This window comes from Vibrio chanodichtyis (genome assembly GCF_028863985.1).
Classification (GTDB): Bacteria; Pseudomonadota; Gammaproteobacteria; order Enterobacterales; family Vibrionaceae; genus Vibrio; species Vibrio chanodichtyis.
Window position 1 is genome coordinate 173015 of sequence record NZ_JARBFT010000002.1, and the last position, 57671, is coordinate 230685.

The following is a 57671-nucleotide window of genomic DNA, read 5'->3' on the forward strand; positions in this document are numbered from 1 at the left end:
CGTACCATATTTTCACAGGCGATGATATTCAGGGGTTGAGTATTGCCAGCCGCAAATCGAGCACTCAAGCCTTTGGCAATGGTTTTGGCAATAATATCCAGAACGGTTGGACCTACTGCAGTGGTGACTAAATCCGTTTTGATGATTCGCTCAATCAAAGCTTCGCTGTTACTGTTGACGGCGGTAACATGGCTAACGGTTTCCATTTTACATTCATTACCCACTACTTTGACGGTGTATTTTTGTTGATGACTCAACTGATCCACCAAAGGTTCGTTTACATCGGCGAAGGTAACGGCGATATCTGCATCAGACAGAAGTTTGCCAATAAAACCGCGGCCAATATTGCCAGCACCAAAATGAACTGCATTCTTTTTCATGTTTTACCTACCTAAATATTGAATTTTTACCTTATTGCTAGAGGCGAGATCAGCCACATAGGGGGCGTAACTGACCTCGATTTATCTCTGGAGCTAATACGTTATGCTGCTTGATTGGCGGTCAAAATGCTCAACACATCACTCACATCTTTGGTTGAGGTAAGTTTGTCGAGAGCGCTTGGGTCATCAAGAGCATTGGTAATGGTGGTAATGACTTGAATATGCTCATCATTTTTTGCTGCAATACCGATAACAAGTTTAGCAATATCGCTATTATCCTCGCCAAAGACCACTCCTTGTGGGTATTGGCAAATTACGATACCGGTTTTGATCACCCGATCTTTGGCATCCACAGTGCCATGAGGTACCGCAATCGATTCACCGAGATAGGTAGAAACCAGTTGTTCCCGTGCAAACATCGCATCGACATATTCGGGATGCACGTAGCCTAATTCGACTAATTTATTACCCGCAAAGCGAATCGCTTCTTCTTTATTTTTGGCATTCAAGCCAAGATGAATATTCTCTTTTTGCAGTTGAAAAATACTCGGAGGTTGGACGTCATAGCTATCATCATTGGCGGCTAAGATGGAAGGTTTGAGCAACTGGCTATCATTGGCTGCGTGGCGCTTAGCGGCGAGAAGTTGAGTCACCAATTGGTTGTATAGTGCACTGTCTAAGAAATTATTCAGTGAAATATGTTCGGCGTTTGGCGCGTGCTGGCGGGCACGGTCAGTCAAATCTTGGTGGGTGATGACAATATCGACATCCGCAGGCAGGGCATTGATTGCCATATTGATGACGGTGATTGGTAATCCGACTTCCCCCACTTTTTTACGCAGCATACTGGCACCCATAGCACTTGATCCCATGCCCGCATCACAAGCGACGATGATGCTTTGTACGTTTGCCATGTCGATTTTCTTATTCTGTACTGTGGTTGGTGTCATTTGACCTTTGGAGCCGGCTTTCATCTCTTGCATCTTGGATGTGGCTTTTACCAATGCGTCTTTATCACCATCCTGCTCTGTGGAAGTTTGAGCCTTGATTAGTACCGCTGCGACGATGAAGGAGACGGCGGCAGCGGCAAAAATAGAACATATCACACCCAATATGGATCCTTTGTTGGCCATCAAAAGTATGGCAAAAATAGAACCCGGAGAAGCCGGTGAAACTAAGCCTGAGTTGAAAATAGTCAGTGTGAACACGCCAGTCATACCTCCCGCGATCGCGGCCAGAATTAGGCGAGGATTCATCAAGATGTAGGGGAAGTATATTTCATGGATACCACCGAAGAAGTGAATGATACTTGCACCGCCAGCGGTTTGGCGAGCGGTACCTTTACCAAACACCATGTACGCCAGCAAAATGCCGAGACCTGGACCAGGGTTGGCTTCAATCAGGAAGAAAATAGATTGGCCAGTTTCGTTGGCTTGTTGGATACCTAGTGGTGAGAAAATGCCGTGGTTAATCGCGTTGTTGAGGAATAGGATTTTGGCTGGTTCAACAAAGATCGATGTGAGAGGGAGTAAGTGGGCCGTAACAAGAAAATTAACCCCTGCCGCCAAAGCAGCCGATAACACCTTCACAAATGGGCCGATCAAGAAGAACGCGATGATGGCACATAGCATGCCGATAATGCCGGCAGAAAAGTTATTGACCAACATTTCAAAGCCACTGCGCACTTTGCCATCGATTTTTTTATCAAAAGCTTTGATTGCCCAGCCACCCATTGGGCCGACGATCATCGCGCCCATGAACATTGGAATGTCAGTGCCAACGATCACACCCATAGTGGTAATCGCACCGACTACTGCTCCACGTTCGCCACCTGCCAGTTTACCGCCGGTATAGCCGATCAACAGCGGTAATAAATACGTAATCATTGGTCCAACCAAAGAGGCTAACGTCTCATTGGGTACCCAACCTGTTGGAATGAACAGCGCAGTAATAAAGCCCCACGCAATAAAAGCGCCGATATTCGGCATAACCATGTTTGATAAGAAACGGCCAAAATTTTGTATCTTGACCTTGGCGTCTGATGATATCATCTCGTCCCCCGTTGGATGTTCCATTTGAATTTGATCGTAGTAACGGTTCGACAAAAACCGTTGATTGCTTAGTACACAATCACTCTACCACACAAATTTCGAATGGAATTGCCAACGGGTTTTTTGTGACTCTTGTGGCAAAAATGTTAAGGACGAAGGGGGTTGTTGGTGATCGCTTTCAAGTTTTGGTTATGTAATATAAATACATTTTAGCGAAATCAAATTTGTCAATTAATATTTATTGCTTGATATCACGTATTTGTATTTTTAAGTTTGAAATTAATAGTGATAAATATCACGAATTTTTATTCTTCTCTGACTAAAAATAAGTCTCCTAGTGATAGTTATCACAATTTATTCTATTTGGTAGCTCTAATACCTATATTTTTTTTCAATTATTGCTTGGTTTGTAATTTAGCTACCAAATCTGTCTCCAATCTTCTGCTTAGTGGCATTTAGCGAGCGGGAAAAATGGCTTGGCTTCATTCACAAAATACCGCTTAAGGTTGTGAGTTAGCTTCAATCGTCTCATGCAAAAGGTTTAGGTAACGCCAGTTCCTTGCTATTATTCGCCGCACTTTATTATCCAGATGCAGCATATAGAACCCTATGAAAGAACGTGTGATTGTTTCGGTTTCCTCGATTCATGGAACCCAACATTTTCATTTGGATAAATTTTTTCGATTATTCCTTAAGAGCTTAGGTTATATCCTTTTAGTGAGTGTACTCGCGGTGGGCGGGGTTATTTATTATCTAAAGCACCAGATGGATTTTGCCAAGCTCAAGCAGCAAGAATTAGAGACTCATTCAATGTCATTGCTTGAGGAGATCTCTTCACTGCGTGAGTTAAAAGAGAGCCTAGAAAATGATTTGACGGTGCGCGAAGAGAAAATTCAGCTGGTTTCCGATCGATTGGGTGATTTAGAGAAAGTGCTCGGTGTGGATGAGAGTGGTGCCGAGCTGGAGTCGCGTTTGGATGCGGCCGCGATCACTTCTTCAGTTCGTACGCTGATGTTGACGCAAATTCCTAGTGGTTCGCCAACGCCAGGCGCGCGGATTTCCTCCGGCTATGGAAAACGGGTGCATCCGGTGACCAAGGAGGCCAAATTGCATCGCGGGCAAGATTTTGCGGTCAATATCGGCACGCCAATTTATGCGCCTGCCGATGGGGTGGTTGAAGTGACCCGCGCCAGTAATGTTGGCTCCGGCAATTTTATTCGCTTACAGCATGCTTACGGTTTTAGTAGCTCTTATTCACATCTGCAGAAATTTGCGGTGAAAAGTGGTGAATTTGTACAAAAAGGTGATTTATTAGGCTATTCCGGGAATGGTGGGCTTTCATCTGGTCCACATTTACATTATGAAATTCGTTTTATCGGTCGTTCGTTAGACCCACGACCTTTTGTCGATTGGGGAGTGAATGATTTTGAAACCCTATTCACTAAAGTAAGAGGTATACGATGGGAATCTTTAGTAAACAAAGTCGAGCAAAGAGTCAGCTCTCAGCTACAACTCTCATCGCAAAAGGTAGCCATATCTCCGGAGAGTTGAAGATTGAGAGCAGTATTCAGATTGATGGCCTGGTGGAAGGCAAACTGCAGGTTGATAAAATGCTGGTGATCAGCGAAAGCGGGGTGGTCTATGGCGAAATCTTTGCCGATCATCTGATCATCAATGGTCAATTTGAAGGGACGGGTCACGCTGCAAAAATTGAGATCCTAAACAAAGGGCGGGTTAACGGTACTTTGTTTAGTGATGATCTTAGTATTGAACAGGGTGGTCGTTTTACCGGTAATACCCATGCGGCTCCAGAGCATCAAGTAGTTGATTTTCAAGAGGCTAAAGCGGTCGCTGAAAGTTAAGTCACCGCGGTCAGGGGAGTTAAAGAGAGGGATTTTCCCTCTCTTTGGGATGAGCGAATTAAGGTACTTATCGCTATGTATGGCGATGGGTTTGCTGGAGCTTATAAACTCGCTTGATGCTCTGTGATCAGTGTTGCCATTTGTTGCTCTGCTCGTTGCTGAGCATTGGCAAAACTTTCGCTTGCGGCTAAGTGAGTGATCACTTCGTAATAACACTTGAGTTTAGGCTCGGTACCCGATGGGCGCACAATCACCCGAGCACCACCTTCCAGATGGTAGATTAGTACATCACTGGTTGGTAGGGTGATCGTTTCGGTTTTTCCATCGGCAAAGGTGCGTCGCGCTTGTTTAAAATCTTCCACAATTAACACGTTACGTCCGCCAATCTCGGTAGGTGGCGTTGCACGCAATTTATCACCGATGGGGGGCGAGTTAGGCGCCAGTGCTATGCTGCGCTGCGCGTTAAGGTGCAGACCATGCTGGCGATACAGCGTTTCAAGCTGATCCCATACCGTTTTACCCTGTGCGTTAAGCTCTGCGGCGAGTTGAGCAAAAGCAACCAGTGCTGAAAGGCCATCTTTGTCCCATACACTGCTACCAATGGTATAACCCAGCGCTTCTTCATAGGCGAACAGAAATTGCTGCTGTTCGGTTTGCTGTTGCATGGCTACGTTGGTTAGCCATTTAAAACCGGTTAAGGTCTGATAGTAATGTGCACCATGTGCTGCGGCGATTTTACTCAGCAGGCTGGAAGAGACGATCGTGTTACCGACTAATTTGCGGTCAGCATCGGTTTGTGACAGCAGGTAGTGACCAAACAGAGAACCCACTTGATCGCCAGTCAGCATTTGGTATTCACCATCGGCTTTTCGGGCCGCTACGGCAAAGCGATCTGCATCGGGATCATTGGCACAGGCAAGCTGAGCGCCAGTTTGCTTGGCGAGTGCTATCACCATATCCATCGCGCCTGCTTCCTCAGGGTTGGGAAAATTAACGGTAGGGAAGGTGCCATCTGGCTCGCGCTGCTCTGATACGTTGTGGACATCGGTAAAGCCAGCATCCGCCAGTAAGGCTTCCGCCATTTTTGCTCCGACGCCGTGCATTGCAGTGTAAGCTAAGCGCAGTGCTTGCGGCTGGGTATGGTGCTGCAGCAATGGGCTTGCGCCAATAGTATTACGGTAGGTTTGGTAATACTCATCGCACAGCCAATGCAGCAGCCCTTGTTGCTCGGCCTGTTCAAGAGCGAGATAAGGAATTGCTTGCTGCGCAGCTTGGTCGATACAAGCGGCAATGCCAGCATCGTGGGGCGGAATAATTTGTGCGCCATTTTCCCAATACACTTTAAAGCCGTTGTACTCTGGCGGGTTGTGGCTGGCGGTTACCACCACTGCCGCGGCAGCGTTGAAATAACGTACACCGAACGCCACGATCGGGGTCGCCGCCACTTGGTGAGTCAAATAAGTCTTGATGCCAAGGGAAGTGAGCACGCTGGCGGTATCGTGCGCAAATTGTCGAGAATCGAGCCGGCCATCATAGCCGATCACCACCCCGCGCCGCTGCGCGTCTGGTACTTGAGCCAGCAGATAATGCCCGAGTCCGGCGGCGGTTTCTTGAATGACCAAACGGTTCATCCGATTTGGACCACAGCCCACTTTGCCGCGTAGTCCGGCGGTGCCAAATTCTAGCCGAGCTTGAAAGCGTTCGGCAATTTGTGCTTCCTGCTGAGCATCGATCAGCTGTTGCAGTTCATGACGGGTCTTTGGATCGGGATCTCTGGCCAACCACTGGGTGACGGTTAAATTCATGGTGTCTCTTCTCGCTATTGAGCTGTGAAGTTGCAGTTTATGTAATCTCTATGCTCTAAAACATCGCCGCAATCGCTAAACTGGACTTGCTGGCATATTGCTATTGAGAGTTTAGTCGATGATAAGTTGATGGGTGTAACTTATTTTTTACACATGGGTTGCTTGATAAAGAAAAGCACAATCTTGCCTTTATTTTAAAATAGTGCTTGCGATATTGTGTTGGTGTCGATAAGTTACTCGAACAAACGATAGATGCAGTGATTATCAAGGCTACAGGCATCGAGCTGACTAGTCAGAATAAAGTTAAGGATGATGTAAAGATGTTGCAAACCGATGATGTAAAAATTAAAAAAATCAAACAATTACTACCGCCGATTGCGGTATTAGAAAAATTTCCTGCTACCGAAACTGCAGCGTCCACTACGTTCCAAGCGCGCAATGCGATTCACAACATGTTGCAAGATCAAGATGATCGCCTGTTAGTGGTGATTGGTCCTTGTTCTATACATGATCCTGAAGCGGCGATGGAATATGGCCAGCGTTTAAAAGTATTACGTGATGAGCTCAGCGAACAGCTGGAAATTGTAATGCGAGTCTATTTTGAAAAGCCACGCACCACGGTAGGCTGGAAAGGCTTAATCAATGATCCGTATCTTAATGATACCTATGAAATTAATCATGGTTTGCGCATGGCGCGGAAACTGTTGCTTGATCTGACTGATATCGGTATGCCCACCGCCAGTGAGTTTCTTGATATGATCACCCCACAATACGTGGCGGATTTGATCAGTTGGGGCGCAATTGGCGCACGTACCACGGAGTCGCAAGTACACCGAGAATTAGCTTCTGGGTTGTCATGCCCAGTTGGTTTTAAAAACGGTACTGATGGCAATATTAAAATTGCTGCTGATGCGATTCGTTCTGCTGGTGCATCACACCACTTCTTATCGGTGACTAAATTTGGCCACTCGGCGATTGTTGAAACCGCAGGTAACCCTGATTGCCACATTATTTTGCGTGGTGGTAAACAGCCAAACTATAGTGCGGAGCATGTCAACAATATTAAACAAGAGCTGGAAGTCGCTGGCTTACCACAAAAAGTGATGATCGACTTTAGTCATGCCAATAGCTCTAAGCAGTATCAGCGGCAAATGGTGGTGGCACAAGATGTGGCGGCGCAGATTGCCCAAGGTGAACATGCCATCTTTGGGGTGATGATTGAATCGCACTTGGTGGAAGGTCGTCAAGATTTGACCCCTGAGGGGTGTTTGACTTACGGTCAATCGATCACCGATGCCTGCATTGGTTGGCCAGAGACTGAAACGGTGTTGCGTCAATTGGCTGCCGCGATTGAAGCGCGTCGTCAGCAATAAATGAACAAGAATTAACATGGGAGTTTTACGTCCCTGTTCTTTTCCCTAGTTAGTGGGTTGGGTACGTGTTTTTACACGTACTCGCTAGGTTTTGCTCTACATGGTAGTGAATCGTCGGTTAAGGTGAAGTATTGAATCGGAAGCGGCTTGATTCGATAAGTTGGCTCCTGCTGTGCTAAAGCTAAAATGAATGCCAAGTTTGGCACTGCTCTTAATAGCGAAATCACTTCATTGAGTGTTTTGAGGTTCTGTGGATCAATTCGGCTTGCTAAAATTTGCTCGAACAGCAATTAGAGGAGGTCAGTGAGTTAATTATATGCTTCTTAGTGTTCACCGTACTCTTTTATGATTTGAAGTTGCAGCATGATTGCCTGCAACTTCAAATTAGGGGAAGTTTTCTTTACCTTTGGACTAATGAGTCGCTTGATAGTTTGCTAAGGTCTTTGGCGCCTGTCAGAATCATGGCAACCCTCATCTCTTTTTCATAAAGGTCGAGCAGATTTTCTACCCCAGCGCGTCCTTGTGCTGCTAAAGCATAAATAAACGAACGGCCGAGCATAGTGCAATCTGCGCCAAGTGCCAACATACGAATCACGTCTAAGCCAGTACGGATACCAGAGTCGACCAGAATTTTCAGGTCGCCCTTTACTGCATCCACAACTGCGGGTAGTGCTTGCACGGTAGAGGGCACGCCATCTAACTGGCGACCACCGTGATTGGAAACTACAATGCCGTCTGCACCAAAGCGCACTGCGTCTTTTGCATCTTGGGTATCCAAAATGCCTTTGATGATCATTGGACCATCCCAGAAGTCCCGGATCCACTCTAAGTCTTTCCATGAGATGGAAGGATCAAAGTTCGTACTTAGCCAGCCTATGTAGTCTTCTAGTTTAGTCGGTGTTCCTCGGTATTTGGATATGTTACCCAAATCGTGCGGCTTACCAAGCAAGCCCACATCCCATGCCCAGCTTGGGTGTACCATAGCTTGTAATACACGGCGCATCGCAGCATTAGGGCCGCTCATGCCGGAATGCATATCTCGATAACGAGCGCCCGGTACTGGCATATCGACGGTGAACACGAGATTTTTCACGCCAGCGGCCTTAGCACGTTCCAACACGTTTTTCATAAAACCGCGATCTTTTAAAACGTAAAGCTGGAACCAGATTGGACGCTGAATCGAAGGTGCCACTTCTTCAATCGGGCAGACTGAAACCGTAGAAAGGGTAAAAGGAATACCTTTCGTTTCAGCCGCTTGCGCGGTTTGCACTTCGCCGCGGCGGGCATACATGCCGGTTAAGCCCACAGGAGAGAGGGCGATCGGCAGCGCCATTTTTTCGCCAAACAGTTCGGTTTCTAAACTCAACTCAGACATATCACTCAGTACACGTTGGCGCAGTGCAATGTCGGCCAAATCATCGGTGTTGCGTCTGAGCGTATGTTCTCCATATGAGCCGCCATCAATGTAGTGGAACAAAAAGGGCGGGAGTTTAGCTTTGGCTGCAGCGCGGTAATCGGTTGAAGCTGAAATGATCATAATTCAATCCTATTCTGGGCTTATTCTGTGAATGTTCCTTTTTTGCTCAAGCTCATAGAGGTACAACGATGAGCTTGAGCGATGAGAGCGAGATACTAGCTCTCGGTACTGATTAAAAGGTTTAGCGATTCATTAAAGCATCGGTCATGTTGAATCCGTAAATCACGGTCATGCCGATGATGCCGGTCAAAACAAGATAGTAGAGGGTTGGCAACACGGTTTTGCGCAGTGTCGCACCTTCACGACCGAGCAGGCCAACTGTTGCGGATGCAGCTACCACGTTGTGGATGGCAATCATGTTACCGGCTGCTGCCCCAACGGCTTGTAGAGCGATGATCACCACGCTAGAGATGGTCAGCGTTTGTGCCACTTCAAATTGGAATTGGCTGAACATCATGTTGGACACTGTGTTAGAACCGGCAATGAAAGCGCCCAGTGCACCGACAGTCGCACTCAGCATCGGGAAAGCTTCACCCACTAAACCCGCAGCAAAGTTGGCGGTAGTTACTGGCATACTGGCTAAATCAGCACTGTTAATTCCAGAATTGATAAAGATCCGAACCATAGGAATGGTAAATATCAGTACGAATCCCGCACCAATTAAGGTTTTGGTGGACTCACCAAATGCTTTGCCGATGGGAGTTACGCTGCGTGTTTGAGTGAATACGGCAATCAGTGCTACGAAAATGAGAATCCCTCCAGGTAAATAAAGAGGCTCGATTGATGTATTAATACCTGTCTCTCCCAAGATATTACTGAAGGAGACTTTGACGCTGAGGAGGAGTGCTTTGAAATCTGAGTTTACACGGCTAGCCACGAGAATAATGGCAAGTAGCACATAGGGGGCCCATGCCAGAATAAGACTCATTGGCTTGGCTTTGATCTCATTTAGATCCATTTTAAGTGAGCCTAACCATTCAGTTGGCCACTCATTTTCAGGGCTAAAATCCCATTGAGTTTTGGGTACTAAGAACCCTTTTTTAGCTGCTGTCACCACAATCGTAAGACCGATGAGTCCACCGATCAATGATGGGAATTCAGGGCCGAGGAATGCTCCGGTCAGTGCGTAAGGAATAGTGAAGGACAAACCTGCAAAAATTGCGAAAGGTAGAATGTCTAATCCTTCCGTCCAGCTACGATGTTTGCCAAAGAAACGAGTCAACATCATGGCCATTAATACTGGCATAAATGTTCCTACTGAGGCGTGAATTAGAGCGACACTGGTCGTTATCTGTTGTAAATACATATCCCAGTTTGAACTGTTGGCAATTAATGTTTCCGTGATGTTATAGGTATCAAGCCCTCGATTGACACCTACAATAATCGGAGTACCGACTGCACCAAAAGATACAGGAGTTGATTGGATCATCATTCCCATAAGTACAGCTGCAAGTGCAGGAAATCCAATGGCAACGAGAAGTGGTGCGACAATTGCTGCGGGTGTCCCCCAACCGGAAGCTCCTTCGATAAAAGAGCCAAAACACCAAGCAATAATAATGGCTTGTATACGTCGATCTGGTGAAATTTCAGTGAAGCCATTACGAATCGTAGTAATAGCACCAGTATGTTTTAGTATGTTGAGTAAGAAAATTGCGCCAAAAACAATCCATAATACGGAGAGCGTGATACCTAATCCCTCTAAGATTGAAGCTAGTACTCGATTACTGGACATATCCCAAAATGTCAAAGCAATTATTACAGTTAGCGCAAAAGCGATTGGCATTGCTCTCTTGGCTGGCCAATTTAATCCAATCAGTAAAATAGCAGCAACCACAATTGGTGAAAACGCTACTAAAGCGAGCATTGTTTGATTCATGAAGTACTTCCTTATTTTTAACTCTTTATCAATCAATAAGATGAGCTAGCAAATCAGTAGGACATCATCAATCGTTCAGAGTCCTGTTATTGTTTTTATAGTTGTGGCTGACTTATTAAGCGGTTGTGAATTTACTGCTTTATTTTTGATGAATATAGAGAAATAATGAAATTGATTATTTCCTAAAATGACATAACGGCATGCGTTCTGATGATTTAATTTTGTTTTATCAAGTGATGCAAATGGGCAGTTTTAGTAAGGCTGCTGAAAAAAATAGACTTACAAATTCGGTGGTTAGCAAAAGATTGGCGCGTTTAGAAAAAGAGCTTGGCGTACAACTATTATACCGAACGACGCGAAAATTGACTTTAACGGAGGCTGGAAAAGTATTGCTACACGGTGCCAAAAATGTGAAGGAAGCCACTCAAGAGGCACTTGATGCAGTCGTTGGGTTTGGTGAAAACATTAGTGGTCATATTAAAATGTCGGTTCCGACTATTTCGGGCGATTTGATTTTGGCTGATGCTGTTGCTGAGTTCTGTAACCTTCATCCAGGATTGACAGTGGATATGTCTCTTGATAACCGTTTTGTTGATTTAGTTGCAGGTGGCTACGATCTAGTAATTCGTACGGGGTACTTGGAGGATTCGAGCTTAATTGCAAGGCATATTTTAGATTCTCAGTGGGTGGTTTGTGCTTCTCCTGCTTACATTAGCCGAAACGGTAAACCCTTAATGCCTCAAGACTTAGTTAAACACAATTGCTTGCAGTATGCCTATCAAACAACAGGTGCGACTGATTGGGAATTTAAAGGGATGAAGGGTAGTTATATTGTTAGAGTGTCGGGTTCTTTTTCAACCGATAACGCAACTGCGCTACGTAAAGCAGCACTTGGTGGACACGGTATTGCGTATGTTCCACGATGTTTGGTATATCACGATCTACGTAATGGAGAATTAATCGATATTTTTCCTGATCAGGTAGGTAAGAAACTGGGGGTTTATGCAGTTTATCCTTTTACACGTCAACCACCGAATAAAGTTCGTTTGTTGATTGAACATATTCGTACTCGTTATTTGGCAATATCCCACTATTTTTAAAATCTCTACCATTCAATGGTGATGGGAGTTCCCGGCTTAACTAAGTTTAGAAACTCATCCATTTCTTGATTGGTTAGGGCAATGCAGCCATTGGTCCAGTCAAAGCTTTGTATGAAAGCGGGATCTCTGGCATCGCCATTCTTCAAACCATGAATTTTAATATCTCCGCCAGGGTCAATACCGCGTAATTGGGCTTGTGCCAAATCTTGCTGATTCGGATAACTAATGTGTATCGAGCGATAAAAACTCGATTCTTCGATAATGAAATCCAAAAAATAATCGCCTTCCGGTGTGCGTTGATCACCTTCTTGTTGCTTATGACCGTGCGGCTTTTGACCCAGTGCGATCCGATATTCACGGATCACTTCGCCATTTTGCAGTAGATACATACGCCGTTTCGATTTATCGACGTGCACTAAGTCAATTTCAATTGAGTCAATTTTAACCAAGTCAACGGCAGCTAAGCAGGCATTGGCTAGCATCAGTAGGGTTAACCATGCAATACACAAAAAACGCATAAAATGTCCATAGTAAATGCCATTGGCACGAAGCAGAACGTGGCTCAATAATGAGAAATTATTTAAAAAGTTTGGTTCATCATTGGTATAAATGGAAACAACTTCGCAAAAATGCTGCTTGTGCCGAGGATGTGTTTCATTATTAACCAAAAATGCGGCGCACTTAACAGCCGGTTAGATCGCCAATTGATTGCCCGATAAACAATCGGCGATTATCCACAATAAAACTATTATCAATGTCAGGCTGCGCATGTTTTCTCAAACTTTATTGAAAAGAGTGACTTCAAGTCGAAATTATCGAATGTTGGCAGAGACGAGTTTCGAATATTTAATCACTTATTTACAGTCACAAGCGGCGGCCATTGTGCGCGCACCATCACAATTTTCTACGGCAGAAGTTCTATTCTCCGATGGCGATTTTGTCGGGCTAGAAGATTATCCGGAAGTCTTTTGGGTATGGGCTGCCCAATTTGATACCTCTGACGGTGTTATCCCTTTTGCGATCAATACCTGTCGTTGGGATTATCTGCCGATTATGGGCGGTGAATCTTTTATTTTGATGCTCGATAACCACCCACAACATCGTACTTATTTGATCATTCAAGCGGTGTGCGCAGAGCAAGTGCATTTGTGCACTCAATCTGGAGAACTGGATTTTTTGCAGTTGATCGCGGCCAAATGGCAGTGTTTACGTGCTGAAATTGAGGCATCCAAAGAGTTTAAAAATCGTGATTTGCGTGAAGCGAAGTATTTGAGCGAGATCCGTCAGCGTGAACAGTTTATTGATAATATGAAACTGGTTCATCAGGTGGCGGTCGAGCTGTCTAACCCAGCCAGTTTGGATGAACTGCACCGAGCTGCGGTGGAAGCAATGCGTAATCGGCTTGGTTTTGATCGCGCGGCATTTTTGCTGCTTGATTTGAAAAAGCGTTGCTTCAGTGGGACTTATGGTACCGATGAATCCGGCAACACGATTGACGAGCATCATACCCAATATGACTTGCATCAAGTTGAGCGCCAATATCTTGAAGCGTTATCCAATGACGAATGTAACTTAATGGTCGTTGAGGCTGCCCCGTTGTATACCGCGGGTCAGGTGGTCGGACAGGGTTGGAATGGGATGCTGATCTTACGTGATGGCAATGAAACTATTGGTTGGATCGCAATTGACAACTATATCCATCGTCAACCGATCACTGAATACCAAAAACAGATGTTGGAGTCGTTCAGTTCACTACTGGCGCAAATCTATATTCGTATGCGTCAAGAGCAAAATGTGCGGATGTTGCATGCCAGTATGGTCGAGCTTTCCCGCTGTATGACAGTCAGTCAAGTGTGTAAATCCGCAGTGAACTTTGCGATCAATCGAATGGGCATTGACCGCATGGCCATCTTTTTAACCGATGAAGCTTGCTCATACCTACAAGGAACGTGGGGCACTGATATGCAAGGTAATATCGTGGATGAATCGTATTTTCGCGGCTCAACTCATGAAAATGATGTAGTCGATCTTGCCAAACTCCAGCCGAATCAAGTGGTGTTTAAAGAGAATGTGCCGATTTACCATGATTGCAAAATTGTCGGTTATGGCTGGACGGCAATGACCATGCTGACCGATAAAGGTACTCCGATCGCTTTCATCTCGGTGGATAATTTGATCCGTTGCACGGTGCTGACTTCCCAATTGCGTGAAGTGATCCGTATGTTTGCTTCAAATTTGACCGAGGTTTTGATGCGAGCGAAAGCGCAAGAAGCGATCTCGGTTCTTAATGCAACCTTGGAGCTTGAGGTACGTAATCGCACTCGTGATTTACATAAGGCCAATCAGCAACTGGATCTTATGGCAAAATTGGATCCTCTGACGCGGTTAGGTAACCGACGCATGCTCGATCATTTACTAGAACAAACCTGCGAACAAGCGACAGGCGAAGCGGTCAATTATGGGGTGATTTTGCTCGATCTGGATCACTTTGGATTATTCAATAATTGTTATGGCCATTTGGAAGGTGATATCGCGCTGATGCGGATCGGCAATATCTTAAGCCAACATGCCCAGTCTGAGCGTGAGCTGTTTTGCCGGATTGGAGGCGAGGAGTTTTTGTTACTGATTGCTCATCGTAGCGTTGAGGAGATCCAATCACTCGCGGAAAGCATTCGCTATAGTATTGCCGCTGAGCGCATTCTACACCAGCAAAATCCTGATGGTGAGCTACTCACGGTATCAATTGGTTATGCGGTTTCGCGCTATAAGCCGTGTGAAGTACAGTTTGATCAACTGTATGCAGAAGCAGATAAAGCCTTGTATCAAGCTAAAAGTCAGGGACGCAATCAGGTGGTGGGAGTGATGGTTGAAAATGTCCACCCAATGGCGTAGCAAAAGTAGCCTTATTCAATAAATTTCGCATCACGCAGTAAATAATACAAATAAGTGTAGCGTTTCGATGAAATCGGTGTATAGTTCATCTCGGCTCTTAGGTAAGAGTTGTTAATGTTAAATTCAGTGAAAGTTCTATCTCAGATCGTTATCGATATCTCGTTAAACCTGCGTCAACTTTGTCTTGATATACCATTCAATAGCTTTCGTTATCAGCCAAATAAACTCATAGCAAATATATATTAGAGGTTACTATGTCTCAGAAAATGACTGGTTCAGTAAAATGGTTCAACGAAACTAAAGGTTTTGGTTTCATTTCTCAAGACAACGGTGGTCAAGATGTGTTCGTACACTTCAAATCTATCGTTTCTGAAGGCTTCAAAACTCTGGCTGAAGGTCAGCGTGTAAGCTTCATCGTTGAGCAAGGCAAAAAAGGCCCACAAGCTGCTCAAGTAACTGCGCTGTAATTAGCACAGAATAAATTTTAAAGGGGCGTGGTGTAAACCACGCCCCTTTTTGCATTTCATCTCTTATGTAATGGATAGTCACTTACTGACCACCAGCGATAAAGTGGTTGTCAACTATCGCCATCCACTAGCCTCTTAATCAGATAGATAATATTCCACGGTGGTGACGACGCGGATATTCTTGATGTAAGGGGTATTGTTATCCCGATCGGTAATCGAAAATTGACCCTGTGATGCAGTTTTGATTTTACCTAACGTGCTTTGAGAATCTTTGGCAAACTTCTGGGCAACTTCGCGAGCTTGCTTAGTCGCTTGTTCAATCATATCGGGCTTAATTTCATTCAGGGCTGAGAAACTAAATTCAACCCGATTGTTATAAGGATCTTGGTTAAATACCACTCCCTGTTTGCCTAATTGACCAATATCGCTGACGATGTTGCGTACTTTTTCAACTTGCTTACTGTAAACGGTGATCGTTTGAGTGGCTAAATAACGAAACTCGGCGCGATCTTCACCATATTGTTGGGCTTTTTTATCGATCACGGCGGGTGCAGAAAGAGAGATCGCATTACGGTCGATGCCTTGTTGCACTAAATATTGAGTGATGAGCTGAGTTTGTTGATCGACGGTGTTAAACAGTGTCGCTAGCTGATTATCAGCCACACTAAACTGAATTGGCCAAATCACGGTATCGGCCAACACTTCACGTTCCGAGAGCCCTTTGACCGTGACCACTCGTTCATATTCTTTAAATTTAACCGCCATTTGTTGCACCAAGAAGCCAAGCGTGGCTAGCCCGATGATCAGGCTTAGGCCAAGCACACTCGCTGCTTTGGTATTGAGATTAGTCATGCTTTCCTCCGAGTGATGTTCTGTTATCCACCGACTGCTACTGGTCGTGGCACGATTGATTCACCTCAGTATAGCAGCCTAACCGCCAGCATGGTCGCTAGCGGTAGGTCGTTAGGTTAGGCCGTTAGCCAGCGCGTTTTCATAATTGAGCGAGTTTACTGGCGGTCGGCTTAACGCTGCTGAGTTGTTGCTTATGCTGAAGCTTAACCCAGCGTTGCAACGGCTTGAAATCTGGCTGTTGTGATTGTTTGCCATAACAAGCTTGCTGTAGCGTATCGAGTAATTGATGCAGCGTTTGCTGCTCGTTGCTTGGCAAGGTTATTTCGGTTTGCCAAATACGAATCGCTTGGCTGATGGCTAACAGATCTTGCTGCTCAATCGCTTCAATCAGCGTGCGATAAGTCGATGAGGTTGCCAGATTGTGGTTGATACTAGGCTGAGAGACCACTCGGCTACTACGCCACATCAGCAAGGCTAATAGAGTAGTGGCGAGCCAAAGCAGTGCAAACAGTAAGGTCAAATATGGCCAATAACCGGTATCACTCACAGGTTGGCTAGTGGGCAGATCAGGCACGGTTGGCATGTTGAACAACGGCGCTTCATCACTCGCTTTAACTTGTAGCGTTAAACCAGCCAACTGGCTGGTTTGCGCCATGTGAGTCTGGGTATTCCACCAATTGAGGGTGACATCTGGCAAGGTGATCTCGCCCGCATGACGTGGGATCAGCACTTGTTTCAGCGTCATTAAGGTATCGCCATTTTCAAGCGTGCTAAATTGCGGCTTTTCTGGATAGAGGCTAATGCTGTCTGGATATTGAATATGCAATGTTGGTATCTGCTGTTGAGTCAGACCACGCACTTGCAAGCGAATTTCGCGGGTGATGCTGCGTCCAACCTCAGTCTGGTATTGGCTGGCTTCGCTTAATCTCTGTTGTCCATCGAGCCAGTTTTGGCTCAAGCTTAGGTGGGCGCTAGGTAGCCAAGCACCTTGATAATTAGCCGGTTGGGCCAGCACTTCAATGGGGTAACTTTTCGGTTGGGTAAGCAGCGGGATCAAACGCGTACCACTATATTGGTTGCCGTATAATAAGTTCGCTTTCAGCATCGGTTCACGTAGGCTAAAACGTCCCGCTTGTTGTGCGGTGATCCGAAACGATTGTTCAACGATTGTCACTTCTACACCATTGAGTAGCGAAGGTGATTGCTTGGGCTCACTGGCCGCTTCAATCTGCATACCCTCCACTTCTGGTGGCGTTATTTGTGGATCGCGTAGACGGCGGATATCTTGCTTGATGATCAACTGAGCATGAAACAAGGTACTTTCACCGGGATAAAGCTGAGTTTGCTCTAATTGGCTGCGCACCTCTGCGAGCTCTTGTGGCTCGGGTTGCTGCTCATCTTCGCGCACTTGGATAGCAATCGCAGCTGAGTGGGCGCTACCGATTTGAAAGCTTGGGATGGTGAGAATGCCGGAGCGTTGTGGCGCGATCGCCACCGTCCACTCACTGCGCTGCGAGTAATTACCATTGATGATGTTGGTGGAAGAGGCAAAACTGGGTTGACCAACAAAAAAATCAGGCTCTAGTTGAGAAAAATCAACCGCCTCCGCAGTCAGCTTACTGCTGCTGACAATTCGCAACTGAATCACTTCATTATTCACCACGCTATTTTTGCTGACACTGGCGACCAGATCCGCCGCTTGGCTGGGCAGTGCGCATAAGCTCAGCAACAGCGAGAGCCAGAAACATGTGCGTTGATAGACGGATTGCAGTTTTACCATGGCTGATCGGTGTCCGTAGGTTGAGGTTTACGTTGAGCTTGCAAAATAAATTGTGCCCGTAGCAGCGCGCTTGGATCGCGCGCACTTTCCACTTGCTCTAACTTACGCAGCATAGGTTCGAGTGATGAGTTGGCTTGCTTTGCGCTGTTTGCTAGTTCTTGTTGGCTTGTCTTGTCAGCGGTTGGTGCTTGGTTTGATTCCGTTGGCGTTTGCACTGTGGAAGAGGCAGGCATCGCATTATCGACTGAATCCATGTCAGCTGGGCCTTGATCAGTTTCAGAGGGCTGACTGGCCGATGGGTTTGGCTCATCGCTCGATTCTGAGTGAGATCCCGTATGCGGTTCCGATGCTGGTTGCTGGTTGGGATCCGACGGTTTACCGGTCGATGTTGCTTGCGCTTGACTCGCTGGATCCGAAGATTGATCCTGCTGTTGCTGTTGCTGTTGCTGTTGCTGTTGCTGTTGCTGTTGCTGTTGCAGTGCGGCTTTAACCACAGCCAGATTGTGCAACGCATCTTGATGATTCGGCTGCTGCGCTAAAATTTGCTCGTAGCGTTGGCGGGCTTGTGCTAAATCCCCAGCTTGCGCATAAGCATTGGCTAAGTTGTATTGAGTGGCTAAATCGGGATTGGCGATCTGTGAGTAAGCGTCAATCGCCCCTTGGTAGTCATTGGCATAATAGCGCGCGGCACCTTGCCACCGTGGGTCAGTAAATTGCTCAGCCGCTTGTGCATAGTGCTCGGCTTGAAAAGCTTGCAGCGCTTGCTGATCTGGATTGAGCCAAGCGGATGCCCAAGCTTGCTGCTGAGGTAGGCTAAGCAAAAGAGTGAACAGTAGGCTAAACAGCACGCCACGGCGAAACATCCCTAGGGCTGCAAACAGTAAGGGGAGCATGAGCCAGTAACCGTTGTTGATCCGTTGACTGACCGCTGGTTGGCTAATCTGAGATCCGAATTGAGTGGATTGCTGGGTGAGATGTAAAATCTGCGCCACATCGGCACCATCTGCCCGATAAGCACTTAATAAACCATTGACGCTGCGTGAGAGTTGCTGCATTTGATCTAGGCGAGTTTTCGCGATCACGGTTTGCCCTTGGCGGTCTTGTAATAACGATCCATCGCTTAAAGTAATCGGCGCTCCGCTAGGGGTGCCGATGGCCAGTAGGATCAAACGCCATGGACTACCTTGCAAGATAGGGGTGATCTTGGTGCGTTCTGTGGGACTTAGGTCATCGGCCAGTAAAATCAGATCGCCACGGGCATGTCCTGCTTGCTGCATCATAGTGATGGCTAACTGGATGGCGGCGGCAGCATCGGCTCCTTGGTAGGGCATGATATCGGGTGATAAAGAGGGCACCAAGCTGGCGAGGGTGGCGCTATCACTGGTCAGTGGACTTACGATATAAGCGTCGGCGGCGTAGGCGATAAGCCCTGTACTGCCTTCTGACCAACCTTGCAGTAGATCGAGAGCTTTATAACGCGCCTGAGTTAAGCGGTTAGGCTGCAGATCCGTGGCGTACATGGAATGTGACATATCCATGATCAATACGCGGGCCGCACTGTTTTGCATACTTGGCCGCGTCGCGGTTTGCCAGCTTGGGCCGGCCAGTGCCAACGTGGCGATCAGCCAAGCGAGTGCCAGTAATCCAGTTTGGTGGCGGCGAGAGTGCGTGGTTACACCTAACGCCGGTGCCAAATGTGCGGCAATCAGGCCACGCGGTGGCCGACGGAGTCCTAACCACAGCGCGAACATGCCTAGCGGGATCAGTAACCACAACCAGTGTGGATAGAGAAAAATCAGCGGTGACATGTCATCTCCTCACTATCACCAACATCACTGAGAGCAGTAACGCCAAGCTGAGCGGATAGTAAAACCATTCGCTTTGTTGACGCCAAGTTTGGCTGGCTTGGCTAATCGGCTCCAATTGATTAATCGCGTTATAAATGTTTTGTAAATCTTGTTGATTACGGGCGCGAAAATATTGTCCTCCCGTGGTTGAGGCGATGTCCTGTAAGGTTTGCTCATCCAGATCTTGCGCGGTATTGACCTTACGGCTAAACAGGAAGTCTTTGACCACCATCTCGCCAGCACCAACTCCAACCGTGTAAATCGTGGTGTGATATTGCTGGGCAATCTGCGCGGCTTCTCGTGGGTCAAGCACGCCTGCAGTGTTGCTCCCATCGCTCAGTAAAATCATTACCCTCTGTGGCGCATCACTGTCGATAAAGATTTTCGTCGCCAGACCAATCCCTTCGCCAATCGCGGTTTGTGTGCCGATCAGCTTTAATACCGCTTGATTGAGTTGGCTAGCCACGGTGGCGCGATCTAACGTCAAAGGGGTTTGCAGGTAGGCATGATCAGCAAATAAGATCAGCCCTATTCGATCCCCTTCGCGCTTGGTAATAAATGGTGTCAGCACCTGTTTCACTGCGGTTAAGCGATCTACCATCTGTTGACCCGCTTGCATATCTTGTTGACTCATTGAATAGGAGAGATCGACCACTAACATTAAGTCACGATGTGCGGTGCTACTGCTGAGCGGATCGCCATACCAGACTGGCCGTGCGGCGGCACAGAGCAGCAAAATCCATACACCAGCTGCGAGTAAACGAATCAGCCACCCGCTTTTGTGGGTGACTGACGTCTGTGGAAGGTAGGCGAGCTTAATCGCAGTCCGAGGGGGGATGGCTGGTACGAAAACATAGATAACCCAAGGCAGTGGTAGAGCCAAAAGCACCCACCACCAAATAAACTCAAAACTTGCCAAGTGCTGATTTTCTCCGCTTTTTAGGGGGTAATGCGTTGGCAACCCAGCAATAACAGTGTTGCACCAACTCATCGGCATTGCTCACTGGCTGTTTTTGATACAGGGCTTGTTGCCATTGGGTCTCATTCGGTATAAACAGGGGCTGACCCATTTCCGCATCTAAAAACGCATACCACTCTTTGCCTGTTAAATGAGCAATGTCTTGCCGAGGGTAATAACACAGCGCCGCTTGACGAACTAATTCAATCGCGGAAGAGGGCGTTTGTGGGATGGCTTTTAAGCTCAATAGCCGCAGTGCGGTTTTCTTTGGCGCGAGTCGGCGACGACGCCAACGCACCGCCAAGCCAATCATGAGCACCACCAGTAGAATGCCACCCAAACTTGCCCACCATCCCCAAGCCAGCGGGAACCAGCTAGGCAGCTCAGGTAGATGTAGGCCGTTAAGATCGAGTGATAGGGTTGACGATTCCTTCATTTCTTATAGTCCGATAATTGTGGTAGCAAAGGGAGTCCGCTGGAAATTGAGCGGTAGTCTATTGCCAATAATAGACAGAGTGATTCTAATTTTTCTTTTTGAGTTTCAAAGGCTTTTTTGATGCCTATCCGGGTACTATTTATCGAAAAGTTGAGCCAGCGCGTCTCTTGGCGATTTTGTACTTGCTCAATGCCACGAAATGAGGTGTCACCACACTCTAAAGGATCGAAAATCTGCACCATACGCACTTGGTTATGCCGACACAGTTGGCGCAGTGCGAGTGCATCTTGATCGGGGTCTAAATCGGTAAAATCGCTGATCAACACCACTTCACTGCCTTTGGGGCATAAACGATGCAGTGTAGTGAAGACTTGCTGGCGGGTCAGTTTTCGATCTGTATGTGATGAGGGGGGGGTTTGCTGCGTAGTGACACAGGCGGCTAAAATGGCTAATACACCTTGTTGACGAGCTGTGGGCTTGATCTCAATCAGTTGTTGACCAAGATCAATCACCGCACCGACGCGATCTTGCTGCTTAACCGCGAGCCAACTGAGTAAACTGGCCAGATGCGCGGCTTGTACGGATTTGAGCAGCAAGCAGGAGCCAAACTGCATTGACTGGCTAAGATCGATGTAAAGTACCACAGCTCTTTCGCGTTCTTCACTGAACAGCTTAGTGTGTGGCTTGCCCGTACGAGCGGTGACTCGCCAATCCATGGCACGAATATCATCTCCGGCTTGATATTGACGCACCTCTGAAAAGTCCATTCCGCGTCCTAAACGGCGGCTTTGGTGCTGACCGATCCGCGTTGACCACACCGGACGAGCAGGGGGTAAGAAATGCACGGTTTGTGGCTGATAGGCGAGCAATTCGGCCAAACACAGCGTAACACCATTAGCATGTAAAGGGAGAGTATCGTGCATCGTGATCCCCTAAGCGCTGCCAACCAGTGACAACAGATGAGCAATTACCTGATTGGGGTGTATGCCTTCCGCTTGCGCTTGGTAACTGAGCAATAAGCGGTGACGCAGCACCGAGAAGGCCATCACTTGTACATCATCTGGACTGACAAAATCACGACCTTGTAGCCAAGCTCGCGCCCGAGCGCAACGATCCAGCGCAATGGTTGCCCGTGGGCTGACCCCCATCGCGAGCCACTCGGCCAGTTTGGCATCGTATTTGGCGGGTTGGCGGGTCGCCATAATTAGGCGTACCAGATAACTTTCAATCGCTTCAGCCATATGCACATTCAGTACCGCTTGGCGGGCACTAAATATCTGTTGTTGAGTCATCAATGGCTTATCAATCGCTGGTACGCCTTTCGCTTCGCCACGATTGAGGCGCAAAATCGCCAGTTCATCCGCCGCATTGGGGTAGCTGACTTCCAAATGCAGTAAAAAGCGATCGAGCTGTGCTTCTGGTAGCGGATATGTACCTTCTTGCTCAATCGGGTTTTGGGTCGCCATAACCAGAAACAGTTCAGGTAATCGATAGGTTTGACGACCGGCAGAAATCTGCTTTTCCGCCATCGCTTCTAACATCGCCGCCTGTACTTTGGCGGGTGCGCGGTTAATCTCATCGGCGAGGACTAATGAGTTAAAAATTGGCCCAGCTTGAAACACAAATTCACCGGTCTCAGGGCGGTAGACATCGCTACCGGTTAAATCAGCGGGCAGTAAATCTGGTGTAAATTGGATGCGATGAAAATCACCTTCAATACACTCGGCCAGTGATTTTACCGCGCGAGTTTTTGCCAGCCCCGGAGGCCCTTCTACCAGAATATGTCCATCCGCTAACAGCGCGACGAGCAATTGGTTGATGAAATCACTTTGGCCGATCACTTGCTGATTTAAATAGTGCTGCAAGGTTTGAAAGGGCTGGAACGTCATGAATGGTTTTACTCCCAAATGGTTTTACTCTCAGACCGCTGTGCGGTTAATGCGGTTTCTCATCGATAAAATTGTGTAACAGGTCACCAGATAAACGGTATTGACTGGTTTGCGATTTTTACCGCGATGTTAGCGTATTTCAGCTTATTGTGCTGGTAGATATCGCGGTGGTGACTGCTGGTTTATTACTCAAAATTGATGGTGGATGGCTATTTTTGTTTAAAATTGTGATTTATATCGCGCTTGGCGTGCCAAGTTGTAAGAATTTGCTTAAGTATTGTGATGTTAGGCCGATAACTAATCAGTTTTAGTGATAGTCATGATGTAGGTGGGGAATATGTTCAAATTGCAGCAGATAAGTATTAAACAAAAGGTTGTGTTAGGCGTGACGTTTGCCGTATTGGCATCAACATTGATTGTGGGTGTGATGGCACAGCGTCAGGCGCGTGAAGTTCAAGAGCACCGCCTGATTGATTTAGAACTGCCGAATATGCTGAATCTGATCAAAAGTGATATCGATCATCAGGTGATGCAACTGTTGGCATCTGCCCAGCAAATTGCGAGTAATGAATTTGTGCAACAAGCGATTGCAACTACGCAGAGAGATCCCGCTACAGAAGCCTTGTTGATTAAGCAACTGAATAATTTACGCGATCAATATCAATTAAATGATGCTTCAGTGGCTAACCGAAAAACCGCCTATTACTGGAATCAAGATGGCTTCCTACGCCAACTGAATCGACAACAAGATGGGTGGTTTTTCGGTTTCACTGGCTCCGGCAAACCGACCATGGTCAGCATGTTCCAAGAAGCCAATGGTGACGTCAAAATGTTTGCTAACTATCAGTTGCTCAATGGCGATGCGATGTCTGGAATGTCGAAATCGATGGATGACATGGTTAACTTACTGAATAGCTTCAAAATCGAGAAGACAGGGTTTGTCTTTTTAACCAATGCGCAAGGTGAGGTACAAATTCACCGTCAGCAAGCGCGAGTCAAATCCAATTTACAGCAAATCTATGGCTCTGCGACCCATTCACTGCTTAATAAGCGTGGCTTCAACTTGATTTCAGCACAGGATCAAGGCAAAGAGGTGATGGTGGCAAGCTTGTATATTGAAAGTATGGATTGGTTCTTGGTCGGGGCTGTTCCGGTTAATGAAGCGTTTGCTGAATTAAATGCGGTGGCACAGCGTATGATGTTAACCACCTTGATTGTGGCCGCTATTTTTATTGTGATGGGAATTTTCCTGGCTAACAGCATTACTATGCCAATTAAGCAAATCGCCAAACGTTTCAGCGATTTGGGTAAAGGCGATGGCGATCTTTCCCAGCGGATTGAAATACAAGGTAATGATGAAATTGCCCAACTTTCTCAAGGCTTCAACGGTTTTATCGAAAAGATTCATCATTCGATCAAAGATGTCGCACAAACTAGCCGAGAGCTACAAGTGGCTGCCGAAGGGGTATCGCTTAAAGCGTTAGTGACCCATGATAATAGTCAGCAGCAGCGTGATCAGACCATCCAAGTGGTGACTGCGATTAACCAAATGGGGGTGACCATCAGTGAAATCGCCTCTAATGCGGCGACGGCAGCAGAAACGGCGAATTTTGCATCCACCAATGCGGATCAAGGGCGTAATGTGGTTAATAAAGCCAAAGATGCCATTAGCGGTCTGGCCAATGATATTGAACACACAGGAAACGTGGTGGCGCAATTAGCCTTAACCACTCAAGAGATAGGTTCGATTCTTGATGCCATTCGAGGAATCTCGGAACAGACTAACCTGCTGGCACTTAATGCGGCGATTGAAGCGGCTCGAGCTGGGGAGCAAGGCCGTGGTTTTGCTGTGGTGGCTGATGAAGTGCGTAATTTGGCAAGTCGCACCGCCGTCTCAACCGAAGAAATTCAGAAGATGATTAATCAACTGCAAAGTGATGCCAAGAATGCGGTATCGGCAATGGATGCGGGTAAAGTTGTTACTCATCAAGGTGTTGCTGCGTCTGATGAGGCGGTCAACGTGCTGATGAGTATCTCGCAGCGTATTCATGATATTTCCGATCGTAATACTCAAGTCGCGACCGCTACGGAAGAACAATCGACGGTGGTGCACACCATTAATCAAAATATCGAAGAAATTAATGCGATCAACGAAGTGACGACCCGTACTGCTGAAGAGTTGGCCGATGCGAGTCAATCACTGCGTGAGCTGTTTGGTCGTTTGGACAAATTAGTGGGCAGCTTTAAACTCTAGCAACCTCGCGAGGAGTTGGTTACACTGCCGGCCAGTAAAAACCAAGTAGGTAAACCGTCATGAACGATTTCGAAAAAGATCTGGAGCTACTCTCTCAGCAGGTGGCACAAGAGCCAGAAACTAAACTGCCGAGCCTTGAAGAGCAAAAAGCGATTGCTCAGCAACTCAAGCAGTTGGAAGCAGAAGGCAAATTGACGCCTGAAGTGTTGGAAGCTTATTTTGGTCAATATTATGTGACGAATGATGCGCCAGTACACTAAGTGAAGTGTGACGCTATCCAGATTATCGAGCCGCTATTGCGGCTCGATGTCTATTGGAATGATCGTATCGGTGGGTTACCCCTTTCCTATTTGAAGCTGCAGCGGTGTTGACGACGCTCCTTCACCCCACATAGTTTGCCGATGCTCATGGGGACTCACTCACTGGCCGCCTACCTGCAACTTCAAGTGGTTTGGGTATTATCAGCATGCTCAAGTGTATGTTGGCGGGCAACCGTGATTCCTAAGCGTTTGGCGAGTCGAATAAGATTAGCGCGATCGGTATGCAGGCGTCGTGCGGCTTCGGCCCAATTGAAGTTGGCTTGCGTGAGGGTTTGACTGAGCAGATGGCGCTGGAATTGATCGGTAGCTTCACGCAGTCCAATATCAAGGTTGATCGGATCTTGCAGTGTTGCTTGAGCGTGATCGGCAGCCATACTTTGCCGTGTTGGGCCTTGTAACTCACCGATATCTAATGCACTTAAAGTGGTGACCGAGCGCCCCACTTGGCGGGCCTTAGCTTTGAGCGCGGCGCGATTAATTACATGCTCCAGTTCACGTACATTGCCTGGCCATGGGTAGGCGATCAGTAGATTTAACGCATCCGCATGCAATTTAAGCTGAGTGATAGCTAATTTACGTCTGGCATGTTCAACGAAATATCCGGCCAATAAAGCAATATCACCCTGCCGTTCGCGCAGTGGTGGCACATAAATCGGATAAACACTCAATCTATGGTACAAATCAGCCCGAAAATGACCGTTTTGTACCTCTTGCTTTAGGTCACGATTGGTGGCCGCAACAATCCGTACATCAACGGTTTGTACCCGATCTTGCCCAACGGGTTGAATCTCTTGGTTTTGTAAAGCACGCAAAATTTTACTTTGTGCGCTTAACGGCAACTCTCCAATTTCATCGAGAAATAGCGTACCGCCATCGGCGAGGGCAAATTTGCCCATTCTTTGCCGATCGGCCCCGGTAAATGCACCTTTGACATGACCAAATAGCTCACTTTCCAACAAATGCTCTGGGATCGCCGCGCAATTTACATACACCAGAGGTTGGCGCTGGCGATTTGAGCGCTGATGGATGGTTCGCGCAACTAACTCTTTGCCCACGCCCGTTTCACCGTGGATCAAAATAGTAAACTGAGAGGGGGCAACCACATCAATATCGGCTTTCATGGTCTGCATTGGGTGACTATTGCCGATAATTTCGAGGTTGTCGCGACTCCACACTTCTTGATTCAGCTCTTCTAACCGTTGTTGAGTCTGTTTGGCTTGATTTTCCAGCTCGGCAAAAGTGAGCGCCATTTTCAAGGTCGCGGCGGCAATCGCGCTCAGCATTTCCAAACTGCGTGATGAGAGAGGATCAAATGCATCCGGCTTAAGACTATCGAGGGTCAGAATCCCGAGCAGTTGACCACCGAAATGCAACGGTAATCCCATACAGGAATGGATGGGCAGATCTTCTTCACTGTTGAGCAGCAATCCATCAAAAGGATCGGGTAGCGGGCAATCAGCAGCAAAACGAACTGGGCGATCGGCATTGCAAATTTGTGCCAGTCGTGGATGCTGATTGACCACAAAGCGCCGTCCTAACGTATCTCGTGTTAGCCCTTGCATGGCAAGTGGGATCAATGTTTGATTATGCAGCGCCATCAGCACTACACAGTCACAAGTGACCGCTTTGCGTAGCGCATCGAGTAAACGGTGAAAGCGGTCATCGTTATTGGTGCCGCTGGCGAGCCCAACGGTCATTTCGAGTAAAGTCGTCAGTGAGAATTCTTGCATACTTGTCATTGTGTTATGTTTTTTTGATAGTGTAGTATCCAATTGACTCGTTTCAAAGGGTTTAATTGACACGGTTAAAGTTAATTTATCTTTATTTTTCATGTTGTTAAGTTTTGGCACGCATTCTGCTTTGTAACAAGGCTTATTGAGAGTGGCTCTAACCACCGTTTTTATGCCTTGATTGAGGAAAAGTTATGCTCACCGAACAACACATTACGATTATTAAAAGTACCATTCCTGTTTTGGAGTCAGCTGGTCCGGCTCTGACTCAATATTTTTATCAGCGTATGTTCAAACACAATCCAGAACTGAAGCATATTTTTAATATGACCCACCAGAGCACCGGCCGGCAAAGTGTGGCTCTATTTGAAGCGATCGCCGCTTATGCGAAACATATTGATAATTTAGCGGCTTTAACCAGTGCGGTTGAGCGCATCGCTCATAAGCACACCAGCTTTAACATTCAGCCTGAGCATTACCAGATTGTTGGCCATCATTTACTAGAAACACTACGCGAATTGGCACCGCAAGCGTTTACTCCGGCAGTCGAAGAGGCTTGGACGGCGGCGTATCTGTTTTTGGCACAAATCTTTATTGATCGAGAAGCCGCCCTTTACTTAGCGCGTAAACATGCACTGGGTGGTTGGCAAGATGGCCGAGCGTTTATTGTGCAGGATAAACAGACTGAATCTGCGGATGTAACCAGTTTTACACTGGCGGCAGCGGATGGCGGTGCGGTGCTGGATTACTTACCAGGACAGTATATTGGCCTGGAAGTGACGCCGACTGGCAGTGATTATCGTGAGATCCGCCAATACTCTTTATCGCAAGCATCAAATGGGCAGGAGTATCGGATTTCTGTTAAGCGTGAAGGGGTCGGCAGTAGCAATCCGGGGCTAGTTTCACACTATTTGCATCAGCAAGTGCAAGTGGGTGATACGGTTAAGCTCTACGCGCCAGCCGGTGATTTTTTCTATATTGAGCGTCAACGCCCAGTAGTGTTGATCGCTGCCGGTGTCGGCGCAACTCCGATTCAGGCAATGTTGCACACGTTAGCGCAGCAAGGTAAAACCGAGGTGACTTATCTGTATGCTTGCAATGATGCTAGCCAACACACTTTTGCTTTAGAAACGCAAACCGTGGTTAAACAGCATGGTTGGGATCAGCATGTGTGGTATCGCGATGAAAACTCAGAGCATGCTCAACATGGTGAGATGCAGCTCAGTCAGGTGGTGTTGCCGATCCAAGATGGGGATTTTTATCTGTGTGGCCCAATCGGCTTTATGCAGCATGTGGTGAAACAACTGTTGGCGTTAGGCGTGGAGCAAGAGCGCATCCATTACGAAGTGTTTGGCCCGCATGCTTCGCTAGTTGCTTAGCGAAAAACGGCCATAAAAATAGCCAGCCTAATTAGGCTGGCTATTAAAATCTTTGGCAAGTCTATTACAGAACTTTGATGCTTTCAGCTTGTGGACCTTTTTGGCCTTGAGTGATCACGAATTCCACTTTTTGACCTTCAGCCAGAGTGCGGAAACCGTCACCTTGAACTGCACTGAAGTGAGCAAAAACGTCAGGACCGTTTTCTTGCTTGATGAAGCCAAAGCCTTTAGTTTCGTTGAACCATTTCACGGTACCAGTAACTGGAGTAGACATAATAAATATCCTAAAAACATTTTTTAACGTAGGCCGATTACGGCGCGGATAGCGTGGAAAAGTAGCGTGCTATTGCGTACGACACGGACGGTTACGAATAATCCAACCAAGCGATGTGTATACAAAGAACTTTTTCTAGCCGCGATTGAGTCTAGAGCAAACCATTAAGTTGTCAATCGAATCTTGAACAGAGTCGAAACTTGTTAACAAAATTCATCGATTTTTTGCATCCCATCGCATTGAGCGGTGATTTGGTGTTCTGAATACTGAAAGATGAGTGTGTTAGGTGCTGAGCAGATTGTAGGCTACGCCGTTTCTAGTGGTAGCAAGATAAAATGGGTCTTATCTCTCAGAATAGAAAAAATGAGCAGATGAATATTATGGTTATTAAGTCGTTCAAAGTTGCCGTCAGTGGCGATATTGACCTCTGCTGTCTAGTTATCTATTGAATTTATTGATGATTTTTATTTGGCATTTGGTTGATGGTTGGTTTTTGTAAAATTGATTAACTCAATACATTACTTGTTTAGAACTTGAAATAAATTTAGGAAGGTTCAAAATTAACTAAAAATGAGTTTGCAAAAATGAAGGGATGCGGTTAACGATAATTTGAGGTAGGTGCACCATGAAACTATTTTTAATTCTGATGCTTTCTGTATCCGGTGGAATCGCTTCTGCGGATCATCTCTATTCGTTTATGCTCGGTTTTGGCGTGGCTTCCCTTGCCGTCGGTAGCTGTTACTGGCTGGCGTTTCGCAGTACTCGTTTTCCACAATTGGCGGTGTTTTTGCTGCTGTGTGGTTTTTTTGCCAAAGTAGCGGTGACTGTGGTCGGAGTGCTGTGGGGTATTTCTAATCAGCTGATGACCTCCCCATTTGTGTTTGCGTTGTCATATCTGTTCTTCTCGATTGTTGCGACCTATTTTTGGTTTCGTTACCGCGAATTATCGATGAAACTGAAAGACAAAATTATTGCTTCACATACTCAGCACCATTCCCATTAACGGTAGCGGTATATGGTTGACTAAAGCAGAACCTGCGTGTTCTGCTTTTTTATGCCTCAAAAACGGATCATGCTAGCCATGTGAGTTAGCTGATTAGCGTTGCTCTAGGTTGATCTCGCCACCGTGTAATGGTAGGTATACACTGTAGTCTCTGATAAAAATATTAATAAAAACCAATAATAAGGTGGTGGCATGTCTGTTCCTATTTTGATCTGTGATGACTCTCCACTAGCGCGCAAACAGATGGCGCGTTCGCTTCCCGCCTCACTCAATGCTGACATCACTTTTGCAGTGCATGGGCTCGATGCGATGGAGATTTTGGCCCAGCAAAGTTTCAAACTGATGTTTTTGGATCTCACCATGCCTGAGCTCGATGGTTTTGAGACCTTAGAGGCCATGGTGAAAAAAGGCGATACCACGCCGGTGGTAGTGGTGTCTGGCGATATCCAACCTAAAGCGGAACAGCGAGTGTTAGCGCTGGGCGCGAAAGCATTTATTCAAAAGCCGATTGATAAAAAGGTGCTGAACGATGTGCTTAAGCAGCTGTTTGAGCCACCGACTCAGCCTCGCATGATTACCCCTGTCGCGCTTGAACTGCCAATCTTGAAACGGCGCGATATTTACATGGAAGTGGCTAACGTGGCGATTGGTCGTGCGGCGGATGCCTTGGCTCGCCACTTTGATGTGTTTGTTGAGCTGCCATTACCGAACGTCAATATTTTTGAAGTCAGCGAGCTGCATATGGCACTGCGTGACTTGGCCGATAACAGCCAAGTTTCTGGTGTTTGTCAGGGCTTCAGTGGCGAGGGCATTGCTGGTGAAGCTTTGGTATTGCTCAGTGATTCGAGTGTCGCCGAGCTGAAAAGGCTGATGAAAGTACCTGTGGCCAGTGAAGATCTGCAAGAGCTAGAGCTGTTGATGGATGTCTCCAACATTCTGGTCGGGTCATTTTTAAATGGTTTAGGCCATCAAGCCGAAGTGCGCTTTTTCCAAAGTGCTCCGGTGCTATTAGGTCGCCATCTCTCGATTGATTCAGTGATTGATTCCACGGCCGGTTCATTTGGTAAAACCATGACCTTTGAAGTGAGCTTCAATATTGAAGGGACCGCAATCCGTTGTGATTTACTGTTTATGTTTGTCGATCAATCGTTACCACTGCTCGACAATAAGCTGTCGTATTTGATGGAGGACTTCTAATGCTAGCCTTACCTGCGGAGTTTGAGCAGTTCCATTGGATGGTCGATATGGTACAAAATGTCGATATGGGCTTGATGGTGATTGATCGCCATTATCAGGTGCAAGTGTGGAATGGGTTTATGACCCACCATAGCGGTAAGCAAGCCCATGATGTGATAGGGAAATCTCTGTTTGAGATTTTTCCAGAGATCCCTGTGGAATGGTTTAAGTTAAAAACCAAGCCCGTGTATGATCTCGGTTGCCGCAGTTTTATTACTTGGCAGCAACGCCCTTATCTTTTTCACTGTCGCAACGTGCGTCCGGTGACTCAACAAGCGCAGTTTATGTATCAAAACGTGACGCTGAATCCCATGCGCACTCCGAATGGGATGATCAATGCGCTGTTCTTATCGATTCAAGATGTGACCAGCGAGGCTCTGATTTCACTGCAAGCCTCAGCCTAGCCATACTATTTGCACAGGCCAGAGTGACACTGGCCTGTGCGGTGCTTGAGCACGATTTATTGAATAAGCTCATTACCGGAATGTTGCTGGTTGAAAAATAGCGCAATATTATTCAGCGTGGTCTGGGCAATATTATTCAGCGCATCTTCGGTTAAAAAAGCTTGATGACCCGTGAATAGGACATTGTGGCAAGCCGATAGGCGGCGAAATACGTCATCGACAATCACATCGTTGGATTTATCTTGGAAGAACAGATCCTTCTCATTGTCGTACACATCTAAACCAAGTGCGCCAATCCGGCCACATTTCAGCGCTTCAATTGCTGCGGAAGAATCGAGCAGCTCACCGCGGCTGGTATTGATGATCATCACCCCATCTTTCATCTGTTCAAAGGCCGATTGGTTGAGTAAATGGTAGTTTTCTTGACTCATTGGACAGTGCAATGTGATCACATCGCTGTGGGCAAACAGTTCGGCTAGTTCAACATAGCGTGCACCCAATGCTAGCGCATCTGGGTTTGGATAAGGGTCAAAGCACAGGATCTGCATACCGAGCCCTTTGAGAATACGCATGGTGGCTACCCCGATTTTTCCAGAGCCAATCACACCAACGGTTTTGCCATAAAAGTTAAAGCCGACCAAACCATCGAGCGAGAAATTGGCATCGCGCGTACGTTGATAAGCTTTATGGAAACGGCGGTTTAAGCACATCATCATCCCCACCGCATGCTCTGCGACCGATTCAGGTGAGTAAGCAGGAACGCGAACCACTTGCAGGCCCAGTTTTTTCGCTGCGACTAAATCGACTTTATCAAAGCCTGCGCAGCGCATGGCAATCAGACGAGTCCCGCCTTGATAGAGTTGCTCTAATACCTTGGCATGCAGCTCATCATTAACAAAAGCACACACCACTTCACAGCCTTGCGCCATCTGTGCGGTTTTTTCGGTGAGTCGGAAATCATGAAAGTGCAGGGTCAATTGTGAGTGATCAACTAGCTGATTAAATGAGCTGATATCATAAGATTTGGCACTAAAAAATACGGCGTTGAGCATAGTCGTTCCTTGTATTGGGGACTTTTGCTATTGATATACCCATTGTCGGCAAAAATAAACCCCAAATTTTCTAAGTATAAGCTTGGCTTAATGGATGTTTGGACGTCTAGACTGTTGACTTCCATGCTGCTTGGCTTTAGGCTTTGCGACCAATTTTATAATAATATTTTGATATCAATATGCACTCCACTTCTTCATCACAGCCGCAACAACCGAATGGATTAGCCCTGTTACCACTGATGGTTTTCTTACTGCTCTTTATGGGGGTGGGAAGCTATCTGACTTGGCAACAGGTTGATTTCGCATTTTATCAATTGCCTGCACCGGTTGCGGTATTACCTGCTGTAGTGCTGGCGATTGCTTTAAGTAAAGAATCACTCAATCGAGCGATTGAGCAGTTTTTACGCGGTGTGGGTCATAGCGATATTATGGCGATGTGTATGATCTACCTACTCGCTGGGGCATTTGCTGCGGTAGCCAAAGCGACTGGAGGTGTGGATGCCACCGTGAATCTTGGCCTTGCATTGTTGCCGGCTAGCCTGATTTTGCCTGGCTTATTTGTGATCTCCGCTTTTGTCGCCACCGCGATGGGCACCTCAATGGGTACCATTGCCGCGATTGCTCCGGTGGCTTTGGGGATTGCTCAAGCCGCTGAGTTGAATTTAGGTTTGACGGCGGGTGTGGTGCTAAGCGGTGCGATGTTTGGTGATAACCTTTCGATCATTTCTGATACCACGATTGCCGCCACACGCTCACAAGGCTGCCACATGCGTGACAAGTTTAAAGAAAACATCCGTATCGCGCTGCCTGCTGCCGTGTTGGCTTTGGTGGTCTTTGCCTTGAGTAGTCAAGCTGCACAATCTCCACAAACCAGTGCGATTGAGTGGCTAAAAGTGCTGCCATATCTCACCATCCTAGTGTTGGCGGTGATGGGACTGAATGTGTTTCTGGTGCTATTGGTTGGGATTTTAATTGCGGCTGGTGTGGGTAGCTTTAGTGATGGCTACGCACTTTCGGCACTTAGCAAAGATGTTTACGCTGGATTTGGCAATATGCAGGAGATTTTTCTGCTGTCGATGCTGATCGGTGGTATGGGCGAGCTGATGAAGCAGCAGGGCGGATTATCCTTCTTAACCCACCAAATTAGCCGCATGATCAATAAATTTGCCCGCTCACACAGCGATGTCCAAAAAATGCGTGCCAGTGAGTTAGGCATTGCTGGTTTGGTGGCTCTCACTAACGTGTGTACCGCTAATAATACGGTGGCGATTATTGTCAGCGGTGGCGTCGCCAAAGAGTTAGCCCAGCACAATGGCGTAACGGCTAAGCGCTCGGCAAGCCTACTCGATATTTTCTCTTGTATTATGCAGGGGGTGTTACCGTACGGCGCACAGGCGCTACTGCTGGGCTCTATTTTCCACCTCTCACCACTTAGTGTGGTCAGCTATTCTTACTACTGCTTCTTCTTGGCTGCCGCGGCGGTGGTGGCGGTATTTTTACGCCACCCTGCCCGCGGGTAAGTATTGCTAAGCGCTGTTGTGGGTTGTTAACGCAGTTGTCATTAATACAGTTGTTATTAATGACATGGCTGTTAACGCGACACACGACGGCGCTTAGTTTGAGGTTTCGAAGCGGTTCTTTGAGTGGCACGTTCCGCTAACTGTTGACGATAATTTGCGAGATGAAAACGCCGTTTTGGGCGCTGCGCTGCGACCAATTGCGCTAGTTGTGCTTCTAAGTGTTGATTGCTTTCAAGCAGGGTATTGAGCGATTGGTGATCTTTTTGCGCCGTATCGTCTTCGAAAAAAAATGACGCAACACTGGCGGTCAATAAACCAAACAAGGTAATGCCGGTCAGCATTAAAAATACTGCCACGCCACGGCCAAAACCCGTTACCGGATACATATCTCCATAACCTACCGTGGTAATGGTTGTCATTGCCCACCATAGTGCATCGGTATAGCTGTTGATTGGGCTTGGGGTGCCTTTTTCGACTAAATACACAAACGCCGCAGAGAGTAAGACGGTTGAGAGACTAGTGAGGCCAATAAAGCTGAACGTCTTTTGCCGCAACACCGATTTGGTTTGTTTCCAAGCTTTGGGCAGCACTAATAAGATGCGCAGAAAGCGCAGTGGCCGCAAAAATGGCATCGCGACGATCAACACATCTGGCCAATTTTGTAGCATGTACTGCCATGGCTTAGGGCTAATAAAAATCTTCACCAGCAGTTCGGTGGCGAAAATTCCCCATATAATCCACAGCAAACCATCCAGAAACTCTAAATCATCGCTGGCGAGATCTGCAATATCGGGCAGCAGAGCCACCACAACATACAGCACAGAGAGAATGAGCATTGGGGTTTCCGTGGTGGTTTCTACTTTTGCTAACAGCTTTTTCCGAATCGCTAACTTCATAAACTTAGAGGAGAGAGGGCAAAGGTTGCTCTAGACTATCAAAAAATGCTGGGTAGGTATTGGTTAGAAATCAAGTTAATCGCTGGCTTAAAAGCGATATTGTCCACCGAGCGTAAACGAGAGGCTCGAATAATCTTGTTCTAAAAATTGGTAGCTCAGCTCCATGGTAAACGCCAAACTTTTGTCGAGACTCGATTGTACTTTAGTGCCCACGCCGAGATAGGGATTGGTTCCAGAATACTGCTGATTATCATACGGCGAATCAAACGGATGGCGTTCTTTAATTTTCATGCGTGCCAAGCCACCTCTGGCATACACCATCGTCATATTATTCAGTGGTTGCTCCATAAATGCACCGAAGTAAAAACCTTCGACTTTAACGTCAATATTTTGCCGCTGCGCATTGAGCATTTCAGCTCCATCACCAATCATGCCTGAGTAGCCGACATCGAATCCGATAAATGGTGAAAATTGGTATTGGTAACCAAACTGAGTCAGCCAAACCTCATCGGTACTGACTGGGCTATCAATTCGGCTGAGCCCGGTTTTTAACGAGAATAAATAAGGGCTGGAGCCCGCATAGGCAGGCAGCGCCAACCAACAACAGAATATAAGCCAATACCGTCCGCGTACCATAGGTCACCTATTTCTTTCCTTGTAAGGAGATGTCAAACCACATTGTTACCCACTGGTCACTTGATGGGCGGTGGGTGAATGCCAATTGAATTCTGGCATTATAATTGGTTTAAAAGTAAGCAATAAATGCGCCGAATCGCGGTTTATCACTAACCATTGATATGTAGTGTGATTTTGATCGATTTTCGATATCAATGCGAGTCATCGTGCGTACGCAGGGGACTTTAAGATGTGATCTGTGTCTAAATTAACACAATTTAGGCTTAAGCAATCGATTCCCAAACCCAGTAAAGTGAGATGAACATAGCCATGGATCTGGTGTAACTATCTGTTTTTAAATTTATTTTTTGAGAGTGGATGTGTCGAGGTTATGTTGAGTATGAAAACTTCGGCAGGGTAACACAAAAAAAAGTCAAATATCAGTCTTGAGAGAAAAAAAACGCGGCCTATAATGCTGAAAACCGGAGCGTCTGCCAACGCTCCGGTTTTTTTGTGTCCGAAAGGTACTCACGTCTGCCAACGAGGGTACTACGCACTGTGCTAAACGACACAAATGGTCAATTAATCAAGGAATTACATAATGCGTATCGAACAAGAACTTAAGTTAGGTTTTAAAGATGTCCTGTTTCGCCCGAAACGTTCCACGCTGAAAAGCCGCTCTCAAGTTAATTTAACCCGCGATATTACTTTCAAACATAGTGGCCGTCAATGGTCTGGCGTACCAGTCATTGCAGCTAACATGGATTCGGTAGGCAGTTTTGCCATGGCCAGCGCATTGGCGGAACACGGTGTGATGACTGCGGTACACAAGCACTATACTGTGGCGGATTGGGCTGAGTTTGTAGAAAATGCGGATAAAACCACGCTCAATAATGTAATGGTGTCTACTGGCACTTCTGCGGCGGATTTCCAAAAGACGCAAGATGTGATGGCGTTGTCTGATGAGTTGATTTTCATCTGCATCGACATTGCCAATGGTTATTCTGAACATTTGGTCGAATACGTACAAAAAGTTCGTGCCGCTTTTCCCGATAAAGTGATCTCGGCAGGCAATGTGGTGACCGGCGATATGGTTGAAGAGCTAATTCTGGCTGGTGCCGATATTGTGAAAGTCGGGATCGGTCCAGGTTCGGTGTGTACCACGCGGGTAAAAACCGGCGTAGGCTATCCACAGTTATCAGCGATTATTGAATGTGCCGATGCCGCCCATGGTTTAGGTGGCCGCATTATTGGTGATGGCGGTTGTACTTGCCCGGGGGATGTGGCCAAAGCGTTTGGTGGTGGTGCCGATTTTGTGATGCTCGGTGGAATGTTAGCCGGCCATGAAGAAGCGGGCGGCGAGCTGGTGGTGCAAGAGGGCGAAACTTTCATGAAATTTTACGGCATGTCATCCAAGAGCGCGATGGACAAACATTCCGGCGGTGTGGCGGGCTACCGTGCAGCCGAAGGAAAAACCGTACTATTGCCCTACCGTGGCAGCGTACACGGTACCATCCAAGATATCCTCGGTGGCGTACGCTCAACCTGTACCTACGTAGGCGCAGCGGAACTTCGTGAGTTAACTAAACGTACCACTTTCATCCGTGTTCAAGAGCAAGAGAACAACGTCTACGGGCGTGAGTAAGCCTTATATTGATCGGAAAAATCGAATGATTAAGAGCCGTTTTTAACGGCTCTTTTTTTGCTCTAAATTTTGGTAATGGTGAAAAAGTGGCGGCGGTGGCGATGAAAATTTTTGTGGCGGCAGCCTGAGCAATTCCAAATTGGAAAGCGGATTTCGTGTGATCCGGTCTGATAAAGGATTACCGTTACTGTTTGCCAATAGTAGCAAGAGATGGTATCTACAACCTGATGATTGTGGTGTGTCATCTTGATTTTTCTCGTATTCGATTTTTTTATTTGCGAGGCTTATGATGAAAATTGTAATTGCTCCTGACTCTTACAAAGAAAGCCTGACGGCAATGGAAGTAGCGATGGCCATTGAATCTGGGTTTCGTAAAGTGTTGCCAGACGCCGATTACGTTAAATTACCGATGGCCGATGGTGGTGAAGGCACTGTGCAATCGCTGGTTGATGCGACCGGCGGTGAAATTATTCGCTGTCAGGTCACGGGGCCGTTGGGCGAGCAAGTTGATGCGTTTTACGGTTTGCTGGGGGATCAGCAAACGGCAGTGATTGAAATGGCGGCAGCATCCGGTTTGCATCTGGTGACGCCGGAGCAGCGCAATCCACTGCAAACCACCACCTACGGTACCGGTGAGCTGATTTTGGCTGCCTTAGAGCGTGGGGTGCGACGCATCATCATCGGGATCGGTGGTAGTGCCACCAATGATGGTGGGATTGGTATGGCGCAAGCGCTCGGTATTCGCCTGCTGGATAAGCAAAGCCAAGAGATCGGATACGGTGGCGGGGCACTGGCACGTTTAGCGACGATTGATATGTCGGGTCTGGACCCCCGTTTAGCGCACACCGATATTGAAGTAGCGTGTGACGTAGATAACCCACTGTGCGGCCCGAGAGGGGCGTCGCACGTGTTTGGTCCACAAAAAGGGGCCACGCCAGAGATGGTGGCGCAGCTCGACGCTAACTTAGCGCACTATGCCGATTTGATGCAGGCGCAACTGGGTTGCGATGTGAAAAATCGCGCTGGCGCCGGAGCGGCGGGTGGTCTGGGCGCAGCGCTAATCGGGCTGTTACAGGCGTCCTTGCGACCGGGCATTGATATTGTGATGGATGCGGTGAACCTGCGTGATGTGGTGCGCGATGCTGATTTGGTGATCACTGGTGAAGGGCGAATTGATAGCCAGACCATTCACGGCAAAACCCCGATTGGTGTGGCGCGCGCGGCTAAAGAGTTCAACAAGCCGGTGATCGGGATTGCCGGTTGTTTGGCCAACGATTGTGATGTTGTTCACCAGCATGGTATCGATGCGGTGTTCAGTGTGGTGCCGGGGTCAGTCAGTTTGGTGCAAGCTTTACGCGATGCGGCATTCAATGTGGAGCTGACGGCGCGTAATATTGCTGCGGTGTATGCACTCACACGCTAATTGTCATGCTTATCTAGTCAGGAGCGTGTAGATTGTCGGCTTCAGCATATGGTTACAAGATATCAGTATAGACATTTAGTCCTTTATCAAGCAGATCCTGTACGACGTTGCTTGGAAGGTTTTTGTCGGTGATAATCCCATTGAGTTGTTCAATATCTAAGGCGTGAAAGCTTGCGATGCGGCCATATTTGGTAGCATCTGAAATGAGATAGCTCAGTTGAGCAGCTTGAGCAATAGCTTGCTTTACTTGTACTTTATTTTCATTCGGGGTTGATAGCCCTTTCATGCTCCAAGAGGATGACGAGATAAACGCCACATCAATATTCATTCCTTTTAGGAACTCTGCAACTTTACCGCCAATCGCTGATTGATTTTCTCGATCAACCCTTCCTCCAGTATGATATAGATCACATTGACCATTATTCATCAGAAAATTAGAGATAGAAAAGTCGTTAGTGATCACTAAAAGATCTGCTCGATCGGCTATTTGATGAGCAATCTCTAAAGCAGTAGTTCCGGCATCTAAGTAAATAGTCGCATTTTGCTCAATAAGACCTATCGCAATTTTTCCAATATGGATTTTCTCATGCGCTTGCTGCTCTATTTTATCATTGTGTGATAACTCGACGTGTAAGGCTTGGGCTAATTGAGCTCCTCCTGATACCGAAATGACCTTGCCTGAAGATTCTAGTTTGGCAATATCCCGACGGATTGTCATATGTGAAACCTTCAGGTGCTCCGTTAAATCTGAAATACTCAATACCTCCCGATGAGATAATAGGGACAAAATAGTTCTTTGCCGCTCGGCTGGGATCATGATTTCACTTCTCTCTATCTACCTGTTTTTCATATCCTAACAAACTTTCTAATGTATGTGAACATATGTGAATTTATGTTCAATTCATCAAATGCAAATGAGCATCATGGCTATTTAAAGCGTGTTTTTGGCTGTTATAGATAAAAACCAAGTATAAGGTGTTATCCATTGTTAATTTATGTGATTGCCGTCTGAGTTATGGTTTGTTTTTCACATATAATCACAATAGTGAACAATATGTGACGCATTTGAATTCAATCTCTGATTAGGAAGGTTAATGGTGATGAAAAAAATTCAATCAGTCGGTGTGATTGGTTTGGGCTCAATGGGAATGGGCGCCGCCAAGTCATGTATACGTGCAGGTCTGGATGTGTATGGTTTTGACCTGAATCCTCAAGCGCTCAAGATACTCGCAGAGTATGGTGCGAAAGCGGTTTCAACTAACGCGCTTGAATTGGCAGATAAACTTGATGCACTGCTGATCCTGGTGGTTAATGCGGAGCAAGTAAATAGTGTGCTTTTTAAACATGGACTTGCAGCAGCATTAAAACCCAATACCCCAGTAATGGTGTCGGCAACCATTTCAGCACAAGATGCAAAACAGATACAAGCCAATTTGGCTAAACATAATCTCGTGATGCTGGATGCTCCGGTGTCTGGTGGTGCGGTAAAAGCAGAGGCTGGTGAAATGACCATTATGGCATCTGGAGCCCAGAGTACATTTGAGGTACTAGAGCCAGTGCTAAGTGCTACAGCCACTAAGGTTTACAACATAGGTGAAACGATTGGTCTTGGGGCCACGGTAAAAATTATTCATCAACTACTTGCTGGTGTTCATATTGCTGCGGGTGCGGAAGCTATGGCTCTCGCGGCGCGAGCAAATATTCCGCTTGATCTGATGTATGACATCGTCACCCATGCTGCGGGTAATTCTTGGATGTTTGAAAACCGCATGAAGCATGTCGTTGATGGTGATTATTCTCCTAAATCGATGGTCGATATTTTTGTAAAAGACTTAAACCTAGTATCGGAAACTGCAAAAGATCTGAAATTTCCGTTATCGCTATCCAGTGCGGCTTTAAACATGTTTGTCAGCGCAAGTAATGCAGGATTTGGTCAAGAAGATGATAGTGCAGTTATCAAAATTTTTGATGGTATTAAGCTACCTGGTGTGGAAAGCAATAATCAATAAGCTCACGTAAAGCGGAGAACGAATTATGTTACTCGGTGTTATTGCAGATGATTTTACTGGTGCAACCGACATTGCTAGTTTTTTAGTCGAAAATGGCATGCGTACCGTCCAACTTAACGGCATTCCACAACAAAAGATGGATGTAAGCGTTGATGCGGTGGTTATTAGTCTTAAATCTCGTTCCTGCCCTGTAGAGCAGGCAATTTCTGACTCAGTTACTGCTTTGAAATGGCTCCAAGCCAATGGGTGTCAGCAGTTCTATTTTAAATATTGTTCGACTTTCGACAGTACAGCTCAAGGCAATATAGGGCCGGTAACCGATGCTTTACTGGCTGAATTAGATCAAGACTTCACCGTGGTGTGTCCAGCGTTGCCGATCAACGGACGTACGGTGTACAACGGCCATTTATTTGTATTTCAGGATTTACTCAGTGATTCGGGAATGCGCCACCATCCGGTAACACCAATGACAGATTCTAGCTTAATACGCATGATGGATTCACAGTCGCAAGGGTCTACGGGATTGGTGAATTTTCAAGTTATAGAGCAAGGATCATCGGCGGTTATCAAGCGATTTGCCGAATTAAAGCAGCAAGGTAAACGCTATGCGGTGGTTGATGCATTTAACTCTAATCATTTAGCGATACTTGGACAAGCGGTGCAGTCGTTAAAATTAGTGACTGGTGGTTCAGGTTTAGCCGCTGGCATAGCTAAGAACTGGCTAGAGCATTTAGAAGATCAAACTCAGGCCAAGCAAGTGGGTAAGCCCACCAAAGCTCCAACCGTGGTTTTTTCAGGTTCCTGCTCAGTGATGACTAATCATCAAGTGGAGGTTTACAAATCCAAGGCTCCTCATATCGCGATAGATGTTCAAGCGTGTATGACCGATGACGGATACATAAATCAGCTGTTTGATTGGGTTATCAGCAATCTTGACGGTGAATTTGCGCCACTAATATACGCCACAACAGATGCGCCAGCACTAAAAGAGATTCAACAACAATTTGGCGCACATCAATCAAGCCAGGCGGTTGAATATTTATTCAGTCAGTTGGCAAGCCGACTGCAGCAATATGGAGTGAAGAATTTTATTGTGGCAGGGGGGGAAACGTCGGGTGTTGTTACCCAAAGTTTAAATGTCAAAGGCTTCCATATCGGTCCACAAATAGCGCCTGGCGTACCATGGGTCAAATCTTTACAAGGGGAATTATCGTTAGCACTTAAATCTGGCAATTTTGGCGATGAAAATTTCTTTGTCAAAGCACAGTCATTCTTTGCATAAATGGGGTAATTATGAGCCATGATTTACTGACAGAACAGCAGCTACGAGAACAGATGGTTAGCCTAGCCCGCTCAATGTTTGAACGGGGCTATGCGACCGGAGGTGCTGGAAATTTATCACTAAAACTGCCCAATGGGCTGGTTCTCGCAACGCCGACGGGTACCTCACTTGGTCGTTTAGTTGCAGAAGATCTTTCGGTCGTGGACGAGGATGGTAATCATATATCCGGTCACAAACCCTCCAAAGAGGTAGCCTTTCACTTAGCAATTTATCGCAACAATTCTAAGTGTAATGCGATAGTTCATTTGCATTCGACTTATTTAACCGCACTCTCTTGTCTTGAAGGGATAGATACTGCTAATGCAATCAAACCTTTTACTCCCTACTTTGTTATGCGTATTGGTGAGTTACCGGTTATTCCTTATTTCCGTCCAGGAGATCCTAAAATTGCGCAGGAATTAGCCCAGCGGGCGGGTGATTTCCGTGCTTTTTTATTGGCTAATCACGGTTCGGTGGTTACTGGCACTGATTTTGTCGATGCGGTAGACAATGCAGAAGAGCTTGAAGAAACAGCAAAACTGGCATTCATTCTGAAAGATAGTCACATCCGTTATTTAGCGGACCACGATATTCAAGACTTAAAAGGGAGATCTAAATAATGGCAAAGTTCGCAGCAAATCTGACCATGTTATTTACTGAAGTTCCGTTTTTAGATCGTTTTCAAAAGGCGTATCAAGCGGGTTTTAAAGCGGTTGAGTTCCTTTTCCCTTATGCCTATCAGGCGTCAGAACTTGCAAGTAAAATCAAGCAATTTGATCTTGAGCAAGCACTGTTCAATATGCCACCGGGTAACTGGGATGCCGGCGAACGAGGGTTTGCCGCGCTCCCGGGCCGTGAAGCAGAATTCAGAGCCAGCGTTGAAGTCGCTATTGTTTATGCAAACGCCCTCAATTGTAAAAAAGTGCACGCAATGGCAGGGATACTTGATGATCGTTTTACTCGGGAGCAACACATCGCCACTTTTATCGCAAACATACGTTATGCGGCAGATAAGTTCGCACAGCAGGGGATCGAATTGATGATTGAGCCGCTCAATAATCGTGATGTGCCAAATTATTTTATTGCACACCAGCGCGAAGCGGTCGCGTTGATTAAACAAATTGATCGGTCAAATGTGAAGCTTCAATTAGATCTTTACCACGCACAAATTATGGATGGCGATCTCAGTTCATTGATTAGAGAGGTTGCTCCTTATGTAGGACATGTCCAAATCGCTTCAGTCCCAGAACGGCATGAACCATCAGAAGGAGAGTTGAATTATCCACATCTGTTTAAAGTGTTGGATGACTCTGGTTATCTAGATTGGATTGGCTGTGAGTATAAGCCAAGAAAAACCACGCTAGATGGTCTTGGCTGGATCAATTCGTACTTATAAGTCAGCACTGCTGATTATTCCTATTATTTGTGCGACTTAACTTAATGTTAAATCAAAAGTGCAATGAGTGTTCATTTATCACTTTTATAGGCACTTACCCTACAAAGCAAAAGACAAAAGGTAACCCAAATGGACGGAGCATTGATAGGTATTATCATTGGTATTATTGCCATGATGGTGATGATCATAAAAACACGTATTCCAGTAGCACTTGCAATGGTTATTGCAAGCATAATTATGGGTCTATTCGCAGGAATGGCTCCAAATGAACTGATTAATGCGATTCAAGCTGGCTTTGGTGGTGTATTGGGCGGGATAGGGCTCATCATCGCGTTTGGTGTAATAATGGGGGCGTGTTTTGAACGCTCAGGTGCTGCAGTACGAATGGCGAAAACTTTTGTCAAAATTTGTGGCAAAGGACGAGAAGATTTGGCTCTTGGTTTCACTGGTGTCGTGGTTGCAATTCCAGTATTTTGTGACTCCGCCTACATCATTTTACACTCGCTTGTGCGAGCTATTTCAAGAGATACAGGAAAATCAGCGGTTGGGCTTGGTGTCACTTTAGCTCTAGGCTTACTTATCACTCACGCACTTGTACCACCAACACCAGGTCCTGTTGCTGTTGCAGGAATTCTTGGTGTCGATCTTGGCAAGTATATGCTGTGGGGGTTAGTGGTGTCAGTTCCTATGATGCTGTTGTCGATGATTTATATCCGTCGAATTGGCAACGAATACTACCGAGTTCCACAAGGTGACACATGGATTACTAGCCAAGCACAATGGGCAAACTTAGAGGCGGTTAAGGCAACAGATGATAAACAGTTACCAAGTAACTTCCTATCTTTTGGCCCAATTTTAGTACCTATCACGCTAATTCTTTTTAATACGTTGGTAGGTAAAGGTGATTCTGAGTTTCATACCATACTTGCCCTTATTGGTAACCCCGTTGTTGCAGTCGGTATTGGCGTGTTAATGGCGCTTTATGGCTTGACTCGCCATATTGAACGGAAAGATATGGTAGGTTCAATGGATGATGCATTGTCTACTACAGGATTAATTCTTGTGGTAACCGGTTGCGGTGGAGCAATGGGGGCAGTGCTAAGAGCCTCTGGAGCTGGACCACAAGTAGCAGAAGCGATTGCAAGTAGTGGTATACCGCCATTACTGGTACCACTCGCGATTGCATCAATGCTTAGAATTATTCAAGGTTCAGCAACTGCTTCAATGATGGTGGCAGCAACAATGACACTGCCACTCGTGGAGACGCTTGGCTTAGATCCTGTATTCGTTGCCTTAGCGTGTGCGGTTGGTCCGGTCGGTTTTTCGCATCTCAACGACTCATATTTCCATATTATCAACCGTACACTAGGGATTACTGAGCTAATGGACCAATTGAAGATTTGGTCTGTCTCTTCAACTATCGCTTGGGCAGTGGGAGCGTCAATTATCATGGCACTCAACCTTGTGTTTGGAAAAGGTGGTACGCTTATTGACCCACTCATTCCTATCGCAGTTCTGATTGTGGTCATTGCTTGGGTGAAGAATAAGCAGCATAAAGTAAAGCCGGAGATTGCGACCAGTTAAAATACCATAGCCTTGCACACGGAAAGTGTAAGGCTCTCATTGAGAGAACGCGCTTTTTAATCACACGCTTTGATAATCACCCCTGAAATTAATTTAGCTTTTAAGCGTAGTAAAAATCGGAACTTACTGAATAAGTTCCGATTTTTGGTGAGCATTGTTCTTATGCTGTAGGATAGTGGTACTTTTCTAAAGCAGTTCAATCACGTGATCTAATCGAGCGCAGATCGGGTGGCCTAATGCGATCACTTCTGGGCTTGGTTTGACTAAATCTGGGATCTGGAAGGCGTGCATTTTGGCGGCCATCGCGGCTTTGATGCCGTTATTGGAGTCTTCAAAGGCTAGGCATTGGCTTGGTTCCACTCCTAAACGCTGTGCCGCGAGCAGATAAATCTCCGGATCAGGCTTACCGTGGCTCACTTCACAGCCGGTCGTAATATTCTCGAAATAGTGATCTAAACCTGCCAGTTGTAATTTGATCAAGGCTAACTCTTTTTGCGTTGAGGTTGCGACGGCAAGCCGGATTGAGCGAGCTTTTAGCCACTCCAGCAGGGTAATCACGCCCTCTTTATGTGGGATGGCTTGATGCATTACCACCGCATTGTATTGTTGACGCCATTGATTATGTAAGCGTGGCAAATCATCACCATAGGCTTGGCTTAAAATGCCATTAATGGTTTTGGCGTTACAGCCGATGATGGATAAGTAGACCTCTTGATAAAAAGGTAACTCACAAGCGGCACAGGCCTCTTGAAACACGCGCATACAAACTCGTTCAGTATCGAGCAGCAGGCCATCCATATCAAAAATGGCAGCTTGAAATTCCATTGCTTACACCTACCTCAAAAAAAGTGAGCCGCTATTGTTACACATTTTATCGATGGGTGAGAACTCTAAACATCTTGTATTAAAAATCAGCAGATTAGCGAGAGAGTTGGGTTTATTTCCGCTAAACTGTGTAGCAGAAGAATAACAATTGAATGTCGGCTGGTGGATGAAATGAAATTAGCATGGGTAAGACAATGGTTACCGGGGCTCTACCAATATCAAGGTTATGAGCGAAGCTGGTTAGTGGATGATGTACGTGCCGCATTTTCGGTGGTGGCGGTGGCGTTACCGGTGGCGATTGCTTATGCGCAATTGACTGGCGTGCCAGCGATTGTCGGGCTCTATTCTTGTGTGCTGCCGATGTTAGTTTACGCCTTGATGGGCACTTCTCGGCAATTGATTGTCGGGCCTGATGCGGCAACGTGTGCGGTTATTGCCGCGGTTGTTACTCCACTGGCTGCGGGGGATGCCACGAAACATTGGCAGTTAGTGATGACCATGACCGCGATGACTGGTTTGTGGTGTCTTTTGGCCAGTCGGCTCAAATTAGGGGTGTTCGCTGATTTTTTATCGCGGCCGATCCTACTTGGACTACTCAACGGTGTGGCACTGACGATCATTGTCGGCCAATTTGCCAAAATATTGGGCCTGAAATTCGAAAACCGTTATCTATTGGAGCGAATTGTTGAAGCACCAGAGCTGCTTTACGCCCTGCATTGGCAAACCTTGAGTTTGAGTGTGCTCACGCTAGTGATGTACTTGGTGATTAAACGTTGGCAGCCAAGGTGGCCAGCCGCCATGTTTGCGATTTTGGTTTCGGCTTTGTTGGTCTGGGGCTTCGACCTTGAAGATGTTGGCGTGCAAGTGGTTGGCGTGCTCCAAGGTGGGCTGCCTGAGTTTCAAGCGCCAGTGTTTGATCTGGGGATCAGCCGTGAATTAGTGATGCCCGCGTTGAACTTAGCCATGGTCAGTTTTGTTAGTATGATGCTGACTGCGCGCAGCTTTGCCGCTAAAAATGGCTATGATATTGATGCGGATAAAGAGTTTCGTGCGCTTGGGGTGGCCAATTTGGCGGCGGCATTTTCACAAGGTTTTGCGATTAGTGGAGCCGATTCACGCACCGCGGTCAATGATGCTAATGGTGGTAAATCGCAATTGGTGTCGGTGATTGCCGCCTTAATCATTGCCCTAGTCGCGGTATTCGCTTATCAACCCTTGCAGTTTATTCCCGTCGCTGCGTTAGGGGTGGTGTTAGTGATCGCTTCATTATCGCTGCTTGATTTGCAAGGAATTTGGAATCTGAGAAAACGCGATAAAGATGCCTTTTATCTCGCGTTGATCACCTTTATTGCCGTGCTAGTGATTGGTGTGATCCCAGGTATTACATTGGCGGTTTTACTGGGGTTATTCCAATTCCTTAAACTGATTATGCGTCCTAGCGATCAAATGATGGGGCTAGATGAAGAGGGGACACTGCGCACTTTGGATGGCACGGAGAAAGCGAAGCCGATCCCTGGGATGGTGATTTTCCGTTTTAACTCACCCCTGACTTACTTTAATGCGCCTTATTTTAAGCGGCGCATCCTCGATCAAACCGAGCGTGAAGAGACGCAGCTTAGCTGTGTGATTATTGATGCGGTGGCGAGTTTTACCCATTTGGATCTGAGTGTGATGGCGATGTTGTCCGACTTGCATGGCATACTCAAAAAACGCGGTATCCGCCTGATTTTGGCTGGCCGTAAGCGTAGCCTGCGTCACTGGTGTGAATTAACCGGGATTAGCACTTCCGAAGGCGGAATTGTGCTGCGGGCCGATATGTATTTAGCCATCAAACTCAGTGGCTGTTATTTGAGTGCGATAGAAGAAGGTCAGATCCCGGCGGTACAAAAAGAGCCGGAGATCAGTGTGCTGTTAAAACCGGTCACCACGGAAGTGGCTTAAGCGAGCGTTATCGGGGCAATAGGGGCTCAAGGTCTGAGCCCCTATTGGTCTAAAAATCGGCTGCAACCTCAAAGGTCATTGGCTGCTGAGTATAAGGATGAGTAAAACTTAGTTGCTCGGCATGTAAATATAAGCGCTGATCTTGGCTGCCATACAGATCATCGCCGACGATCGGGCAGTTAAGACCAAGCGGATGAGCGCAATGGACCCGCAGTTGGTGAGTGCGCCCTGTATGAGGGTAAAGGTAGACGCGCGTTTTGCCTTGTTCAATCCGTACTGTGTGCCAATGGGTGAGTGCCGGCTTACCTTGTTGTGTACACACTTTTTGCCTTGGTCTATCATCGAGATCGCCGCACAGCGGTAATCTAATCTCACCTTGAGTTTGTTCTAACTTGCCATCAAGTAACGCCACATAGCGTTTCGTCACCGCACGCGTAATAAACTGTTTTTGTAGATGTTTATTGGCACGCCGAGTGAAAGCAAACACCAACAGACCCGAGGTCGACATATCTAAGCGATGCAGGGCAAACACCCCCTCGGTATCGGGAAATTGTGCTTGTAAGCGGGTCAGGACCGAATCTTGAATGTGCACTCCGGGCACCGAGAGAAATTCAGCCGGTTTATTCACCACGACGATCGCCTCATCTTGATACACAATGCTAATCTGCTGATTGGCCGCCGGATTATGCAATAGTGGATTATCGTCTAACGCCATTCCTTGTAGCATGTGGGCTAAAATAGGTTGGCACTTGCTTTGGCACGCCGGATAAAACTTGCGATGTTGACGAATTTCCGATTTGGGAGAGCGTCCCCACCAAAACTCTGCTAATGCGATAGGTTTGAGCTGATGCTGAAATGCGTAATGCAGCAGTTTGGGCGCGGCACACTCACCAGAACCAGCGGGTGGCTGCGGATTTTTGCTAGCGGCAAACAGCTCGAGCAAGTTTTTTTGTGTGCCATCGATATTGCTAAAACGATAGGCGGAAAAGAGTTTGTTTTGCAAAGCCGCTGAACGCTGTTTACGCTGCTGCTTGAGCTGTTCAATATGGTTTTGTTTACTCGCCAATTGACTTTCTAGTGCGGCAATTTGCTGCTGCCAATCTTGCTTGAGCAGCTGTAATTGACGTTTTTGCTGCACACTGGCTTGCGCAAGCGCGGCAAACAGCGCGGCTTGCTCTGCCACCGGGCGTTGCTCGGCTGCGTCTCGTTGTTGTTTGCGTACTTGGCGCTGCTCTATCATTAAGGCGCGCTGTTGCTCAAGCGCTTGTGCCGCTTGGGCTTGATAATCTGCCAGCGTGTTTGCCAACCGGGCTAGCTCTGGGTCAGCTTGTTGTTGACGAACTTGCTGATTGATTGCGGCAATTTCATCACCGTCGAGTCGAAAAAACTGTTGATCGGCAAAACGGTCAAACACTGGCGGTACAAAACCGGGTAGCTCATTTTGCTCTGCGAGTTGACCGGAAAATGCCGCTAAATAGCCTAAGGCTCCCGAGTGATGTTGCACAACCAAGACACCAAACATTTTGCCGTGGGCGAGCGGATCGCTTTCGGTTAATCCAAACGGATGGTACCACTCGGTTTGCTGGGTCAGATGCTCTTGTAACTGTTGCGCGGCAATTTCACACAATCGGTGTGGCTGATAGCAAAATGGGTAGGTAAAACGCTCAGGCAGCGCAATCTCGCTGACGGGGGCAACAAAATCAGTAAAACAGTTCGGTAAAGCAGACATAACCAGCATTGAATCGGCAAAGCAAACGCGCATCTTACCTGCTCTATAGCGACTTGTCAGGTGGTGTTTTTCTGCGTTGGTGGGTGATGTTTGACCTGTGCTCAATCACCGTTAAGCACCTGTCGAGGGCAATTCTTTTTTCACGCTGCTGCGTTCAACCAAGGTTGGCTCTAACTGCACTACTTGGGGGGCGGCGTATGGATTTTGTAGTCGATGTAACAGGGTATCGATCGCGGCTTGACCGAGGCGATATTTGGGTTGATGGATGGTGGTTAACGCGGGAGACATAAACTTCGCAATATGAATGTCATCATAGCCAATTAACGACAGATCATCGGGGATCTGCACTCCTCGATGATGAGCGGCTTGGATGACCCCCATCGCCATCATGTCGTTACACACAAACAGTGCGCTCGGCAGCGTTCCGCGTTGGCAAAGCTTTTCAAATGCTTGGTAACCACCAGTGCATTCGAAATCGGCTTCGACAATCCAATCCGGGTTAATGGTTATTCCGGCATCAGTCAATGCTCGTTTATAACCTTCATAGCGCATTTGTGCTTGATGACGCATTAAAGGTCCGGTGACACAACCAATGGTGCGGTGTCCGCATTCAATCAGATACTTGGTTGCCATGTAGCCGCCTTGTAGCGAATTGTCTTGAATTTTATCGCTGGCAAACAGCATCGGGCCCCAGTCCATTACCACCACGGGAATATCGGGATAACGCTCAAACATCTCCAACCGTTCACCTTCTAGGCTGGAACACATCAGTAACAGGCCATCGACCCGTTTTTGCAGCAAGGTATTGATGCTGGCTTGCATGCGTTGGTGATCGCCTTCGGTATTACACAGGATCAAGTTATAGCCTTGCTGGTAGCAGCTACGCTCGACACCTTTCACCACCTCACCAAAAAACGGGTTACTCGAGGTGGTCATTAGCATGCCGATGGTTTTGGTGCGGTTCATTTTTAGGCTGCGCGCCAGCGCTGACGGTGCATAATTGAGTTGCTGAGCCGCGTTATTGACTCGCTCAGCAATCTCATCACTCACAAAACGGCTTTGATTAATCACATGGCTAACGGTGGAAGTGGAGACGCCAGCCAGTCGAGCGATATCCTTCATGGTAGCCATCGTTTTTTCCTATGCGTGTTGTGCTAAAAAGGCGTCCACTTCTGCACGCTTTGGAATGGAGGTTTGTGCTCCCCAACGCGTTACTGAGATTGCTGCGGCAGCGTGGGCAAACGTAATCGCTGATTCTAGAGGCATTTCTTCTAATAAGCCAGCTACCAATGCACCGTTAAAAGTATCGCCAGCCGCGGTGGTATCGGTGGCTTTGACGATAAAGCCGGGAATGCGTTGCCCGCGACCATTTTGACTTAGCCATACGCCTTTTGCACCGAGCGTGATGATGACGATTTCAATGCCTTTACAGTGTAAAATGTCAGCTGCTTGCTGGGCGCTGGCATCATCAACAACGGTAATTCCGGTTAACATTTCGGTTTCAGTTTCGTTGGGAGTGATCAGATCTATACATTTCAATAGTTCATCAGGCAATTGGCGAGCAGGAGCAGGGTTGAGGACGACGTTACTTTTTGCGGCTTTGGCTTCTTGTGCTGCTTTTAAAATCCCGTCAAGTGGTGTTTCTAATTGCATCAATAGATAACGTGCGTTGCGAATTGCCGCAAGATCCGATGTAATCGTTTCGCTAGTAAGTTTGGCGTTAGCTTCTGCAGATATACAGATGCTGTTTTCTCCGCTATCAGAGACTTGAATCATCGCAATCCCGGTTGGGCAATTAGGCTGTAGTTTGATACCTGAGACATCGATCCCGTCCAATTTAAAACTTTCACGAATATTGATGCCAAAAGAGTCATCACCGACACAGGCAATAAAACTGACATCGGCTTGCATGCGCGCTGCTGCGACCGCTTGGTTTGCTCCTTTACCTCCGGGTATGACTTGATAATTACGCCCATGCAAGGTTTCGCCAGGGCGAGGGAAGGAAGGCACTTGCAGCACATGGTCTGCGTTGACGCTACCCAGAACCACCAACTTATTCATACGGTTATCCTTTGTACTTATGAGTAAAAACAGAGTGGTTTAATGGCTTTGTTATTTGACATTACAACGCTTCAAATAACTAAGATATTGCATAGAGGTAAAAACCCGCAAACCACACGGTTTTCCCTCCCCGAATTGAGGAGGGAATGATCGACTTATTTCGAAATCACTTTCAAAGCGACTGGGATATAAGCTTCTACGCTTTCACCTTTAAGCATTTTATCTGCGGTTTCGATACCGATTGCGCCAATCATGTCTGGTTGTTGAGCGACGGTTGCTGCCAACTGGCCACGTTCTACAGCGGCAATACCATCATCAGTTCCATCAAAACCGACAATCATAACTGATTTACCAGAGGCTTGAATGGCACGCAGTGCACCCAATGCCATTTCATCGTTTTGCGCAAACACAGCTTGCACATTAGGATTGGCTGCTAACAGGTTTTCCATGACGTTCAAACCTTTTGTACGGTCAAAGTCTGCAGGTTGACTAGCAAGCAGTTGCATCTTGCTACCTTTTACTGCATTCATAAAACCTTCACCACGTTCACGCGCTGCGGATGTTCCGGCAATGCCTTCCAGCTGAATCACTTTGGCATCACTACCGATCATCGCCTCTATAAAATGGCCTGCCATTTCACCACCCACTACGTTGTCTGAAGCGATGTGACTGACCACATCACCACGGCTTGCACCACGGTCTAGGGTTAGCACTGGAATTTTTGAGCGGTTGGCGATTCGTATCGCGTTGGAAACGGCATCAGAATCGGTTGGATTAATCAGAATCGCTTTTACGCCACGCACAGTGAGATCTTCTACGTTAGAAAGTTCTTTACTTGGGTCGTTTTGTGAGTCGAGCACAATCAGGTTGTAGCCTAGTTCTTTGGCTTTCGCCTCTGCTCCATCTTTCATCGTGACAAAGAAAGGGTTGTTTAGTGTTGAGAGTACAATCGCCACCGTATCTTGTGCTTGTGCAGCAAAAGACACCGAAGTGGAGAGTAGAGCGGTAGAGATAAGAGTCGTCAGTTTTTTCATTATCATAGTCCTTTGGGTTTTGCCTCGCAGTAGTTAGCCTGCGGAGGTTGTTCACGTTTTATTTATTTTTGTTGTCTACCAGTACGGCTAGCAAAATAACAACTGCCTTAGCAATCATTTGGTAGTAGGAGGAAACATCGAGTAAGTTCAATGCGTTGTTTAAAAATCCGATAATCAGTGCGCCGATCAGTGTACCCATAATCCGGCCTTTACCACCCATCAAACTGGTGCCACCAAGTACCACGGCGGCGATTGCATCCAGCTCATAACCCATCCCTGCAGTTGGCTGCGCTGAAGAAAGGCGTGAAGTTACAATGATGCCTGCGAGTGCTGCGAGTAAGCCACAGAGGGCATACACACCAATTTTGACACTATCAACATTAATACCAGATAAGCGAGTCGCTGATTCATTACCGCCCACCGCATAGATATAGCGGCCAAAACGAGTGTGATTGAGTAGATACCAAGCGCTAGCAAAGACGGCGACCATCAACCACACCGGAACGGGGATCCCGAGTGCATAGCCAGTTCCAAACCATGCAAAGGCATCTGCAGTATCGGTAAATCCAGTTGAGATTGGACGACCATCGGTATATACCATGGTTACGCCGCGTAGTAGGGTCATTGTCACTAGAGTAGCGATAAACGCCTGCACTTTGCCTTTGGCGATAATCATGCCACTGATGGCACCTAATACCGCACCGGCTAATAGCGCAGTAGGAACTGCGACCAGTACAGGAACTTCCATTGCAACTAAGCTAGCGGCGAAGGCCCCACACAGTGCGAGTACTGAGCCGACGCTTAGATCAATTCCTGCAGTTAAAATGACCAAGGTCATGCCGACGGCAATGATTGCGTTGACCGAGGTTTGGCGCAAAATGTTCAGTAGATTATCAACGGTAAAAAAATTGGGGTTTAAGAAAGAGACCACTACCACTAACAGCAGCAGTGCAATTAGGGATTTTTGTTCAATTAACCACTCTTTGCTGAGCAGTTTGTTACGGTTATCGGATGTGGTATTGATCATGGTTCGGGTACTCATAGTGTATCCTTGTTTCATGCAGCATGGGCAGGGTTACGCCCTACTGCACACGCCATTAGTTTCTCTTGGTTGGCTTCGCTGGCGATAAATTCGCCGCTAATTCGCCCTTCATGCATTACCAGAATACGGTCGCTCATTCCCAGCACTTCTGGCATTTCAGAAGAGACTAAAATGATGCTCATGCCTTCTGCTTTGAACTTATTGATCAGTTGATAAATTTCTTTTTTGGCGCCGACATCAACTCCGCGAGTGGGTTCGTCCAAAATGAGAACCTTTGGCCTTGTCATCAACCCTTTAGCGATCGCCACTTTCTGCTGATTGCCGCCAGAGAGGTTACCGATGATCTGATCACGGCTTGGGGTTTTTATGTTGAATAGGCGAATGAAATCATCCACCGCGATCACTTCATCTGCATGGCGAATTTGCATACCGTGGCTTAATTGTTCTAGCGCACAGAGTGACATGTTCTCTTTCACCGAAAGTCCCAGCACCAAACCGTCTCCTTTTCTATCTTCGGAGATATAAGCGATGCCATTGGCTAAACCATCTTGTGGACTGATTGGATTGACGGTGCGACCGTTGAGGTTGATTACGCCACGTTCAGATGGCAGCGCACCATAAATCACTTTCATTAATTCGGTGCGACCCGCACCCATCAAACCGGAAATACCAAGAATTTCGCCTTTTTTCAGAGTGAAACTGACATCATGCACACCTGAACCCGTCAACCCAATTATTTCAAGGCAGATGTCTCCTTGTTGTGCAGCGATGCGTGGGTACTGTTCTTCTAATTTCCGTCCGACCATCATCTCAATTAGGCCATCTTCATTGGTATCGCACACACGGCACTCGCCAATAAATTTACCATCACGCAATACCGTAATGTCGTCGCAAATTTCAAAAATTTCTTTCAGTCGATGTGATATGTAGACAATTCCACAGCCTTGCTCACGTAGTTCATTGATAACATTAAACAACGATTCGGTTTCGGTATCGGTTAAGGCATCCGTTGGTTCATCCATGATGATAACTTTTGATTCAAACGATAGTGCTTTGGCTATTTCGACCATTTGTTGTTCACCAAGACTCAGGTCATCGAGCAGGGTTTTAGAACTGTGTTTGACGTTTAAACGCTTCAATAGTTGATCGGCTTTTTTATGCATTTCATCCCATAAGATGCGTCCAAATGGAGAGGTCATTTCGCGGCCAAGGAAAATATTTTCTGCGATAGTGAGTTGTGGGATCAGGTTCAGTTCTTGATGGATGATACTGATACCCGCCAGTTGTGAGTCTCGTGGACCTTTAAAGCAAATGGGTTGGCCTTGATACTCAATATGACCTGCATCCTTACTGTAGATACCAGTCAGCACCTTCATCAAGGTCGATTTGCCTGCACCATTTTCTCCTAGCAACGCCATTACTCGCCCTGGATAGACATTCAGGCTAGCTTTATTTAATGCTTTTACACCAGGAAAGGATTTTTCAATTTGGCTCAGGGCTAAAATTGCTTGAGTCATAGTGGTTCCTCAGTTGTTGCGTGTGGTTTAAAACACGACACCCGCTTGGAAAATCACATTGGCGTAAGGGGTACATTCGCCAGTACGGACGATGGCGCGGCTGTGTAACGTGCGTTGTTTAAACGCTTGATGAGTGAGGTATTGAATGGTGATTGGTTTACCATTGATCGGCGGCTGTGCGGCTAACTCTTGGCATAGGGCTTGGTGTAGCTCAGGGCTGACTTGGGCGAACTCTTCGGCGATGATGGCGCTTTCAATCTGGGTTTCAGATAATATCACCCGTACTGTGTCCAAAAAGGCTGGCACACCATGAGTCAGGGCCAGATCAATCCGCGTTACGTCATCGGAGATGGGTAACCCCGCATCACAAATCGTGATTTGGTCGGTATGGCCCAGTGTGGCGACCAGGTAGGAGAGTTCAGCGTTGAGTAGGGTACTTTTTTTCATAGGGATACCTTTTATTATTTTACGTTTAGATCACGATAGCGTGGTTTCAAATGATGAAAAAACGGCCATCGAAACGTTTCGATGGCATAATAATAAACTCAATCGCGTTTGCACGTAGCAAAGTGGCAGAGTGTGAAAACGATCCGCAAAATCAGCAATCTGATATGCGTTTTTGTGAGTATTATTTTGCGGCGACGGCGTGTTTTCACGCTGATTGAACACCACTGTGGTGTAGTTTGGTATAGTGATAGTAAGCAATAATAAGGTGATGAGGATTGAGATGAAAAAACCGTTATTAGTTATATTCAGCCTGCTGGTGCTGTCGGGTTGTAGCGAGGTTGGCAGTAAAGCATGGTGTGATGGGATGCGTGATAAACCCAAAAGTGAGTGGAATACCCAAAACACCCTCGATTTTGCTAAACACTGTTTATTCAACAACGAAGTCGGCAGTCAGTCATGGTGTGATGGTATGGATCAAAAATCAAAAGGGGATTGGACTGCTAATGAAGCAGGTTCCTATGCCAAATACTGCGTGCTGTGAAACTAAGCTATTGGTCGAGTCGTGCGGTAAAAAGCACACCGATAGCGGTATCCGGTGTGCTTTTTTGAGTAAGATTGCCGCGTCCCTATCAGGAAGAGCGCGCGGCAAGGTGGGGGGATCAATCACACTAACGTTTTCGGTTGATGACCGATCGAGTGCTACCTATTGGCTTGCTTGAGTCTATTGTTGTGGTGTGCCCGCTCACCAATCAGTGCGTAGCACAAGCACAGTACGGAAATAACACAAGATGCGACCAAAATCATAAAGCCGCCATCCCAACCGAAGTGGTCAACCGTGTAACCTAACACCGCGTTGGCTGCAACCGCCCCCCCTAAGTAGCCAAATAGACCAGTCAGGCCTGCTGCAGTACCGGCGGCTTTTTTCGGAGCCAGTTCCAATGCGTATAGACCAATCAGCATCACTGGACCATAGATGAGGAAACCGATCGCGACCAAAGCCACCATATCTACCGTTGGATTACCGGCAGGGTTAAACCAGTAGACTAGAACGGCAAGGGTCACCAATATCATAAATAGAATACCGGCCGGAGCACGACGGCCTTTAAACATTTTGTCGGAGATCCAGCCACACAGCAAGGTACCGGGGATCCCTGCCCATTCGTAAAGAAAGTAAGCCCATGAGGATTTATCAACGGTAAAATGTTTGGCTTCTTTGAGGTAGACCGGAGCCCAATCTAATACGCCGTAGCGGATCAGGTAAACGAAGGCATTGGCAATCGCAATTGACCATAGCAGTTTGTTATTAAACACATACTTGAAGAAGATCTGTTTGGCGGTCATTTCGCTTTCGTACGATTGATCATAATCATCGGGATAATCGTTTTTGTACTCTTCAATCGGAGGTAAGCCACAAGATTGTGGGGTATCACGCATGATCACCCAAGCAAATAAGGCCACTAGCACCGCAAAGAAGGCTGGTACATAGAACGCCGCGCGCCAGTCATCATTAAACATCCACAAGCCAAGTAGGAAGATAGGGCCAATTAGGCCGCCACCGACGTTGTGTGCCACGTTCCATACCGAGACGATTTCGCCTCGTTCTTTGCGTGACCACCAGTGCACCATTGTCCGGCCACAGGCGGGCCAACCCATACCTTGAAACCAACCGTTCAAAAACAGCAGAATAAACATCGCGATGATACTGCCGGTTGCCCAAGGCATAAAACCAAAGCAGAACATCACAAGGGCCGAAAGTAGTAAACCGCTACTTAAAAAGTAACGAGGGTTAGAGCGATCCGATACGTTGCCCATCAAAAATTTAGAAAGGCCATAGGCAATCGAGACTGCGCCGAGCGCAACGCCAAGATCACCGCGGCTAAAGCCTTGTTCTATCAAATAAGGCATCGCCAAACTGAAGTTTTTACGCACTAAATAGTAACCGGCATAACCGACAAAAATCCCAATAAAC

50 protein-coding genes (2 of these 50 running past the window's edge) are annotated in these 57671 nt (G+C 46.8%); 22 read left to right on the top strand and 28 right to left on the bottom strand.

Annotation, left to right across the window (positions count from 1 at the left end; all coding sequences use genetic code 11):
• Both PUN32_RS02845 and PUN32_RS02850 read right to left on the bottom strand, forming a co-directional pair.
• Positions 1-380, bottom strand: the 5' end (the start) of a protein-coding gene (locus PUN32_RS02845) for a mannitol-1-phosphate 5-dehydrogenase (RefSeq protein WP_274721675.1). Its footprint begins 775 nt before the window's first position; 380 of the gene's 1155 nt are visible here — the first part of the coding sequence; its start codon is at positions 378-380; its stop codon lies off the left edge, out of view.
• Between the two features lie 101 nt (positions 381-481).
• On the bottom strand, positions 482-2431 hold the full coding sequence (locus PUN32_RS02850; RefSeq protein WP_274721676.1) for a PTS mannitol transporter subunit IICBA: 1950 nt from the start codon (positions 2429-2431) through the stop codon (positions 482-484).
• Positions 2432-3040: 609 nt separating this feature from the next.
• Here PUN32_RS02850 and PUN32_RS02855 point away from each other — a divergent pair.
• The gene (locus PUN32_RS02855; RefSeq protein WP_274721677.1) at positions 3041-3982 is read left to right on the top strand and encodes a M23 family metallopeptidase; all 942 of its coding nucleotides are present in this window, start codon (positions 3041-3043) and stop codon (positions 3980-3982) included.
• 2 nt (positions 3983-3984) lie between these two features.
• Entirely contained in the window at positions 3985-4293 is a 309-nt protein-coding gene (locus PUN32_RS02860) for a bactofilin family protein (protein ID WP_319946300.1), read from the top strand.
• Between the two features lie 101 nt (positions 4294-4394).
• Here the strand turns inward: PUN32_RS02860 and PUN32_RS02865 are convergent, their stop codons facing one another.
• Positions 4395-6098, bottom strand: a complete 1704-nt coding sequence (locus PUN32_RS02865) for a phospho-sugar mutase (RefSeq protein WP_274721679.1) — start codon at positions 6096-6098, stop codon at positions 4395-4397.
• 320 nt (positions 6099-6418) lie between these two features.
• Between PUN32_RS02865 and aroG the strand changes: the two genes are divergently transcribed.
• Positions 6419-7471, top strand: a complete 1053-nt coding sequence (aroG, locus tag PUN32_RS02870; RefSeq protein WP_274721680.1) for a 3-deoxy-7-phosphoheptulonate synthase AroG — start codon at positions 6419-6421, stop codon at positions 7469-7471.
• A gap of 400 nt (positions 7472-7871) precedes the next feature.
• Here the strand turns inward: aroG and lldD are convergent, their stop codons facing one another.
• Positions 7872-9008, bottom strand: coding sequence for an FMN-dependent L-lactate dehydrogenase LldD (lldD, locus tag PUN32_RS02875; RefSeq protein WP_274721681.1), 1137 nt, complete (start codon positions 9006-9008; stop codon positions 7872-7874).
• Positions 9009-9129: 121 nt separating this feature from the next.
• Positions 9130-10824 (bottom strand): L-lactate permease, encoded by a 1695-nt coding sequence (locus tag PUN32_RS02880; RefSeq protein WP_274721682.1) that lies wholly within the window; start codon positions 10822-10824, stop codon positions 9130-9132.
• A 200-nt stretch (positions 10825-11024) separates the two neighbouring features.
• On the opposite strand from PUN32_RS02880, the gene PUN32_RS02885 reads away from it, so the two are divergent.
• The gene (locus PUN32_RS02885) at positions 11025-11924 is read left to right on the top strand and encodes a LysR family transcriptional regulator (RefSeq protein ID WP_274721683.1); all 900 of its coding nucleotides are present in this window, start codon (positions 11025-11027) and stop codon (positions 11922-11924) included.
• A gap of 5 nt (positions 11925-11929) precedes the next feature.
• Here PUN32_RS02885 and PUN32_RS02890 read toward each other — a convergent pair whose 3' ends face one another.
• On the bottom strand, positions 11930-12442 hold the full coding sequence (locus tag PUN32_RS02890) for a L,D-transpeptidase family protein (RefSeq protein ID WP_406707942.1): 513 nt from the start codon (positions 12440-12442) through the stop codon (positions 11930-11932).
• Positions 12443-12743: 301 nt separating this feature from the next.
• Here PUN32_RS02890 and PUN32_RS02895 point away from each other — a divergent pair, with 301 nt between their 5' ends.
• On the top strand, positions 12744-14816 hold the full coding sequence (locus PUN32_RS02895) for a sensor domain-containing diguanylate cyclase (protein WP_274721684.1): 2073 nt from the start codon (positions 12744-12746) through the stop codon (positions 14814-14816).
• Between the two features lie 254 nt (positions 14817-15070).
• Positions 15071-15283 (top strand): transcription antiterminator/RNA stability regulator CspE, encoded by a 213-nt coding sequence (gene cspE / locus PUN32_RS02900; protein WP_166015239.1) that lies wholly within the window; start codon positions 15071-15073, stop codon positions 15281-15283.
• A gap of 135 nt (positions 15284-15418) precedes the next feature.
• Here cspE and PUN32_RS02905 read toward each other — a convergent pair whose 3' ends face one another.
• The 7 genes from PUN32_RS02905 to PUN32_RS02935 form a co-directional block, all read right to left on the bottom strand.
• Positions 15419-16135, bottom strand: coding sequence for an SIMPL domain-containing protein (locus PUN32_RS02905; RefSeq protein ID WP_274721685.1), 717 nt, complete (start codon positions 16133-16135; stop codon positions 15419-15421).
• A 139-nt stretch (positions 16136-16274) separates the two neighbouring features.
• Positions 16275-17915: a BatD family protein gene (locus PUN32_RS02910; protein WP_274721686.1), complete on the bottom strand. Its 1641-nt coding sequence runs from the start codon at positions 17913-17915 to the stop codon at positions 16275-16277.
• Complete coding sequence (locus PUN32_RS02915) at positions 17909-19723, bottom strand: VWA domain-containing protein (protein WP_274721687.1); 1815 nt, start codon at positions 19721-19723, stop codon at positions 17909-17911. The genes PUN32_RS02910 and PUN32_RS02915 overlap by 7 nt, the downstream gene beginning before the upstream one ends.
• A gap of 1 nt (position 19724) precedes the next feature.
• Positions 19725-20681: a vWA domain-containing protein gene (locus PUN32_RS02920; RefSeq protein WP_274721688.1), complete on the bottom strand. Its 957-nt coding sequence runs from the start codon at positions 20679-20681 to the stop codon at positions 19725-19727.
• Complete coding sequence (locus PUN32_RS02925; protein ID WP_274721689.1) at positions 20668-21156, bottom strand: DUF4381 domain-containing protein; 489 nt, start codon at positions 21154-21156, stop codon at positions 20668-20670. The genes PUN32_RS02920 and PUN32_RS02925 overlap by 14 nt, the downstream gene beginning before the upstream one ends.
• Complete coding sequence (locus PUN32_RS02930) at positions 21153-22079, bottom strand: DUF58 domain-containing protein (protein WP_406707943.1); 927 nt, start codon at positions 22077-22079, stop codon at positions 21153-21155. The genes PUN32_RS02925 and PUN32_RS02930 overlap by 4 nt, the downstream gene beginning before the upstream one ends.
• A 9-nt stretch (positions 22080-22088) precedes the next feature.
• On the bottom strand, positions 22089-23045 hold the full coding sequence (locus PUN32_RS02935; protein WP_274721690.1) for an AAA family ATPase: 957 nt from the start codon (positions 23043-23045) through the stop codon (positions 22089-22091).
• A 337-nt stretch (positions 23046-23382) separates the two neighbouring features.
• Between PUN32_RS02935 and PUN32_RS02940 the strand changes: the two genes are divergently transcribed.
• Both PUN32_RS02940 and PUN32_RS02945 read left to right on the top strand, forming a co-directional pair.
• Positions 23383-25299 (top strand): methyl-accepting chemotaxis protein, encoded by a 1917-nt coding sequence (locus tag PUN32_RS02940; protein WP_274721691.1) that lies wholly within the window; start codon positions 23383-23385, stop codon positions 25297-25299.
• A 59-nt stretch (positions 25300-25358) separates the two neighbouring features.
• Positions 25359-25559 carry a restriction endonuclease subunit S gene (locus PUN32_RS02945; protein WP_274721692.1) on the top strand — a complete coding sequence of 67 codons (201 nt, stop codon included), beginning with the start codon at positions 25359-25361 and terminating at the stop codon, positions 25557-25559.
• A 182-nt stretch (positions 25560-25741) separates the two neighbouring features.
• On the opposite strand, the gene norR is transcribed toward PUN32_RS02945, so the two are convergent.
• On the bottom strand, positions 25742-27349 hold the full coding sequence (gene norR, locus PUN32_RS02950; RefSeq protein ID WP_274721693.1) for a nitric oxide reductase transcriptional regulator NorR: 1608 nt from the start codon (positions 27347-27349) through the stop codon (positions 25742-25744).
• Positions 27350-27543: 194 nt separating this feature from the next.
• On the opposite strand from norR, the gene hmpA reads away from it, so the two are divergent.
• Positions 27544-28728, top strand: coding sequence for an NO-inducible flavohemoprotein (gene hmpA / locus PUN32_RS02955; protein WP_274721694.1), 1185 nt, complete (start codon positions 27544-27546; stop codon positions 28726-28728).
• Positions 28729-28792: 64 nt separating this feature from the next.
• Here the strand turns inward: hmpA and PUN32_RS02960 are convergent, their stop codons facing one another.
• Positions 28793-29002 (bottom strand): cold-shock protein, encoded by a 210-nt coding sequence (locus PUN32_RS02960; protein ID WP_166015251.1) that lies wholly within the window; start codon positions 29000-29002, stop codon positions 28793-28795.
• A gap of 625 nt (positions 29003-29627) precedes the next feature.
• Between PUN32_RS02960 and PUN32_RS02965 the strand changes: the two genes are divergently transcribed.
• From PUN32_RS02965 to PUN32_RS02975, 3 genes are all read left to right on the top strand, one after another.
• Positions 29628-30005 (top strand): NADH:ubiquinone oxidoreductase, encoded by a 378-nt coding sequence (locus tag PUN32_RS02965; RefSeq protein ID WP_166015252.1) that lies wholly within the window; start codon positions 29628-29630, stop codon positions 30003-30005.
• Positions 30006-30197: 192 nt separating this feature from the next.
• Positions 30198-31202: a response regulator gene (locus PUN32_RS02970; protein WP_274721695.1), complete on the top strand. Its 1005-nt coding sequence runs from the start codon at positions 30198-30200 to the stop codon at positions 31200-31202.
• On the top strand, positions 31202-31645 hold the full coding sequence (locus PUN32_RS02975) for a PAS domain-containing protein (protein ID WP_166015254.1): 444 nt from the start codon (positions 31202-31204) through the stop codon (positions 31643-31645). The genes PUN32_RS02970 and PUN32_RS02975 overlap by 1 nt, the downstream gene beginning before the upstream one ends.
• 56 nt (positions 31646-31701) lie before the next feature.
• Here PUN32_RS02975 and PUN32_RS02980 read toward each other — a convergent pair whose 3' ends face one another.
• Complete coding sequence (locus PUN32_RS02980; protein ID WP_166015255.1) at positions 31702-32697, bottom strand: 2-hydroxyacid dehydrogenase; 996 nt, start codon at positions 32695-32697, stop codon at positions 31702-31704.
• Between the two features lie 239 nt (positions 32698-32936).
• Between PUN32_RS02980 and PUN32_RS02985 the strand changes: the two genes are divergently transcribed.
• On the top strand, positions 32937-34217 hold the full coding sequence (locus PUN32_RS02985; RefSeq protein WP_274721819.1) for a Na+/H+ antiporter NhaC family protein: 1281 nt from the start codon (positions 32937-32939) through the stop codon (positions 34215-34217).
• 71 nt (positions 34218-34288) lie between these two features.
• On the opposite strand, the gene PUN32_RS02990 is transcribed toward PUN32_RS02985, so the two are convergent.
• On the bottom strand, positions 34289-35113 hold the full coding sequence (locus tag PUN32_RS02990) for a potassium channel family protein (protein ID WP_274721696.1): 825 nt from the start codon (positions 35111-35113) through the stop codon (positions 34289-34291).
• Between the two features lie 87 nt (positions 35114-35200).
• Positions 35201-35749: an outer membrane protein gene (locus tag PUN32_RS02995; RefSeq protein WP_166015258.1), complete on the bottom strand. Its 549-nt coding sequence runs from the start codon at positions 35747-35749 to the stop codon at positions 35201-35203.
• A gap of 580 nt (positions 35750-36329) precedes the next feature.
• Here PUN32_RS02995 and PUN32_RS03000 point away from each other — a divergent pair.
• Entirely contained in the window at positions 36330-37373 is a 1044-nt protein-coding gene (locus PUN32_RS03000) for a GMP reductase (protein WP_274721697.1), read from the top strand.
• A 289-nt stretch (positions 37374-37662) separates the two neighbouring features.
• A complete protein-coding gene (locus PUN32_RS03005) occupies positions 37663-38796 on the top strand; it encodes a glycerate kinase (RefSeq protein WP_274721820.1) in 1134 nt (377 codons plus the stop codon).
• 52 nt (positions 38797-38848) lie between these two features.
• Here PUN32_RS03005 and PUN32_RS03010 read toward each other — a convergent pair whose 3' ends face one another.
• Positions 38849-39613 carry a DeoR/GlpR family DNA-binding transcription regulator gene (locus tag PUN32_RS03010; protein ID WP_274721698.1) on the bottom strand — a complete coding sequence of 255 codons (765 nt, stop codon included), beginning with the start codon at positions 39611-39613 and terminating at the stop codon, positions 38849-38851.
• A 283-nt stretch (positions 39614-39896) separates the two neighbouring features.
• Between PUN32_RS03010 and ltnD the strand changes: the two genes are divergently transcribed.
• The 5 genes from ltnD to PUN32_RS03035 all read left to right on the top strand — a co-directional run bounded on the left by ltnD (position 39897) and on the right by PUN32_RS03035 (position 45106).
• Positions 39897-40805 carry an L-threonate dehydrogenase gene (gene ltnD, locus PUN32_RS03015; protein ID WP_274721699.1) on the top strand — a complete coding sequence of 303 codons (909 nt, stop codon included), beginning with the start codon at positions 39897-39899 and terminating at the stop codon, positions 40803-40805.
• Positions 40806-40830: 25 nt separating this feature from the next.
• Positions 40831-42087, top strand: a complete 1257-nt coding sequence (otnK, locus tag PUN32_RS03020) for a 3-oxo-tetronate kinase (protein WP_274721700.1) — start codon at positions 40831-40833, stop codon at positions 42085-42087.
• 11 nt (positions 42088-42098) lie between these two features.
• On the top strand, positions 42099-42746 hold the full coding sequence (otnC, locus tag PUN32_RS03025) for a 3-oxo-tetronate 4-phosphate decarboxylase (RefSeq protein ID WP_274721701.1): 648 nt from the start codon (positions 42099-42101) through the stop codon (positions 42744-42746).
• Complete coding sequence (gene otnI / locus PUN32_RS03030) at positions 42746-43522, top strand: 2-oxo-tetronate isomerase (protein ID WP_274721702.1); 777 nt, start codon at positions 42746-42748, stop codon at positions 43520-43522. The genes otnC and otnI overlap by 1 nt, the downstream gene beginning before the upstream one ends.
• 129 nt (positions 43523-43651) lie before the next feature.
• Positions 43652-45106, top strand: a complete 1455-nt coding sequence (locus PUN32_RS03035) for a GntP family permease (protein ID WP_274721703.1) — start codon at positions 43652-43654, stop codon at positions 45104-45106.
• A 186-nt stretch (positions 45107-45292) separates the two neighbouring features.
• Here PUN32_RS03035 and PUN32_RS03040 read toward each other — a convergent pair whose 3' ends face one another.
• A complete protein-coding gene (locus PUN32_RS03040; protein ID WP_274721704.1) occupies positions 45293-45931 on the bottom strand; it encodes an HAD family hydrolase in 639 nt (212 codons plus the stop codon).
• Between the two features lie 171 nt (positions 45932-46102).
• On the opposite strand from PUN32_RS03040, the gene PUN32_RS03045 reads away from it, so the two are divergent.
• A complete protein-coding gene (locus PUN32_RS03045) occupies positions 46103-47872 on the top strand; it encodes a SulP family inorganic anion transporter (RefSeq protein ID WP_406707945.1) in 1770 nt (589 codons plus the stop codon).
• A gap of 49 nt (positions 47873-47921) precedes the next feature.
• Here PUN32_RS03045 and PUN32_RS03050 read toward each other — a convergent pair whose 3' ends face one another.
• From PUN32_RS03050 to rbsD, 7 genes are all read right to left on the bottom strand, one after another.
• On the bottom strand, positions 47922-49601 hold the full coding sequence (locus tag PUN32_RS03050) for an RluA family pseudouridine synthase (RefSeq protein WP_274721821.1): 1680 nt from the start codon (positions 49599-49601) through the stop codon (positions 47922-47924).
• Positions 49602-49712: 111 nt separating this feature from the next.
• Positions 49713-50732, bottom strand: coding sequence for a substrate-binding domain-containing protein (locus tag PUN32_RS03055; RefSeq protein ID WP_274721706.1), 1020 nt, complete (start codon positions 50730-50732; stop codon positions 49713-49715).
• 9 nt (positions 50733-50741) lie between these two features.
• A complete protein-coding gene (rbsK, locus tag PUN32_RS03060) occupies positions 50742-51662 on the bottom strand; it encodes a ribokinase (RefSeq protein ID WP_274721707.1) in 921 nt (306 codons plus the stop codon).
• Between the two features lie 155 nt (positions 51663-51817).
• Positions 51818-52696, bottom strand: a complete 879-nt coding sequence (gene rbsB, locus PUN32_RS03065) for a ribose ABC transporter substrate-binding protein RbsB (RefSeq protein WP_274721708.1) — start codon at positions 52694-52696, stop codon at positions 51818-51820.
• Positions 52697-52754: 58 nt separating this feature from the next.
• On the bottom strand, positions 52755-53738 hold the full coding sequence (gene rbsC / locus PUN32_RS03070; protein WP_406707946.1) for a ribose ABC transporter permease: 984 nt from the start codon (positions 53736-53738) through the stop codon (positions 52755-52757).
• A 14-nt stretch (positions 53739-53752) separates the two neighbouring features.
• Positions 53753-55255: a ribose ABC transporter ATP-binding protein RbsA gene (rbsA, locus tag PUN32_RS03075; protein WP_274721709.1), complete on the bottom strand. Its 1503-nt coding sequence runs from the start codon at positions 55253-55255 to the stop codon at positions 53753-53755.
• Positions 55256-55282: 27 nt separating this feature from the next.
• Positions 55283-55702, bottom strand: coding sequence for a D-ribose pyranase (gene rbsD / locus PUN32_RS03080; RefSeq protein WP_274721710.1), 420 nt, complete (start codon positions 55700-55702; stop codon positions 55283-55285).
• 280 nt (positions 55703-55982) lie between these two features.
• Between rbsD and PUN32_RS03085 the strand changes: the two genes are divergently transcribed.
• Positions 55983-56243, top strand: a complete 261-nt coding sequence (locus PUN32_RS03085; protein WP_166015266.1) for a DUF3012 domain-containing protein — start codon at positions 55983-55985, stop codon at positions 56241-56243.
• A gap of 158 nt (positions 56244-56401) precedes the next feature.
• Here PUN32_RS03085 and glpT read toward each other — a convergent pair whose 3' ends face one another.
• Positions 56402-57671 carry the 3' portion of a glycerol-3-phosphate transporter gene (glpT, locus tag PUN32_RS03090; protein WP_274721711.1) on the bottom strand. 89 nt of this gene lie beyond the right edge of the window, so the window shows 1270 of its 1359 coding nt (coding positions 90-1359); its start codon lies beyond the right edge, outside the window; its stop codon occupies positions 56402-56404.

Coding starts and splice junctions, on each gene's coding strand:
- PUN32_RS02850 (WP_274721676.1), bottom strand. CDS start 2,431: ATGATATCATCAGACGCCAAGGTCAAGATACAAAATTTTGGCCGTTTC.
- PUN32_RS02855 (WP_274721677.1), top strand. CDS start 3,041: ATGAAAGAACGTGTGATTGTTTCGGTTTCCTCGATTCATGGAACCCAA.
- PUN32_RS02865 (WP_274721679.1), bottom strand. CDS start 6,098: ATGAATTTAACCGTCACCCAGTGGTTGGCCAGAGATCCCGATCCAAAG.
- aroG (WP_274721680.1), top strand. CDS start 6,419: ATGTTGCAAACCGATGATGTAAAAATTAAAAAAATCAAACAATTACTA.
- lldD (WP_274721681.1), bottom strand. CDS start 9,008: ATGATCATTTCAGCTTCAACCGATTACCGCGCTGCAGCCAAAGCTAAA.
- PUN32_RS02880 (WP_274721682.1), bottom strand. CDS start 10,824: ATGAATCAAACAATGCTCGCTTTAGTAGCGTTTTCACCAATTGTGGTT.
- PUN32_RS02885 (WP_274721683.1), top strand. CDS start 11,025: ATGCGTTCTGATGATTTAATTTTGTTTTATCAAGTGATGCAAATGGGC.
- PUN32_RS02890 (WP_406707942.1), bottom strand. CDS start 12,442: ATGCGTTTTTTGTGTATTGCATGGTTAACCCTACTGATGCTAGCCAAT.
- PUN32_RS02895 (WP_274721684.1), top strand. CDS start 12,744: ATGTTGGCAGAGACGAGTTTCGAATATTTAATCACTTATTTACAGTCA.
- cspE (WP_166015239.1), top strand. CDS start 15,071: ATGTCTCAGAAAATGACTGGTTCAGTAAAATGGTTCAACGAAACTAAA.
- PUN32_RS02905 (WP_274721685.1), bottom strand. CDS start 16,135: ATGACTAATCTCAATACCAAAGCAGCGAGTGTGCTTGGCCTAAGCCTG.
- PUN32_RS02910 (WP_274721686.1), bottom strand. CDS start 17,915: ATGGTAAAACTGCAATCCGTCTATCAACGCACATGTTTCTGGCTCTCG.
- PUN32_RS02915 (WP_274721687.1), bottom strand. CDS start 19,723: ATGTCACCGCTGATTTTTCTCTATCCACACTGGTTGTGGTTACTGATC.
- PUN32_RS02925 (WP_274721689.1), bottom strand. CDS start 21,156: ATGAAGGAATCGTCAACCCTATCACTCGATCTTAACGGCCTACATCTA.
- PUN32_RS02930 (WP_406707943.1), bottom strand. CDS start 22,079: ATGCACGATACTCTCCCTTTACATGCTAATGGTGTTACGCTGTGTTTG.
- PUN32_RS02935 (WP_274721690.1), bottom strand. CDS start 23,045: ATGACGTTCCAGCCCTTTCAAACCTTGCAGCACTATTTAAATCAGCAA.
- PUN32_RS02940 (WP_274721691.1), top strand. CDS start 23,383: ATGTTCAAATTGCAGCAGATAAGTATTAAACAAAAGGTTGTGTTAGGC.
- PUN32_RS02945 (WP_274721692.1), top strand. CDS start 25,359: ATGAACGATTTCGAAAAAGATCTGGAGCTACTCTCTCAGCAGGTGGCA.
- norR (WP_274721693.1), bottom strand. CDS start 27,349: ATGCAAGAATTCTCACTGACGACTTTACTCGAAATGACCGTTGGGCTC.
- hmpA (WP_274721694.1), top strand. CDS start 27,544: ATGCTCACCGAACAACACATTACGATTATTAAAAGTACCATTCCTGTT.
- PUN32_RS02960 (WP_166015251.1), bottom strand. CDS start 29,002: ATGTCTACTCCAGTTACTGGTACCGTGAAATGGTTCAACGAAACTAAA.
- PUN32_RS02965 (WP_166015252.1), top strand. CDS start 29,628: ATGAAACTATTTTTAATTCTGATGCTTTCTGTATCCGGTGGAATCGCT.
- PUN32_RS02970 (WP_274721695.1), top strand. CDS start 30,198: ATGTCTGTTCCTATTTTGATCTGTGATGACTCTCCACTAGCGCGCAAA.
- PUN32_RS02975 (WP_166015254.1), top strand. CDS start 31,202: ATGCTAGCCTTACCTGCGGAGTTTGAGCAGTTCCATTGGATGGTCGAT.
- PUN32_RS02980 (WP_166015255.1), bottom strand. CDS start 32,697: ATGCTCAACGCCGTATTTTTTAGTGCCAAATCTTATGATATCAGCTCA.
- PUN32_RS02985 (WP_274721819.1), top strand. CDS start 32,937: ATGGTTTTCTTACTGCTCTTTATGGGGGTGGGAAGCTATCTGACTTGG.
- PUN32_RS02990 (WP_274721696.1), bottom strand. CDS start 35,113: ATGAAGTTAGCGATTCGGAAAAAGCTGTTAGCAAAAGTAGAAACCACC.
- PUN32_RS02995 (WP_166015258.1), bottom strand. CDS start 35,749: ATGGTACGCGGACGGTATTGGCTTATATTCTGTTGTTGGTTGGCGCTG.
- PUN32_RS03000 (WP_274721697.1), top strand. CDS start 36,330: ATGCGTATCGAACAAGAACTTAAGTTAGGTTTTAAAGATGTCCTGTTT.
- PUN32_RS03005 (WP_274721820.1), top strand. CDS start 37,663: ATGAAAATTGTAATTGCTCCTGACTCTTACAAAGAAAGCCTGACGGCA.
- PUN32_RS03010 (WP_274721698.1), bottom strand. CDS start 39,613: ATGATCCCAGCCGAGCGGCAAAGAACTATTTTGTCCCTATTATCTCAT.
- ltnD (WP_274721699.1), top strand. CDS start 39,897: ATGAAAAAAATTCAATCAGTCGGTGTGATTGGTTTGGGCTCAATGGGA.
- otnK (WP_274721700.1), top strand. CDS start 40,831: ATGTTACTCGGTGTTATTGCAGATGATTTTACTGGTGCAACCGACATT.
- otnC (WP_274721701.1), top strand. CDS start 42,099: ATGAGCCATGATTTACTGACAGAACAGCAGCTACGAGAACAGATGGTT.
- otnI (WP_274721702.1), top strand. CDS start 42,746: ATGGCAAAGTTCGCAGCAAATCTGACCATGTTATTTACTGAAGTTCCG.
- PUN32_RS03035 (WP_274721703.1), top strand. CDS start 43,652: ATGGACGGAGCATTGATAGGTATTATCATTGGTATTATTGCCATGATG.
- PUN32_RS03040 (WP_274721704.1), bottom strand. CDS start 45,931: ATGGAATTTCAAGCTGCCATTTTTGATATGGATGGCCTGCTGCTCGAT.
- PUN32_RS03045 (WP_406707945.1), top strand. CDS start 46,103: ATGAAATTAGCATGGGTAAGACAATGGTTACCGGGGCTCTACCAATAT.
- PUN32_RS03050 (WP_274721821.1), bottom strand. CDS start 49,601: ATGTCTGCTTTACCGAACTGTTTTACTGATTTTGTTGCCCCCGTCAGC.
- PUN32_RS03055 (WP_274721706.1), bottom strand. CDS start 50,732: ATGGCTACCATGAAGGATATCGCTCGACTGGCTGGCGTCTCCACTTCC.
- rbsK (WP_274721707.1), bottom strand. CDS start 51,662: ATGAATAAGTTGGTGGTTCTGGGTAGCGTCAACGCAGACCATGTGCTG.
- rbsB (WP_274721708.1), bottom strand. CDS start 52,696: ATGAAAAAACTGACGACTCTTATCTCTACCGCTCTACTCTCCACTTCG.
- rbsC (WP_406707946.1), bottom strand. CDS start 53,738: ATGAGTACCCGAACCATGATCAATACCACATCCGATAACCGTAACAAA.
- rbsA (WP_274721709.1), bottom strand. CDS start 55,255: ATGACTCAAGCAATTTTAGCCCTGAGCCAAATTGAAAAATCCTTTCCT.
- rbsD (WP_274721710.1), bottom strand. CDS start 55,702: ATGAAAAAAAGTACCCTACTCAACGCTGAACTCTCCTACCTGGTCGCC.
- PUN32_RS03085 (WP_166015266.1), top strand. CDS start 55,983: ATGAAAAAACCGTTATTAGTTATATTCAGCCTGCTGGTGCTGTCGGGT.